We start from the raw sequence: 54778 nt of genomic DNA, 5'->3' as shown, positions 1-54778 counted from the left end.
GGGCCATCCGGAGCACACCGCGTCTCGCCGAGGTGCCGATCCTCGCCCTCACCGCGAAGGTCATGCCTGGCGACCGGGAGAAGGCCATCGACAGCGGCGCCAATGGCTATGTCCCCAAGCCCGTGGACGTCGACAGGCTGATGTCGGCGATCCTCGATGTGCTCGATCCGGGCGGTGCGGTGGGGGAGCCGGACGAGCCCGGGAGCGGTGACGCCACGTCCGACGGGTCCGGCGGGTCCGGCGATGACACCGCCGGGTCCGGAGAGGGCGTGTCCGGAGAGGGCGCCGCGCCTGCCGAGACCGGTCCGCCGAGGCCGAGGCAGGGGGAGAGATGACTACGAGCGTGTCCGAGAAGGCCGGAATCCTCATCGTCGACGACATGGAGGAGAACCTGATCGCGCTGGAGGCCGTCCTCGGCCCGCTCGATCAGCAGCTCGTCCGCGCCCGCTCCGGCGAGGAGGCGCTGAAGGCGATGCTGCGGCAGGACTTCGCCGTCGTACTGCTCGATGTGCTGATGCCGGGCATGGACGGCTTCGAGACGGCCGCCAACATCAAACGGCTCGACCAGACCAAGGACGTCCCGATCATCCTGCTGACCGGGACCGACGCCGACTCCGACTACGCCTACCGGGGCTATGCGATCGGCGCCGCCGACTTCCTGACCAAGCCCTTCGACCCATGGCTGCTGCGGACGAAGGTCAATGTGTTCCTGGAGATGCACCGCAAGAACCGCCAGCTCGAGGCGCGGACCGAGCAGCTGGCCGACCGGGTCGAGGAGCTGGAGCGCACGGTCGAGGGACTGCGGAAGTACGTCGAGAAGTGACCGGTCAGGGGCTGGGCTCCGGTCAGGGCCGGGCTCCGGTCAGGGCTCCACGGCCGTGACGAGGACGGCCACCGTGGGCGGCTGGTCCCCTGGGGCCGGGGCGGCTTCCGCCACCGCCGTTCGTACCGCCCTCGCCACATCCACGGCGCGGTGATCCGCCGCCACGGCCAGCTCGATCCGGATGTGCGCCCCCTCGATCCGCACGGCCCGGGGCGAGCCCAGCACCGGCGCGAGCCGGGCGACGCCGGGCACGGAGGTGGCGGCGCGGGCGACGGCAGCGGTGGCGGGGTCGGGGGCGACGGCCACGGTCTCGGGGGCCGGGACCTCGATCGGGTGCGGGCGCGGGGTCTCCGGGGGCAGGGCCGGGAGCTCGTCCAGTACGTCCGTCACCCGTATGTCCACCGCCTCCACCACCAAGCCGAGCCGGTCCGTCGCCGCGTCGAGCAGTACGTCGCGCAGCCGGTCCGCCGTCACCGGAAGCGGTTCCTCCAGCGTCGCACCGCACTCCGCCGCGATGCGCAGGGGGCCCGGCGGCAGCGCGCTCGGCGGGGGCGGCACCACGGGCGCCCCGGCGGTGCCGGGGTCGGCGGGCCCGATCCGCAGCGCGCCCAGACGCGCGCCGGGGACTTCGGCGGCGGCCCGCCCGAGCACCTCGTTCGCCGCGCGTTCGGTGATCCAGGAGCCGTCCTCCCGCTCGCCCAGGGGCAGCAGCCGGCCGAGCCGCAATTGCTCCCTTACGGTTTGCACGAGCCGGTCCGTGACCACCGTGTCACCCCTTACCGCCGTACGGACGTGAGCCCTACCGCTCTCAGCCTGCCGTATCGATCGCGCGAGTGCCGCATCTCCGAAGCGGTTCGGGGAAGGCCCCTTTAAGGTGGCAAGTAGAGCGAGCGGAAATCGCTTCCACCGCTCTTCGCCTCGGAAGGGACGATCGGTGATGTCCGAGACCGCACCACGGAACCGACCCGAGAACCCCGCCACGGAACCCGCCGCCGGTACGCCCAAGACGCTGGGCGCCGGGCCCGGCATCGCCGCGCCGGGCGCCGCCACCGATCGGCCCCGGCGGGGCGGGGGCGACCCGGCCCTGCGGGGGCGCACCACCATCGCCGACGGCGTCGTCGAGAAGATCGCGGGTATGGCGGCCCGCGATGTGGTCGGCGTCCACGCCATGGGCGGCGGTCTCGCACGCACCTTCGGGGTCGTACGGGACCGGGTGCCCGGCGGCCGGTCGGTCACCCGCGGGGTGAAGGCGGAGGTGGGGGAGGTGCAGACGGCCCTCGACCTGGAGATCGTGGTGGACTACGGCGTCTCCATCGCCGATGTCGCACGGGCCGTACGGGAGAACGTGATCGCGGCGGTCGAGCGGATGACCGGCCTCGAGGTCGTCGAGGTCAATATCGCGGTCAGCGATGTGAAGTTGCCGGACGAGGAAGAGGAATCGCCGGAGCCGCGGCTCCAGTAGGCCGGCAGCGGTTCCGGTCGGCTCCAGCGAAGGAGCACACGATGAGCATGGCCGTGGTCGGGATGATCGCGGGAATGGCGCTGGCTTTCGCAGGTTACTTCGGTGGTTTCGGGGCCTTTCTGCTGGTGGCGGCGTTGGGAGCCGTCGGGTTCATCGTCGGCCGGTTCCTGGACGGTGATCTGGAACCGGGCGACTTCTTCCGTTCCCGTGGCCGTGACGGACGGCCGCGGTGAGCGCCATGACGACCGTAAGGACATGCCGTGGTGGAGCCGGGTGAGCGGGGCGCGACGCGGATCGCGGACCGGGTCGTCGCGAAGATCGCCTCGCAGGCGGCGCGGGAGGCGTTGCGGGGCGGCGGCGCGACGGATTCCAGTGGGGACGGCGGTGCGGAGATGGGCGCGAATGCCGGTGCGGACCCCGCTGCGAACCTCGGTGCGGACCCCGCTGCGAACCTCGGTGTGAACCCCGGGGTGAACTCCGGTGTGAGCTCCGGTGAGATCGCCCTCGCCGATGTCGTGGGCGCGGCGCGGCCGTACGCGGTCGCCGCGGTGCGCGGGGGCGTCGCGCGCGTCCGGGTCGCCGTCGAGCTCGGCTATCCCTCGGACATCGGCGCGCACTGCGGTGCGGTGCGTCGTCAGGTGATCGAACGGGTAAGCGAGATGACGGGCATGGAGGTGCCCGAGGTCGCGGTGACGGTCGAACGGCTGCATGTGCCGCGGTGGGAGCGCCCGGAGCGCAGGGCGCGTCGGGGGAGGGACAGGGTGCGATGAACGCGGACCAGAAGATGCGTCAGTCCGCCTCGGCGTCGGCGTACGGCGCGAGGGCGGGGACGGGTGTCGGTGCCGGTGCCGGGGACGGGGATCCGCCCGGGCGGGTCCGGCGCTTCTGGTCCGAGCGGCGGGTACCGGCCGGGATCGTCGCCCTGGCCGTCGCCGCCGTCAGCGGGCTGCTGCTGTACGACGTGGCGGCCGTGCGCTCGGGGCGGCGCGCCATGCGGTGGCGGGACTGGCTCGCCGATGAACTCGCCGCGCGGCCGCTGGACAGCGCGTGGATGGTGGCCGGGGCGGCGCTGCTGGCCGCGCTGGGGGTGTGGATGGTGGTCATGGCGATGGCGCCGGGGCTGCGAGGGCTGCTGCCGATGCGCGCGCCGGAGCCGGAGCGGGAGTCGGGATCGGGATCGGGGTCGGGGGCGGGGGCGGAAGCCGCGGCGGCCGTTCGAGCGGGAATCGACCGGACGTCGGCGGGGCTGGTGCTGCGGGACCGGGCGATGGAGGTGCCCGGTGTCCGGTCGGCCCGCGTGGACGTCGGCCGACGGCGGATCAGGGCCCGCGCGCTGGCCCACTTCCGCGATCTCGACGAGGTGCGCGCGGATCTGGACGCCGCCCTCCACGAGGGCATCCGCCAACTGGGCCTGGCCAGGCCGCCCGCCCTCTCCGTCCACGTACGGCGCTCGGCGAAGTCGAAGGGGTGAGCGCGCCATGCTGAGTGTCGTCAACCGGGTGCTGCTGGGGCTCGTGGGTCTGGTGCTGGCCGCCGTGGGCGCGGTGATCCTGGCCGGGTGGCCGCCGTTCGACGGCCGCGACGATGTGCTGCTCAGCCGGGCGGACCGCACGCGGTGGCGGGACACCGGATGGTTCTGGCCGGCCGTCATCGCGGCGCTCGCGGTGCTGTTCGTGCTGTCCCTGTGCTGGTTCCTGGTCCAGTTGCGCCGGCGTCGCCTCCAGGAAGTGCTCGTGGAGACGGGCGACGGAGAGGGCGCCCTGCTACGGGGCCGCGCCCTGGAGGCCGCGTTGTTGTCGGACGCGGAGTCGCTGGACGGCGTGGAGCGCGCCCACGTCCTGCTGCGGGGCCGCCGGACGACACCGGAGGCCCGGATGGGCTTGGCGCTGGACGCTCGGGCGGACCCGCTGTCGACTCTGGACGCGGTGCGAGCGGAGGCCCTGGAACGCGCCCGCACATCGGCGGGCCTCGAGGCCCTCCCGGCGGAGGTGCGGCTGAGGGTGGCCCGGCACGGAGCGGAGCGAGCCCGGTAACGCCCCGTGGCCGCCTCCGGCGGGATTCCCCACCCCGCCCCTTCCCGAAACGCATGGACCCCGCCCCCACGACCCCCGGGGGGCTGCGCCCCACGAGCCCCGGGGGGTTTGCGCCCCCATGCCCCGCTAGGGCTGCGCCCCAAGCCCCTGCCGGGGGGCTCTACTTCCACGCCCCTGGACGGGCTGCGGCTCCCGTCCTCGCTGGGTAGCGCCCCCGCGCGACCCACCCCGGGCTCTACCCCTGGGCCCTCGGCGGGCCCCCGCCCCCGGCCCCGCTCCTCAAATGCCGGAGGGGCTGAGTTCGCTCGGTGTCCGTCTCTGCGCCAGCGGGTCGCGGCCGTGGTTCAGGTGGCTGACCCACGGGCCGGGCAAGTCGGGCGGACCGTGCCGGAAGCCAGCCTCTCCGGCGATTGAGGAGCGGGGTCCGGGGCGGAGCCCCGGTGGGGGGCTAGGGGGCGGAGCCCCATAGTTTCGGGGAGGGGCGGGGTGGGGGAATGCGCGCCGCAGGCGCCCACGGCCCGCGCTTGGCGTCCGGCCGTGCCGTGCCGTGCCCAGGTCGTACCCAGGTAGCGTCCAGCTCGTGGCCCCGGTCGTGCGCAGATCGTGCCCGGTCGTACCCGGGACGTGCCCAGGTCGCACGCAGGACGTGCCCAGGGTCGTATCCCAGGACGTGCCCAAGTGGTGTCCATGTCGTGCCCAGGTCATGGGCGGAGCTCCGTGGGCCCACCCCCAAGCCCCCTCAGCCTCAGATGTTGTGGAGGGCCCCGCCGTCCACCGGAAGCATCAGCCCGGTCAGATACGACGCCGCAGGCGACAGCAGGAACGCCGCGGCCTTGCCGAATTCCTCGGGCGTCCCGTACCGCCGCAGCGCAATCGCCGCCGCGTTCCGCTCCCGCGCGGCCTCCGCGTCGCCGGAGAGGGAATCGAGCTCGCGCACGCGGTCGGTGTCGATGCGGGCCGGGAGGAGGCCCACGACGCGGATGCCGCGGGGGCCGACCTCGAGGGAGAGGGACTTGGCGAAGCCCGCGAGGCCGGGGCGCAGGCCGTTGGAGACGGTGAGGCCGGGGATCGGCTCGCGGACGGAGCCGGAGAGGACGAAGCCGATCACGCCCCCGGAGGGGAGCTGCTCCGCGGCGGCGCGGGCGAGGCGGACGGCGCCGAGGAAGACGGAGTCGAAGGCGGCCCGCCACTGGGCGTCGGTGATGTCGGCGGTCAGCCCGGCCGGCGGGCCGCCGACGCTGATGAGGACGCCGTCGAAGCCGCCGAACCGCTCCCGGGCGGTGGCGATGAGGCGGGCCGCCACCTCGGGGTCGGCGTTGTCGGCGGCGACCCCGACCGCGTTCGGCCCGAGGTCGGCGGCGACGGCGGCCGCCGTATCGGCGTCACGGCCGGTGATGACGGTCTTCGCACCGTCGGCGATCAGCTCACGGGCGGTCGCGAGCCCCAGCCCGCGGGTGGCTCCGGTGACGATGTACACCCGGTCTTTGAGTCCAAGATCCATGGGGTCAGTCTGCCCTGGGCCGTTCCGCGAGGGTGAGGGCGGTCCCCACCAGCCCGATGTGGCTGAACGCCTGCGGGAAGTTGCCGAGCTGCCGGCCGGTCGCCGGGTCGTACTCCTCGGCGAGCAGCCCGACGTCGTTGCGGAGCGCGAGGAGGCGTTCGAAGAGGCCCCGGGCGTCCTTGTGGCGGCCGGCCAGCTGGAGGGCGTCGGCGAGCCAGAACGAGCAGGCGAGGAAGGCGCCCTCGGAGCCGGGGAGGCCGTCCACGCCGCCGTCGGTGGTGTAGCGGCGGATCAGCCCGTCCTCGCTGAGCTCACGGCGGATCGCGTCGATGGTGCCGAGGACCCGGGGGTCGGTGGCGGGGAGGAAGCCCACGCGCGGGATGAGCAGGGTCGCGGCGTCCAGCTCGGCCGAGCCGTAGGACTGGGTGAAGGCGGACCGCTCGGGGTCGTAGCCCTTCTCGCAGACCTCGCGGTGGACGGCGTCGCGCATCGCGCGCCAGCGGTCCGCGTCCCCGCCCAGCCGTGGGTCGGCCTCCATCGCGCGGACGGCGCGGTCGGCGGCCACCCACGCCATGACCTTGGAGTGGACGAAGTGGCGGCGGGGCCCGCGGACCTCCCACAGCCCCTCGTCGGGGTCGCGCCAGGCCGACTCCAGGAAGTCCATCAGCGCGGTCTGGATCTTCCAGGCGTGCGGTTCGGCGGGCAGCCCGGAGGCGCGGGCGAGGTGCAGGGTGTCGAGCACCTCGCCGTAGATGTCGAGCTGACGCTGGTCGACGGCGTCGTTGCCGACCCGGACCGGGGTCGAGCGCTCGTACCCCTCCAGCCAGGTCAGCTCCTGCTCATGGACCCGGCGCTCGCCCGCCAGGCCGTACATGATCTGCAACTCGGCCGGGTCGCCGGCGATCGCCCGCAGCAGCCAGTCGCGCCAGGCGACGGCCTCGTCGTGGTAGTCGGCGCGGAGCAGGGCGTTCAGGGTGAGCGTGGAGTCGCGCAGCCAGCAGTAGCGGTAGTCCCAGTTGCGGACCCCGCCCAGCCGCTCGGGCAGCGAGGTGGTGGGGGCCGCGACGATCCCGCCGCTCGGCGCGTAGGTGAGCGCCTTGAGGGTGATCAGCGAGCGCATGACGGCGTCCCGGTACGGGCCCTCGTAGCGGCAGCGGGCGGCCCAGCCGCGCCAGTCCTCCAGGCTGGCGCGGAGGGAGTGGTACGGGTCGACGAGCTGGGGGCGGGGCTCGTGGGAGGGGTGCCAGGTGAGTACGAAGGCCACCTGGTCCCCGGCCGAGACGGTGAATTCGGACCGGGTGCTGAAGTCCTCGCCGTAGGTGCGTACCGCGGGCTCCGAGCGCAGCCATACGGAGTCCGGCCCGGCGATCGCGATCCGGTGGCCGTCGGTGCGGCGCACCCAGGGGACGACCCGCCCGTAGTCGAAGCGGAGCCGCAGGACACCGAGCATTTCGACGTTGCCGGAGACGCCCTCGACGATGCGGACGATGTCCGGGGCGCGGTCGCGCTGCGGCATGAAGTCGATGACCTTGACCGTGCCCGTCTCCGTCTCCCAGACCGACTCCAGGACGAGGGAGTCGTCGCGGTAGGCACGGCGGGTGCAGGCGCCCGCGCCCTTGGGGGCGAGCCGCCAGTGGCCGTTGTCGCGGTCGCCGAGGAGCGCGGCGAAGCAGGCGGGGGAGTCGAAGCGGGGCAGGCACAGCCAGTCGATCGAGCCATGGCGGCTGATCAGTGCCGCCGTCTGGTGGTCACCGATGAGGGCGTAGTCGTCGATGTGCTGGGCCATGTCGGGGCGCTTTCCCGGGGAAGCGGGGTTCTAGGCCCCTGCCCGGCCAAGATCCGCTGGACGGCGCGCCTGGCGGAGATCCGCTGGACGGGACCCCGGCGAGGATCCGCTGGACGGGGCACCCCGCCGGGATCCGCTGGACGAGGGCCTATGGCTGTCCGGCGGATCGGTGGAACTCTCCCCTCCCCGCCCCTTCCCGCGGAGCGCTTAGTCTGCCGCGGCCGTGGCGGGCACCTGCTCCGGCGTCGCCGCCGCCTTCGCGGCCTCGGCGGCGCGGTCCCGGCGCTCGCGGCGGGCCAGCACGAACCAGCCGATCGGCACACCGGCGGAGAACAGCCACCACTGGACGGCGTACGCCATATGCGGGCCGATGTCGCTGTGGTTGGGTGCGGCGACCGGCTGGGGCTGCTTGCCGCCCTTGGGGGAGGACGAGGTGAGCTCGATGTAGCCGCCGAGGACGGGCCGGGACAGCGCCTTCGCCTGCTGCTCGCTGTTGATCAGCGAGACCTGGCGGGGCGGCAGCCCCTGCTTGTCCTTGATGCCGCTGTTGCCGGTGGTCTCGTCGGCCTTCAGCCGGCCGGTGACGGTGACCTTGCCGGAGGGGGCGGCGGGGACCTTGGGGAACTTGGTGAGGTCCGTGCCCGCCGGGATCCAGCCCCGGTTGACCAGCACCGCGCGGTCGTCCGGGAGCAGCAGCGGGGTGAGGACGAAGTAGCCGATGGACTGCTCGTCGGAGCCGGTGCGCTGGCGGACGACGACCTCATGGGCGGTGTCGTAGGTGCCGGTGGCGGTCACCGTGCGCCAGGTGTCGTCGCGGGGGACCGTACGGCCGGGGGCGGTGAACTTCTCGACGGCCACGGCCGGGGCGTCGAGGTTGTTCCCGATCAGCTGGTTCTGCGCGACCCGGTGCTCATGGCGGTGCAGCTGCCAGAAACCCAGCCTGATCATCGTCGGGATCAGGGCCAGGGCCACGAGTGTGAGGATCACCCACTGCCGGGTCAACAGGAAGCGGTACACATCCTTGACCCTACTCGGCGTGGATTGTCCCTCGGCCGCTGGGGGCGCCCCGGGACAATCCACGCAGGTGGCCGGGTTCACACATGGTCGACGATGCCCACCTTCCCTTCCGCCCGCGCGCAGTGCGCACAGCAGTAGAACTGGCCGTCGGCCTCCACGCCCTGCCCGATGATCTGGGCCCGGCAGTGCTCACAAATGGGCGCCATGCGGTGGATGGCGCACTGGAAACAGTCGAAGACGTGCACATTGCCCTGTGCGTGCACTTCGAATGTCATCCGGTAGTCGTTTCCGCAGACCTCACAACGTGCCATGCGCCTCAGCGTGCGGGGCCGCGCGGTGGCGGGCGAGCGGCGGGCGGGCGCGTCGCGCCGACTTCACCTGTTTGTCGGCGGCGCTGGGGTGACGTCCTGGAGGAGTTGCATAAAGGCCGCCTCGTCGATGACGGGCGTGCCGAAGGAGCGGGCCTTGGTGGTCTTGGACGTGGGTGACTCGGGGTCGTTGGTGACCAGCACGCTGGTGAGCCGGGAGACGCTGGTGGCCACGTGCAGCCCGGCCTCGACGGCCCGGTCCTCCAGCAGCTCGCGGTCCACGGAGGTGTCCCCGGAGAACGCCACCCGCATGCCCTGGACCAGCTGCCCGCCCGGCTCGTAGCGCCCGGGGTTGGGGTACGGGCAGGCGGGGCGCTTGCGGCTGGGGCGCCAGGTCTGCCGGTACGACCGCTGGCGGCCGATGGCCGGTCCTTCGGACCACTCGGTCAGCGGCTGGCAGGCCAGCAGCGGCAGCCGCAGCCCGGTCTCGGCGGCCCGGTGGAGGCTGGGCCGGAAGGTCTCGGCGAGCACCCGCGCGTCGTCCAGGGCGTGGTGGGCGCGCCGCTGGACCACCCCGTAGTGCGCGGCGAGGGTCTCCAGCTTGTGGTTGGGCAGCGGCAGGCCCAGCTCCTTGGAGAGGGCGATGGTGCACAGCCGCTGCCGCACGGGCGCGGCGCCGCGGGTGCGGGCGTACTCGCGGGCGAGCATCGACCAGTCGAAGGCGGCGTTGTGCGCGACCAGGACGCGGTCGGCCAGGCGCTCGGAGAGCTCCGCGGCGATCTCGGGGAAGCGCGGGGCGTCCGCCAGCATCTCCTCCGTCAGACCGTGGATCCACACCGGGCCGGGATCGCGCTGCGGATTGACCAGCGTGTACCAGTGGTCCTGCACCGCGCCGCGGGCGTCGAGCTGATAGACCGCCGCGGAGACGATCCGGTCGTCGCGGGCGAGGCCGGTGGTCTCCACGTCGACGACCGCGTACCCCTGCGGATAGGTGGCCGGCCAGGAGGACGGCGGGGCGAGGTGCGGGGCGGCTGCCGTGGGGTCTTCGAGCATGGTCAATGAGGATACGGGCCGTCACCGACAACCCTGACCGGCGGGCCGGTCGGGACGTACGCCGCCTGGGGGTTGACGGGGCGTCGGGCCCGGTCGGGGCCGGTCGGAGCGGGTACGACCGCGGGTCGGAGCCGTACGCCCGCGGGCCGGAGCCGGTACGCGGCGGGTCAGAGCTTGGACAGGGCCAGCTGGAGATCGATGTCGCTGACGAGAAGGCGGCCGGCGCGCTTGTCACCCGGGCGGTCGGGCACCGTCACCTTCACCCCGGGCGAATCCCCGGTGAGAACCGTCACCTTGGCGCCGTCGAAGCGCGGGGCCCGCCGGCGGATGACGGACTTCAGGCGGTCGGCGGCCCGTTCGGCGGTCCGTTTGCCGTCGGTGAGGGCGCAGATGACCCCGGATGTCTGCTTCGCGGACTTCGCCAGCTGTCCGGTGGCCGAGAGGCGCACGGGGTCCTTGGGGTTCTTGCCGCCGAAGTCGACGCGGTAGACATCGCCCAGGCAGTCGCCCAGCGCCCGGTAGTCCGGGTCGTCCGCCACGGACTTGCCCTTGGCCGGGCGCACCGCCGACAGATCCTTGCCGGCGTAGCCGAAGGAGATCTCGTCCTTGGCGACCTGGAGGGTGATCCCGTCCTTCGCCCAGACGGTCTCGCCGTGCCAGGTGCGCCGGGCGAAGCCGCCCGTCTTGAGCTTGGCGGCGATGCGGTCCGCGTCGAAGGAGCCCTGCCAGTGCCCGGCGTATCCATTGGTCACATCGGTGTCGATCATGGCTGGATCGAGGCCATAGGCATGGGCGTTGAAGCGGTAGCCCGTCATCAGTGGACTGCCCGCCTGGCCGACGGTGCGGAACCGCTGGGAGTCGCCCTTCTCCAGGGACCGCACCCGGGCGGCGTCGAGATAGGAGACCTGCGCCCCCGTCGGGCCCGCGGTCGAGATGTGCCCCACCGCCTCCATCAGGGCTGAGGGGGAGTCATCGCCGCCCGACCCGGAGGAGCACCCCGTGGTGAGCGCCGACAGCAGGCAGGCGAAGGCTATGCCACCGATCCGGAACCGTTCTCTGGCTCTGCGCACAGGCGGGGAGCTTAATCGGCCATGCCGCCATCGGCCATGCCGTCCGAGGCGAGACCTGTTGGGCGAGACCTGTTGTTGACGCCGCATCTACCATACTTGTTGGTAACTACCTCTAGCGGCGGCCTCACCGGCGGTTCTATGTTGCGGACATGCCGCACCTCCCGAATGCCGTGATGTGGTCGATACCGGCCTTTGTGCTGCTCGCCGTCGTGGAGATGGTGAGCTACCGCTTCCACCCCGATGACGACGCCGAGGGCTACGCGGCGAAGGACGCCGCGACCAGTGTCGGCATGGGGCTCGGCAGCCTGGTCTTCGATCTGCTGTGGAAGATCCCGATTGTGGCGATCTACGCCGCCGTCTACGAACTCACCCCGCTGCGCGTCCCGGTGGTGTGGTGGACGCTGCCGCTGATGCTGCTCGCCCAGGACTTCTTCTACTACTGGTCGCACCGCGGGCACCACGTCATCCGCATCCTGTGGGCGTGCCATGTGGTGCACCACTCCAGCCGCAAGTTCAACCTCACCACCGCCCTGCGGCAACCGTGGACCACCTGGACCGTCTGGCCGTTCTACGTGCCGATGATCGCGCTCGGGGTGCATCCGGCGGCGGTGGCGTTCTGCTCGTCGGTGAACCTCGTCTACCAGTTCTGGATCCACACCGAGCGGATCGGCACCCTGCCGCGCCCCGTCGAGTTCGTCTTCAACACCCCCTCGCACCACCGCGTCCACCACGCCTCCCAAGGCGACTACCTGGACCGCAACTTCGGGGGCATCCTCATCGTCTGGGACCGGCTCTTCGGGTCCTTCGTCCCGGAGACCGAGCGGCCCGTCTACGGCCTGACGAAGAACATCGACACCTACAACCCGCTGCGCGTGGCCACGCACGAGTACGTGGCCATCGCCCGCGACATCGCGGCGGCGCGGGACTGGCGCGAGCGGGCGGGCCGGGTCTTCCGGGGGCCGGGCTGGCAGCCCGCGGCGGCCGCGGAGGCAGGTCTCCCGGCGGCCGGTTCCCCGGAGGCAGGTTCCCCGGATGCCGGGCGGCCGGAGCCGGTCGGCGAGAGCGTGCGGTGACGGCCGCCGCCGGGCGCGCGACGACGGTCCTGCGGGCCCTCTTCGCGCTGCTGACCGCCGTTCACCTGGGCGCGCTGCTCGTGGACGCCACCACCGTCGTCCACCTCACCAAGCCCGCCCTGATGCCCGTGCTCGCCGTATGGGCGCTGGCGCGCGGCGGGCCGTGGCCGCTCCCGGCCGCGCTGCTGTGCGGCTGCGGGGGCGATGTGCTGCTCCAGATCGGCGGCGAGACCGCGTTCCTGGCCGGAATGGGGTGCTTCGCGGTCGGGCACCTCTGCTATCTGACGCTGTTCGCCCGCGCCGGGTGGCGGTGGCGCCGTACGGCGCCCTGGGCGGCCGCCGGGTACGGGGCCGCGTGGCTGGGCACGGTGGCCCTGCTGTGGCCCGGCCTCGCGGCGCAGCTGCGGCTTCCCGTCGCGGGCTACAGCCTGCTGCTGACGGTCATGGCGCTGGCCGCGCTCGGGGCGGGTGTGCGGACCGGGCTCGGCGGGGCGCTGTTCATGCTCTCCGACACCCTGATCGCGGCCGGGCTCGCCGACTGGCCACGGCCGCCGATGCCGCAGTTCTGGATCATGGCCACCTACATAGCCGCCCAGTGGCTGCTGACGGAGGGGGCGACGCGCGACGCGGTCCCGCGCCCCGCGCTGGAACGGGCGCTCGTCAGCCCGTGACGACCGTAAGGCTGTGACGACCGTAAGGTCGCCACGTTCGTCAGTCCGTGACCGGCAGCCGCCTGAGCCGGACCACACGCAGCGGATCCGAGTGGCGGTCATGGCTCAGCTCCCAGCCCCGGGCGCGTGCCGCCTCGACCACGTAGCCCGCGCCCACCCCGCGGTACTCGCGCACGGGGATGTCGTGCGGGCCTGGCGGCGGGGCCTTCTTCGCCTTCTGGGCGGCCAGTTCCTTGGCGGTCCAGGCCGCGATGCGCTTGTCGACCCGGGCCCGGTAGAAGGCCGCGTCGCCCTCGTGGCGCAGCTCCGGGAGCGTCACGCACCAGGCGGGCCACACCTTCACGCTGTCCCCGAACTTGTCGATCAGGCCGAGGAACCCCTTCTCGAACCCGGGGATCACCGTAAGGATCTCGGCCACGATCCCGAAGGCGATGAAGCCGAGGAAGATCACCACGATCAGCGCCCACCACAGCGGCAGCAGCAGTACGGTCAGCACGAACCGGACCAGCAGCGAGAAGGCCGGCCGCGGCGGCAGCGGTCCCCAGGAGTCGTCGTGGTGCACGGGAACGGTGTCCTCTCGCGGCCTTCTGGGAACACGTACGGGCCGCCGGGGCGGCTGCTCCGCCCCGGCGGCCCGTGCATTGTGTCAGCCGGTCACTTCTCGACCGCGTCCAGGGCGTCCGCCAGCCCGGCGCCGTAGAAGCCGTTGTACCGCTTGCCGCCCTCGCACACCGCGTCGGCCGTGCCGTCGCCGTCGATGTCGTACGGCGTCGGGCAGGCCAGGTCGTCGGCCTCGGCCTTGAGCAGCGCCTTCACCTGCCAGGGGGAGGCGTGCGGATGGGTGCTCTTGATGAGCGCCGCGACACCGGCCACATGCGGCGAGGCCATCGACGTGCCCGCCATGTAGCCGTACTGTCCGCCCGGCAGCGTGTTGTAGATCAGGCCGCTGGTGGCCGGGGGCTCGGGCTTCTGGTAGACGGTGCTGTCGCCGCCGGGGGCCGCGATGTCGATGATCCCCAGGCCGTAGTTGGAGAACGAGGACTTGAGCCCCTTGGCGCCGGTCGAGGCGACCGTGACGACGCCCGGCAGCTGGGTCGGGATGTCCAGGCAGACGCTCGGGTCCACCTCCCGGTCACCGGGGGTGGTGTCGTTGGGGCTGGAGGGGTCGGTGATGGTGTCCGAGGTCAGGTCGTAGTTCTCGTTGCCCGCCGCGGCCACATTGACCACACCCCGGCGCTCGGCGTACGACGAGGCCCGGCGCACCGCCTCGACCAGGGCCTTCTGGTCCGGGTCCGTGGTGCAGTTGAAGTACCACGGGTCGGTGTAATAGCTGTTGTTGGTGACGTCCACGCCGTGCTCGGCGGCCCAGACGAAGCCGCAGACGACCGCCTCGGTGTAGAAGAACCCGGCCGTCGTGGACACCTTGATCCCGGAGACCTTGACCCCCGGGGCCACACCGGTGACGCCGATGCCGTTCTTCGCGGCGGCGATCTCGCCCGCCACATGCGTGCCGTGCGGGGACTCCTCGGCGCTCGGCCGCCAGGCGCCGTCGGCGGTGTCCGGCTTGCCCGTCACACAGTTGACGGACGCCTTACGGTCGAAGTTCGGCGCCAGATCCGGGTGGGTGTCGTCCACGCCGGTGTCGATGACCCCGACGGTGACCTTACGGCTGCCCAGGCTCTTCTCATGGGCCTTGTCCGCCTTGATCGCCGGCAGATCCCACTGCAACGGCTCCAGCGGGTCCTGCCCGGCCTTCGCCTTCGCCGCCACCGCCTGCCGCTGCTTCTCGCTCAGCAGCTTCGGCGTGTCGATGTCGTCGGTGGACTGGGCGGGCAGCGGGGCGGTGCGGGTGTTCCCGGCGGAGGTGACGCCGCGCACCTTACGGACGGTCTTGGCGAAGTCCGGGTTGGCGGAGTGGACGACGATGACGCCGATCCGGTCGTAGGACACGACGACCGTGCCGCCGGCCTGGGCGATGGCCTTGCGGATCCGGGACGGGTCCTGCCCCGGGCGGGTGTTGACGACATAGCTCAGGGACGGACCGTCGGCCGTGGCGGCCGCGGTGGCGTGGCCGTCCCGGCCGAGCGCGGTGGCGGTGGTGGGCAGGAAGACCAGCGCGGTGGTGAGCGCCATGGCGGCGGGTATCGCGGCGGTGCGCAGCGGCAGGGAGGTGCGGCGCGGCGTCATGGGTACTCCGGTTCTCTCGACGGTTCTCTCGAGGTGGCTGAGGAGGCTCTGGGCGGGCGGACCGGGCTGGATCGTCAGCGTTCCGGACCGGGGGCGCGGACGCGCGCTCAGCGCGCCACTCGGGGGACGTGGAGCCCCCGGGCGCGGGCGGCGGTCCGGCGGGCCGCGTCAACGGCGGCGGTCCGGCCGGGGTCATCCGCACAAGCGAATGTGCGCGCCCTCGTGGCGCGGCTCCCGCGCGCCGCCTCGATGGCCCGGGACGCCGCGGAACCGGGGCAGAGGCGGCGGGGAGTGGTGAGGGGGTGGTGCGAAGCCGACGGGCCGTCAAAGGCCCGCCGTCCGGGTCTTGGAGGAGCCGATCTCAGATGAGCCATGGGGTCTCCACTTCATCCGTACGGGCCGCCCGAACGCCGTCCGTGGCTGGGCGGGTACATGACGAAGGAAGCTATCGCTGATCAAGGTCGGACATCAATGCATTCCGGAAGAAAACCCGCCACAGTACCCGGAGCCGATCCCTCCCCGGAATTCTTATCCGTCTTTCAATCAACCGGCCCCTGTCGTACGGGTCCGCGCCGCCCTACCATGCGTGATCTGGATCACTCGCCGCCGTATGCATTCCCGTCGTACCCACTCACCAGGAGAGACCGTGGATACCGCACCGGCCAACGATCGCCCCGACGATCAGCGGCAACTTGACCGTTCTGCCTACGCCGAGGTGCAAGCGAGCGCGGAGTTCGGCGAACTGCGCGGTGCCCACCGCTCGTTCGCCTTCCCGCTCACCATCGCGTTCGTCAGCTGGTACCTGCTCTACGTCCTGCTGTCCAACTACGCGGACGGCTTCATGGGCACCAAGGTCGTGGGCCACATCAACGTGGCCCTGGTGTTCGGACTGGCCCAGTTCCTGACCACCTTCCTCATCGCCTGGTGGTACTCCCGGCACGCCGCCGCCAAGCTGGACCCCCGCGCCCAGGCCATCAAGACCCGTCTGGAGGAGCGCTCATGAGCCCCCATATGCTCGCGGCCGAGAGCGCCTCGGACAACCGGCCACTGATCGTCACGCTCTTCGCGGTCTTCGTCGTGGCGACCCTGGCCATCACCGTCTGGGCGGGCCGGCAGACCAAGAACGCCACCGACTTCTACGCCGGCGGCCGCCAGTTCACCGGCTTCCAGAACGGCCTGGCCATCTCCGGCGACTACATGTCCGCCGCGTCCTTCCTCGGCATCGCCGGCGCCATCGCGCTCTCCGGCTACGACGGCTTCCTGTACTCGATCGGCTTCCTCGTCGCCTGGCTGGTGGCCCTGCTGCTGGTCGCCGAGCCGCTGCGCAACTCCGGCCGCTACACGATGGGCGACGTGCTCGCCTACCGGATGCGCCAGCGCCCGGTGCGCACCGCCGCGGGCGTCTCCACCATCGTCGTCTCGATCTTCTACCTGCTGGCGCAGATGGCGGGCGCGGGGGTGCTGGTCTCCCTGCTGCTGGGCATCACCAGCGAGGCCGGGAAGATCCTCATCGTCGTCCTCGTCGGCGTCGTGATGATGCTCTACGTCACCATCGGCGGCATGAAGGGCACCACCTGGGTGCAGATGGTCAAGGCCGTGCTGCTGATCGCGGGCACGCTGCTGATCACCTTCCTGGTGCTGCTGAAGTTCAACTTCAACATCTCCGACCTGCTGGGCGAGGCCGCCAAGAACAGCGGCATCGGGGAGTCGTTCCTGGAGCCGGGGCTGAAGTACGGGGTCAACGCCACCACCAAGCTGGACTTCATCTCGCTCGGTATCGCCCTGGTCCTGGGCACCGCGGGCCTGCCGCACATCCTCATCCGGTTCTACACCGTGCCCACCGCGCGGGCCGCCCGTAACTCGGTCAACTGGGCCATCGGCATCATCGGCCTCTTCTACCTGATGACCATCGCGCTGGGCTTCGGCGCCGCCGCCCTGCTGGGGCACGACGACATCATCGCCTCCAACAAGTCGGGCAACACCGCCGCCCCACTGCTCGCCGAGGAGATCGGCGGCGGACCGGACTCCACGGGCGGCGCCATCCTGCTCGCGGTGATCTCCGCGGTGGCGTTCGCGACGATCCTCGCCGTGGTCGCCGGGCTCACCCTCGCCTCCTCGTCGTCCTTCGCCCACGACCTGTACGCCAACGTCATCCGCAAGGGCGAGGCGACGCAGAAGGAGGAGATCTCGGCCGCGCGCTGGGCCACCGTCGGCATCGGCACCGTCGCCGTCGTCCTCGGGGTCTTCGCACGAGATCTCAACGTCGCCGGACTCGTGGCACTGGCCTTCGCGGTCGCCGCCTCCGCCAACCTGCCGACCATCCTCTACAGCCTGTTCTGGAAACGGTTCACCACCCAGGGCGCGTTGTGGTCCATCTACGGCGGACTGATCTCCTCGGTCTTCCTGGTGCTCTTCTCGCCCGTCGTCTCGGGCAAGGAGACCTCGATGTTCCCGGACGTGGACTTCCACTGGTTCCCGCTGGAGAACCCCGGACTGATCTCCATCCCGCTGGGATTCCTGCTCGGCTGGCTGGGCACCGTCGTCTCCAAGGAACAGCCCGACAAGGAGAAGTACGCCGAGCTGGAGGTGCGCTCGCTCACCGGGCACGGAGCCCACTGAGCGGCCACTCCCACCCGCGCGGCCCCTCCATGTCACACCCGTCACGTACGCTGCGAGAGAATTGAGCAGTGCACGCACGCCAACCGTGGAGGGGCCGCCACCATGTTGATCGACACCTATGGTCGCGTAGCCACCGACCTGCGTGTCTCCCTGACCGACCGCTGCAATCTGCGGTGCACCTACTGCATGCCGGAAGAAGGCCTCCAATGGCTCGCCAAACCGGATCTGCTCACCGACGACGAGATAGTCCGGCTGATCCGGATCGCCGTCACCGAGCTCGGGGTCACCGAGGTCCGCTTCACCGGCGGTGAGCCACTGCTGCGCCCCGGTCTGGTCGGCATCGTCGAGCGCTGCGCGGAGCTCGACCCGCGCCCCCGGATGTCGCTGACCACCAACGGCATCGGTTTGGAGCGCACCGCCCGGTCCCTGCGCGACGCGGGCCTGGACCGGGTCAATGTCTCGCTCGACACCCTGCGTCCGGAGGTCTTCCAGGCCATCACCCGGCGTAAGCGCCATGACGATGTGCTGCGCGGCCTGGACGCGGCGCACACCGCCGGGCTGACCCCGGTGAAGGTCAACGCCGTGCTGATGCCCGGGCTCAACGACGACGAGGCGCCCGAGCTGCTCGCCTGGGCCCTGGAGAACGGCTATGAGCTGCGCTTCATCGAGCAAATGCCGCTCGATGCGCAGCACGGCTGGAAGCGCGACGGCATGATCACCGCCGGGGACATCCTGGCCAGTCTGCGCACCCGCTTCGACCTCACCGCCGAGGGCGAGGACGAGCGCGGCTCGGCGCCCGCCGAGCGCTGGCTGGTTGACGGCGGCCCGGCCCGGGTCGGCGTCATCGCCTCGGTCACCCGCCCGTTCTGCCGCGCCTGCGACCGCACCCGGCTGACCGCCGACGGGCAGGTGCGCACCTGCCTCTTCGCGCGCGAGGAGTCCGATCTGCGCGGAGCGCTGCGCTCCGGCGCCCCGGACGAGGAGATCGCCCGGCTGTGGCGGCTGGCGATGTGGGGCAAGAAGGCCGGGTCCGGGCTCGATGACCCGTCGTTCCTCCAGCCGGACCGGCCGATGTCGGCGATCGGGGGCTGATCACTCGTTTCGGGGGCTGCTCACTCGTTCTCGGTGGCCGACCATTCCTCCAGCGGCACCACGTCCTTGAGGAAGCCCCGCACTCCGAGGAACTCCGAGAGATATTCGCGGTGTTCCTCGCAGGCGAGCCAGGTCTTGCGCCGCTCCGGGGTGTGGATCTTGGGGTTGTTCCAGGCCAGCACCCATACGGCGGGGGCGTGGCAGCCCTTGGCGGAGCAGATCACGGTGTCGGTCTCGGCGGCGGTCTCGCGGGTGTTCACACCGCAGACTCTACGAAAAGCCCGCCGGACATGACGACGCCGGGCAGCCACGGGGGGAGCCGCCCGGCGTCGGTCCGTCGCTCCGACGGGGGATGCGGAGCGCGTACGCAGTATGTCACGAGGGATGGGGCCCGGTGCACCGGTACTGCACTATTGATCTGAGGTTTTCTTGAGCTTACGGAAACGTGGCAGGTCAGCCATGTTCACCGCGTCCAGGCTCGCTGATATGTCCGACGTCCTCCGGGACCGATTCCGCCCCCTGGGGGTCGCTCGGCTCCTCTCCGCGCCCGGCGATCAGCATCGGACGGGGCGGGGTCGGGATGAAGGTGGTGGGCAGCGAAGTGGCGTTCTCCCGGCCCGCGTTGGCTATCACGACCGCGATGTAGGGCAGCACCGCACCGAGCACCAGGGCCACGATCGCCACATGGCGCTCCACGTTCCACAACACTGCCGCCAGCACGACCGCGATGGTCCGGACCGACATCGAGATCACATAGCGGCGCTGCCGGCCGCGTACGTCGTCGGCCAGCCCCTGCCGCGCTCCGGTGATCCGGAAGACCTCCGCATCGCCGTGCTTCCGCATCACGTTCCACCACCTGATCGCCGAGCGGGCTGCCCCCGCTCTGGGACGTACTCAACGTTACGCCGCGCCTGCTGTCGGTTCGAGACCGGGGCACCCTGATGGGTGCCGTCTCCGGCTACGCCGACGTGCGTATCGGCCCTCCGGCGTGCGCCGTACTCGGAGTGGCCGAACACTGGAAGGGATCTGCATCCCCTCGCCGCGTGTCAGGGAGGCGACATGAACTGGCTATGGGCGATCGTCGTGGGCCTGATCCTGGGTGTGATCGCCAGGGCGATCCTGCCCGGCAAACAGGCCATTCCGCTCTGGCTGACCTGCATCTACGGCATCCTCGGCGGCATCCTGGGCAATGCCGTGGCCGGCTGGATCGGGGTCAGGCACACCGAGGGCTTCGACTGGATCCGGCATCTGCTCCAGCTGGCGGGGGCCGTGCTGATCGTCGCGCTGGGCACTCCGCTGTGGCACTCGATCCGCGGTGGCGGACGCAGACGCAGTACGACCTGAGGGGCGCGACGGCGGTGTGACCCGGCGCGCGACGGCGGTGGCCGGTGCGCATGGTGGACGCGCACCGGGTCACACCGCCCTCGCGGTCGTGGGCCGGGCGGACTACACCCCGCGCACCTGGGCGATCTTCCGCCCGGCCTTGAGGTAGACCGCGTCGGAGGCCCCGCTGAGCCCGGCGGACGCCAGCGTCTCCGCGACCACCTCGGCCAGCGGGCGCACCGCCTGGGCCTCGGGCAGCACCACCGACTCCTGGCCGCCCTCGGTCTCGATCACCAGCCGCAGACCGTTCTGCTTGGCCACCCGGCGGGCGGCCGAGGCGCTGGGCTGGAACTCCAGCACCTTGCTCAGCACGGTCGCGATGGACTCGGTGCCGTGCTCCCCGGCGTCGACCACCGGCGTCTCGACGTCGGTGAAGCTCTTCCTGGAGAACTGGGCGACGAAGCCCGCACGGGCCGCCATCGCCTTCTCGAGGCCGTACAGCGCCGCCACCACCTCGCCCGCCAGGACCTTCTTCAGATCCATCGGGTGCAGCGACCGCTCCTCGACCCGGGCGATCGCGGCGGTGATCTCCGCGTCCGTCCACTCGGTCCATGCCTCCAGGTACGGCTTCATCAGCCGGTCCGGAATCGACATGATCTTGCCGAAGACATCCTCGGCGGTCGCGGAGAGCGCCACATAGTTGCCCTTGGACTTGGACATCTTGGCGCCGGTGCCGTCCGTGCCCTCGATCAGCGGCATCGTGACCACCAGCTGCGGCCGCTGCCCGCGCAGCTCCATCAGCTTGCGGCCCATCTGGAGATTGAGCAGCTGATCCGCGCCGCCCAGCTCCACATCGCACTCCAGGGCCACCGAGTCGAGGGCCTGCGCGATCGGGTACAGCAGCTCGGACATGGTCAGCCCGGAGCCGGCGGCCAGCCGGTTGCGGAAGTCCTCGCGCTGGAGCAGCTGGGAGACCGGCACCTGGGCGAGCAGCCCCAGCAGCTCCGGGAAGGTGTACGGCGCCAGCCACTCGCTGTTCTGCCGGAAGTTGACCTTCTCGAAGTCGAAGAACGGCCGGACCTGGTCCTGGTAGCCCGCGAGGTTCCGGGCGATGTCGTCGTCGGTCAGCGGCGGGCGCTCCGCCGTACGGCCCGACGGGTCGCCGATCTTGGCCGTGAAGTCGCCGATCAGCAGCGTGACGTCATGCCCCATGCGCTGGAAGCGGTTGAGGACGATCATCGGCACCACATGGCCGAGGTGCACATCGGCGGCCGTGGGGTCGATGCCCAGCTTGATGGCCAGACCCTGGCCTGCGCCGCGGCGCTCCTCGATCCGCTTGGCCAGCTCCGCCACGCCGGGCAGGATCTCGACCGTACGGGACGCGATCAGCTCGGCCTGCTCCGTCGGCGAGAGGTCCGTCAGGTCGATATAGCGCCGCGAGCCCGTCTCCTCGAGCAGCCGCTCGACGGTCTTGTCGGAGGAGAGGTCCTGGGTGAGGAGCTCGCTGGCGCGGGCGACGGATTCGCCGAGGCGTGTCATGGCGTTCCTGGTGATAGACGAAACGGATATGGAATGGATCGGATCGGGCGTGGACCAGTCTATTCGGCTCCTCACACCCCCTTGCTGACCGAGCTCATATTGAAGTCCGGGATGCGCAGCGGCGGCACCGCGGCGCGGTTGAAGTAGTCGCTCCACTCCCGCGCCAGCGTCCGCTCGGTGCGGCCCGCCTCGGTGGCGCGGGCGAGCAGATCCACCGGTGACTCGTTGAACCGGAAGTTGTTCACCTCGCCGACCACCTCGCCGTTCTCCACGAGATAGACGCCGTCCCTGGTCAGCCCGGTGAGCAGCAGCGTGGCCGGGTCGACCTCGCGGATGTACCACAGGCAGGTCAGCAGCAGCCCCCGCTCGGTCGAGGCGACCATCTCCTCCAGCGAGCGGGTGCCGCCCGCGTCCACGATGAGGTTGTCGACCGCGGGGGCGAGCGGCAGCCCGGTGAGGGCGGAGGTGTGCCGGGTGGTGATCAGCTGCTGGAGCACCCCGTCACGGACCCAGTCGGTGGCGGACAGCGGCAGCCCGTTGTCGAAGACCGACGCGTCGTCCCCGGACGAGTGCGCGATCACGAACGGCGCCGCTTCCAGACCCGGCTCGGCCGGGTCGCTGCGCAGCGTGAAGGGCAGCTCGGACAGCTTCTCGCCGATCCGGGTGCCACCGCCCGGCTTGCTGAAGACCGTACGGCCCTCCGCCGCGTCCCGCGCCGAGGACGACCACAGCTGGTCGATCAGCAGATCGGCCACGGCGCTCGGCGGCAGCAGCGTCTCGTAGCGGCCGGCCGGCAGCTCGACCCTGCGCTCGGCCCAGGCGAGCCGCCGGGCGAGCTCGGCGTCGATCGCGGCCGGGTCCACATCGGTGAAGTCGCGGGTGGCCCGCCCGGCCCAGGCCGAACGCGTACGGTCCGGTGACTTGGCGTTCACCTCGAGCGTGCCGGTGGGCTGGTCATGGCGCAGCCGCAGCCCGGTGGAGCTGCCGAGATAGCTGGAGACCAGCTCGTGGTGGGCGAATCCGTAACTCTCCCGGCCGCCCGCGCGGGCCCGGGCGAAGGACTCGCCGAGGGCGGGCGCGAAGCCGGCGAACACCTCGGAGGAGGTCACGGCGGGGGAGTCGGTGAAGCCGGGGGAGACCGCCGCGCCCGGATCCCGCTCCACCAGCGGCTGGGCGTCCTCGGCCGGCTCCGCCTCCCGCGCCGCCGCCTCGGCGGCCCGGACCAGCGGCTCCAGCTCCTCGGCGGTGACCGCGGACCGGGACACCACGCCCGAGGCGGTGCCCTGCCCGCCGTTCACGGTGGCCACGACGGTCAGGGTGCGGCCGCGGGTGACACCGTTGGTCGTCAGGGCGTTGCCCGCCCAGCGCAGATTGGCCGTCGAGGTCTCGTTGGCGATCACCACACAGCCGTCCGCGCGGGACAGCTCCAGGGCGCGCTCGACGATCTCATGGGGCTTCACGCTCATCGTCCGGCCTCCTGGGTGGTGTTGAGGATGTTGACGCCGCGGAACAGCGCCGACGGGCAGCCGTGCGAGACCGCCGCGATCTGCCCGGGCTGGGCCTTGCCGCAGTTGAAGGCGCCGCCCAGGACATACGTCCCGGGGCCGCCCACGGCCGTCATCGAACCCCAGAAGTCGGTGGTGGTGGCCTGGTAGGCGAAGTCGCGCACCTGCCCCGCGAGCGCGCCGTTTCTGATGCGATACGCCCTCTGCGCCGTGAACTGGAAGTTGTACCGCTGCATATCGATCGACCAGGAGCGGTCGCCGACCAGATACAGACCGTTCTCGACGTCCCCGATCAACTCCTCCGTCGAGGGGCCGCCGGGGGCGGGCTGGAGCGATACGTTCGCCATCCGCTGCACCGGCACATGGCCCGGCGAGTCGGCGAACGCGCAGCCGTTCGACCGCTCGAAACCGGTCAGCCGGGCGATCCTGCGGTCCAGCTGATAGCCGACGAGCGTGCCGTTCTTCACCAGGTCCCAGGACTGGGCGGCCACGCCCTCGTCGTCGTAGCCGATGGTGGCCAGCCCGTGCTCGGCGGTCCGGTCCCCGGTCACATTCATGACCTCGGAGCCGTACTTCAACTTTCCGAGCTGGTCGAACGTGGCGAAGGAAGTGCCCGCGTACGCCGCCTCGTAGCCGAGCGCGCGGTCCAGCTCGGTGGCGTGGCCGATCGACTCATGGATGGTCAGCCACAGATTGGACGGGTCCACCACCAGGTCGTACGACCCGGCCTCGACGGATGGCGCGCGCATCTTCTCGGTCAGCAGCTCCGGGATCTGCGCCAGCTCCGCGTCCCAGTCCCAGCCGCCCGCGCCGGGCCCGCCGGTGAGATACTCCCAGCCGCGCCCGACCGGTGGGGCGAGGGTGCGCATCGAGTCGAACTCCCCGCTCGCCGGATCCACGGCCACGGCTGTGAGCTGCGGATGCAGCCGCACCCGCTGCTGGGTGGTCACGGTGCCCGCCGTGTCCGCGTAGAACTTGTTCTCCTGCACCGTCAGCAGCGACGCGTCCGCGTGCGCGACCCCATCGGCGGCGAGCAGCCGCCGGCTCCACTCGGCGAGCAGTCCGGTCTTGTCGGGGTCGGCCACGTCGAACGGGTTGACCTCATACGAGGAAACCCAGGTCTTGTCGGCGTGCACCGGCTCGTCCGCCAACTCCACCCGCTCATCGGACCCCGCCGCCTCGATCACCTTGGCCGACAGCTTCGCCATCGCCACGGCCTGCGAGGCCACTCGCGCGGCGGCGTCCATGCTCAGATCCACCCCCGAGGCGAACCCCCACGCCCCGCCGTGCACGACCCGTACGGCATACCCCAAGTCGGTGATGTCGGAGGCCCCGGACGGCCTGCCATCCCGCAACCGCCACGCGGCACTCCGCACCCGCTCCAACCGAAAGTCGGCATGCACGGCCCCAAGCGCCCGAGCCCGCGCCAGCGCCGCGTCGGCGAGCGCCCTCAGGGGCAGCGCGAGGAAGGACGGATCAATCTCGTGCGCCACGGGCGGCTCCTCTTCGTCGCGTGAGTTGTGTGGTGTCCGTCGGCAGTGAACCACGCCGGTGTGGGGTGGGGCGCGCCCGAGTCGGGCGCTGCGTTATCCAGCTCATGTTCAGCGAGTACCCATACGGGATAGCACTCATGATCTACAGACAGACGCAGTGTGCGCAGCGCCACCCGCGCCGGAACTCCGTCATTCGAACTCAATAAAATCTTCCAGAGCCGCTCGCAGCCAGTCTGTGAAGCTCTCAAAACTTCCCCGCTCTTCACGTCCCGGAGATGAAAAGTCGTGAATGATGCACACCTTGCCGTTTTCCAGGTCCCAGCATGCGACATCGTCATTGTCTTCCCGGCGTGCAAAAGGGACGAGTGCTCTGTCCGGAAAGCGCTCTTTTAGGCCCGAATGCCTTGCGCGTAGGTTGTCTCCCTCCAGCAACCACCACGGCTCGAGGCTCGTCAATCCAGACTCTGCGGCTCGCACGAAAATATCCGGGTATGCAAATCCATCCGGTAGTTCTGTGGGTGAGAGAATGTCCAGCATTCTAATCTCCTTGCCATCCCGTCACATCCGACCCCGACGGGTAGGTGTTTCTGTATCCAGAGTTCTGCTTCCCGATCCTGGCGTCGATTGCTTCCCCCCACGTCTCAGGTGTGGCTTTCCGGGTGTGGAATCGGCCGCTCTCCCGAATTTCATCCGGGAGGGGAGCATTGTAGTCGTGTATGCGAGCTTGAATCGGGGTGTCAGTGTATCGCGCCGCCAGTACTCGAGTGTTATCTATGCTGGTGAGGCCGCCATCAGGCATGCGAATAACATCGATCGGACCACCCTGCCAGCCATTTTCGGCCATGCTCTTTATTATCTCGTCCGCCCCAGTTACGGAGCTCTGGCTAAAACGGACCGATTTTGCTGAGACCTGCCGTACACATTCCTCAGGTGCAAGTCCGAGGGGATCGGCTCCAACGTGCGGGGTGGGCACGTAGGTATGGGGGTTAGGGGCAGGTTCGAGCCCGAGGGGGTCGGGGGAGGCGTAGCGGGCCGTTTCGGGGTCGTAGTGGCGGAAGTAGTTGTAGTGGAGGCCGGTTTCCGGGTCGGCGTATTGGCCGGGGAAGCGGAGGGGGCAGTCGGCTGAGCCGGGTGGGGCGGGGAGGGGGGTGCCCCAGAGGGTGGTGCGGTGTTGCCAGGCGAGGGTGCCGTCGGGGGTGACAAGTTCGGTGGGGGTGCCGACCAAGTCAGTGATGATGGCGTGGAAGCGGGCGTCGTATTCCGATTGCGGGGTCGTATCGGTCAAGCGGCGGAGGACCGGTGATGTTTCCGCCGCCGGCTCACGGGACGTGTGGTGCTCGGTTTGGGTCAGGGGGCGGTGGGTGCCCGGGGTGTAGTCCCACGTCAGCGTTGTGCCGTCGGCTGCCGTCTGTTCGGCCAGGCGGGTGCCGTCCCAGGTGAACACGAGGCGGTCGGTGGCCGTGCCGTCCTTCGCGACGCGTTGTTTCGCGATGCGGCGGCCCAGCGGGTCGTAGGTGTAGTGCCAGTGGTTGCCGTCCGGGGTTGTCGTGTCCGTCAGGCGGTCTTCCGCGTTCCAGGTGTAGGTCCAGGTGCGGGTCTGGCCGTTCAGCAGTTTGCGGGTGCGGCGGGTCAGGCGGCCCTGGGCGTCGTGTTCGTACGTCGTGCGGCCCGCGCGGTGGATCAGCGTGCCGGTGAACTCGCGGTCGCCGGGCGCCTCGTGGTCCGGGGCCGTGGCGTGCGTCAGGTTGCCCGTCGCGTCGTAGGCGTAGGTCTCGGTCCAGCCGTGCGCGTGGACCGCCGTCACACGGCCTACCGGGTCGAGGTCGAAGCGGCGGGTCCCGGACGTCAGCTCGCGGATCTCGGTGAGGTGGTCGTCCGGGCGGTAGGCGTACGCCCGGTGTTGGATCAGGGCGTTGGCCGGGCCGGTGACGGTCTGGCCCGTCATGCGGTCCTGGGCGTCCCACGCCTGCGTCAGGGTCACATCGTCGCCGAACGTCCGCGTCGTCTCGCGGCCCGCCGCGTCGTACGCGAAGTGCAGGGAGTTGTCCGCCGTGGTGAGGGACTGCGGGCGGCCGGCCGCGTCGTACGTCCACGCCGACCGCAGGCCGCTCGGCGTGATCCGCTCGGTGCGGTTGCCCGCCGCGTCGTACGCGTACGACGTCGTACGACCGCCCACCGTCTCCGACAGGACCCGGCCCCGCGCGTCATACGTGCGGCTCAGCTCCGTGTCCGGGTTCGCTGCCCGCGTCAGGCGGCTCGCTGCGTCGTATGCGAACGTCGTCTCCGTACCGTCCGCCGTGCGCGTGGCGACCGTGCGGCCCAGCGCGTCGCGCGTGTAGGCCAGGGTTTCGCCCGCGCCGTTCTCCCGGGATATCAGGCGGCCCGCCGCATCGTGCCGGTAGCTGAGCGTGCGGCCGTTGAAGTCAGTCTCCGAGACGACCCGCCCCGCCCTGTCGTACGCGTACGTCCACGTCCGGCCCTGCGGGTTCGTCACCGTCGTCAGGCGCAACTCGGTGTCGTAACTGAAGGCGTACGTCGCCCCGTCCGGGTCGGTCCGTGTCGCCGGGAGGTCGAAGTGGGTGTGGGTGTGGCGGGTGGTGTTGCCCGCCGGGTCGGTGTGTTCGAGGAGGTTGCCCTCGGCGTCCCAGGCCCAGGTCTCGCGGCTGCCGTCCGGCCGGGTGCGCCAGGCGGGCTTGCCCTCGATGGTCCAGCCTTGGCGGGTGACATGGCCCAGGGGGTCGGTGACGCGCGTGATGCGGCCATGGGTGCCCCGGCGGACCGTGGTCGTGTTGCCCGCCGCGTCGGTGACCTCCACCGGCAGGCCCGCCGCATCGCACACCACGGTCACGGTGTGGCCCAGCGGGTCCGTGACCGAGGTCAGGTTCCCCGACTCGTCGTACGTGTAGTGCGTCTCCGCGCCCATCGGGTCCGTCGTCCGGACGCGGTTGCCCCGGTCGTCATAGGCGTGGCGCCACACCGCGCCGTCCGGCTCCCGCACCTCCAGCGGCCTGCCGTACGCGTCATACGTGGCCGTGGCCGCCGTGCCGTCCGGGCGGGTGACGCGTATCAGGTTGCCGGAGTCGTCGTACGCGTAGCGCGTGGTGTGGCCCAGCGGGTCCGTCACCGACAGCGGCAGGCGGCGCGTCCCCGGGTCCCACTCGGTGCGGGTGGTGTGGCCCAGGGCATCGGTGCGGGCCACCGCCCGGTACGCCGCGTCGAAGACATACGTGATGCGGTGGCCGAGCGAGTCCGTGTAGACGGTGGTGCGGGACGCCTCGTCGTAGTGGAAGCGGCCGGTCATCATGTCGTCCGAGCCGATGGTGCGCAGCACCCGGCCCCGGTGGTCATAGACGTACCCGAAGCTGGTGCCGTTGCGGTCGGTCCATGATGTGACGCGGTGCTGGTCGTCGTAGGTGAACCGCATCGGCTCGTCGGCCGAGTTGAAGACCTGGGTCAGGTCGCCCGCGTCGTTGTAGCCGAAGGCGACCAGCGGGGTGCCCTCCTCGGCGTCACCCACGCCCAGCAGCCGCAGCCCCGTGACGCGCATCAGCTCCGGATCGGTGTCGATCGCGATGCGGTACCCGCCGGAGTGCACCACCTCAAGCGGGGTGCCGTCCTCGTCATAGGTGAAGGTGATCGACCGGCCGTTGCGGTCCTCGATTACCGTCAGGGGGAGCTCGTTGCCCACCAGCGGGTCGAAGCACAGCGTGTGGCCCCGCTCGGGAACCTCGATCCGCATCGTGCCGCCCGCCGCGCCGTCCCAGCGCAGCGGCCAGCGCGGGCCCCGCGCCGGATAGGTGTCCTCCCCGGGCGTCGGCACCCCGTAGCGCAGCACCATCCCGTCTGCCGTGACGAACACGATCCCGTCCGCGTCCAGCTCCAGCCGCTGGTCGAGTGTGGCCGCCCAGGTGCGGCCGAACCAGCCGCCGCAGGTGTGCCCGGAGACGAAGGTGCGCTCCAGGACCAGGGGGAGCGCCCCGGGCAGGGACACATCCGTAGCCGGCATGACCATCTCGCCGGTCGCGACGTCGACGGGGTCGTCCTCGCAGTCCCGGTCGTGGGTGTGGCGGTCGTGGGTGCCCTCGCTGTCCGCCCGGCCGGACGCCTCGCCGTCCCGGCCCAGGACCTTCTTACGGGCCGCCAGCCGCTGGGCGGCGGTCTGGCCCGTCCGGAGCTCCTTGCGCAGCGCGCTCGCGCCGCCCGTGGCCAGGGCGAGCAGCAGCGACGGGGTGATCTCGCCCGCCGCGCGCAGCGGGTCCTTGGACCACATGTCCCAGTTCGTGACCGCCTTCGCGAACTCCTTGGGGTGCTGAGCCGCGTACGCCGCGCCGTCCACCATGCCGGCCAGCTGCATCGCGAAGCCCTGGGCGTCGCCCTTGAGGAGTGAGGCGGGGAGCTCGGCCACGCCCAGGATGCCGTAGTGGACCTTCCACAGCCCGTCCTTGAGGCCGTCCCCGACCTTCTGCCAGTTGCTCGGCTTGTTCGGGGCCTTCTCCGCCGCCTTGTCGATCTTCTTCTTCGACGCGTCGACGACCAGCTGCAACTCCTCGATCAGCTTGTCCAGCCGACCGACACACCCCTCCATCGCGGCGATGCCCGGATCGGTCTCCGAAGGCTTCTCCGGCAACTGCTCGTCGCCGCGCGTCACCGCGTCGTTGTACGACTCGACCTTCTTGCCGTGCGCCTTGGACGCCGCCCGCGCCGCGTCCGCGTCCTCGATGATCGGCTCACACCGCTTCTGCACCGACCGCAGCTTGGTGGCGTACGCCGCCAGCGCGCTCGCCGCATGGGTGAACTGGTCATGGCCCGAGGTCAGCTCCTTCGGCAGCCGGTCGACCGACTTCCGGAACTCGCTCGCGCCCTTGCCCGACCAGTCCGCCAGCTCCAGCGGCCGCAGCTTGTCCTTGCCGTCCTGGAAGGCGCCCGCGTACGCGCGCAGCTCCAGCACCAGGTCGTCGATGTCGTCCGGGTTGCCGGGGATCAGATCCTTGGGCTTGGCCCCTTCCGGAATCCGTATCTGCGGGGCCCGCCCCGCGTCCGGATCGCCCATCAGGACTCGTCCCCGTACTCGCTCTGGAGCTTGCGCGCGAACTTCGACAACGCCGTGTCCTCCGGGCGCTTCTCCATCTCGGGCGCGCCCACATGCTCCCAGGACCAGTTACCCGCCGCGCCCGAGGGGAGCTTGGCCATGTTCTCGTCCGAGGGCCAGAAGTCCTTGATCCGCATCAGATCCGCCAGCATGTACCCGGCTATCGCCTCGTACAGCCGCTCCACCACCGCGTCCGCGTGATCGGCCAGCTCGCCCATGCCGAAGCCCCACTCCGTGAGGAACGCCTTGCCCGATTCCAGGAGTTCGGGGGCGCCGCAGTGCTGGAGATAGGCCGTCAGCTTCTCCTGGTCGTTCTTCACGGCCCGGGCCCCGACGACCGACTCCTCCAGCGGGGCGATCAGGCCCTTCACCGAAGCGATCTCGATCTTGTAACCGTCGGCGCCCTCGTTGCCGCCGTACTTGCCGTGTTCGCCGCCCTCGCTGGGGGCGCGGTTCACATTCCGGGCATCAGGATCCGCCACGCCCAGCCCCCTCCTCGCGGCCTTCCGAATCCCGGCCGTCCGCGTCGCGCAGCGTCCGCGCGTCCAGGAGGAAGGGGCGCTCGCCCAGCGGATCCACCAGCGCCCGTACGCCCTCGGGCAACAGGTCCACCAGGTCCTCGACGGTCGTGGACGCCCATCCGCACGCCCCCGCGAAGCGCGCGAGCCCCTCGACCGAGGTGAAGACCGGCACGAGCGGGCCGTCCTCGGCGGTCTCCGAGACCAGGAAGCCCGGCTCCTCCGGACGCTGGAAGTACAGCCGCGCCTTCCGCAGCGCCGCCCACTTCTCCGGCTCCGACATCCGCGCGGCGGTCTCCTGGCGGATGAGGTCCGCCAGCGTCGTTCTACCAGCCTGACCAGGCGGTCTGCTGTCCCCTCCCCGAAACATGCGAGCCATCCTCGCACAGGTGACTGACACCATTGGTGACCGCCACGCGACGCGGGGTGATGAACAGGACCGGGTGTTCAGCCTGGGCTCAGCCCGCGCCGCCGAGCCACTTCAGCCCGTCGAGCAGGAACCGGTCCTGCGTCTCGCTCGCGAAGGTGGGCAGGCGTACAGCATCTTGTACGTGCTGTTCGTCCACAGGATCGGGTAGTAGCCGTCGTACCAGGTCTGGTTGGGGTCGGTGCCGAGCGGGAAGCTGCTCGGGTCGACGGAGGCCAGGATCTTGATGTCCGGGTTCTTCGAGGGACTCGTCGTGGTACCAGGACCAGCTCTGCGTGACCGCCAGCCCCAACAGCGTGGCCGGCAACCCAGCAGCCGTATGGCCACGGACGCCTTCCTGGGCGCTTAAAGGTCTGAACCAATCCCGTTTCAAGAGATGAAGAGAGAGGCCCGGGCCCGGAAGTGCAAGATCGGCAGGGTCTACCGGTTTTGTCCGCGGCTGGCTATCCCTGGAAGGGCGGCCCGGACCAGGGCCGCATTCCCGGAAGGAGCCCGTCATGGACCACTGGTACGTGGACGACCGCTGTACCAACTGCGATGTCGCAAGGCAGTTAGCGCCCGAGCTGATCAGCGAGGTCGGCGGGCGGTCGGAGGTCGTGCGTCAGCCGCGCGACGAGGCGGAGGCGCGGCGCCTGCACGCCGCCGTGTTCGCCTGCCCCACCCGCTCGATCCGCCCGGCGTCCGGGCAGCCGGACCGGGCGCTCGACCCGTTCCCCATGGCCCTGGACGACGGCGTACTGATCTGCGGCCACAACTCCCAGCACAACGCCGGGGCCAACTCCTATCTGCTGCCGCGGCCGTCCGGCACGGCGATGATGATCGACACACCGCGCTGGAGCCGGGAGCTGGCCGCGCGTTACGCGGCGTCGGGCCCCGTCACCGATGTGCTGCTGACCCACCGCGACCACGCCGCACACGGCCGTCGCTACGCCGATCACTTCGGCGCCCGGCTGTGGATCCACGAGGGCGACCTGGACGCGGCGCCCGACGCCGACCAGGTGATCCGGGGCCTGGAACCCGTGGAGATCGGCCCGGGGGTCACCGCCCATCCGCTGCCGGGCCACACCCTGGGCAGTGTGCTCTACCTCGCGGACGACCGGTACTGCTTCAGCGGTGACAGCATCTACTGGTCGCGCTCGCTCGGAGATCTGGCCGTGGCGGAGAGCGTGACCTGGCACTCCATCGAGGAGCTGGCCGCCTCACTGGCGAGGGTGGCCGGACGGCTGCGGTGCGAGTGGATGCTGCCGGGCCACGGGGACCGGTGCCGGCTGGACGCCGACGAGATGTCCCGGCGGTTGCGGGCGCTGGCGGAGCGCACGGCGCTGCTGCGGCCCCGGCCGATCGACTTCACGGCCGTCCGGTGGTGAGGGAGGGCCCGGGTGGGGGAGAGGCCGGGGCGGAGTCCCGCGGAGGTCGGTGACCACTGGGTTTCTGTAGGAAGTCGACAGGGAGGGACACCCGCCCCTGTGGGTGCCCGATTCCTCCTCGAGGGCCTCGGACCGATAGTTTGCGGGGGTAGGGGTGACACGCGCTGTGACGTCCCGCAGAACAGCCCCGCAGGAACACGGGAACAGTCCCGCACGAACACAGGACCAGTCCCACAGGAACACGGGAACAGTCCCGCAGGAACAATCGACAGAGATCGACAAGAGAAGGTGGTCCCTTGAGCCGCTCGGTTCTCGTCACCGGAGGCAACCGCGGCATCGGCCTCGCCATCGCCCGTGCCTTCGCCGACGCTGGCGACAAGGTCGCCATCACCTACCGGTCCGGTGAGCCGCCGGCCGGCTTCCTCGCGGTCAAGTGCGACATCACCGAGCCGGAGCAGGTCGAGCAGGCGTACAAGGAGATCGAGGAGAAGCACGGCACGGTCGAGGTCCTGGTGGCCAACGCCGGGGTCACCCGCGACCAGCTGCTGATGCGGATGACCGAGGAGGACTTCGCCGCCGTCCTCGAGACCAACCTCACCGGCACGTTCCGCGTGGTCAAGCGGGCCAACCGGGGGATGCTGCGGGCCCGTAAGGGGCGCGTGGTGCTGATCTCGTCGGTCGTCGGGCTGATGGGTTCGGCCGGTCAGGCGAACTACGCCGCGTCCAAGGCGGGCCTGGTCGGCTTCGCCCGCTCCCTCGCCCGTGAGCTGGGCTCGCGCAACATCACCGTCAATGTGGTCGCGCCCGGATTCGTCGACACGGACATGACGCGCGCGCTCAACGACGACCAGCGCGAGAACATCGTGAAGCAGGTACCGCTCGCGCGTTACGCGCAGCCCGAGGAGATCGCCGCCTCGGTCCGCTTCCTGGCCTCCGACGAGGCCGCGTACATCACTGGAGCCGTCATCCCTGTCGACGGCGGATTGGGCATGGGTCACTGAACGTCATGAGTGGAATTCTCGCTGGTAAGCGCATCCTGGTCACGGGCGTCATCACCGAGGCGTCCATCGCCTTCCACGCCGCCAGGCTGGCCCAGGAGGAGGGCGCCGAGGTCATCCTCACCGGCTTCGGCCGGGTCTCCCTCGTCGAGCGGATCGCCAAGCGGCTGCCCAAGCCCGCCCCGGTCATCGAGCTGGACGTGCAGAACCAGGAGCAGCTGGACGGCCTGGCCGACAAGGTGCGCGAGCACCTGGGCGAGGGTGTCGACCTCGACGGCGTGGTGCACTCCATCGCCTTCGGCCCGCAGGGCGCGTTCAACTTCCTCGAGGGCACCTGGGAGGACGTCGGCACGGCCGTGCACGTCTCCGCCTACTCCCTCAAGGCGCTCACCATGGCGTGCCTGCCGGTCATGCCGCGCGGCGGCTCGATCGTCGGTCTGACCTTCGACGCCCAGTTCGCGTGGCCGAAGTACGACTGGATGGGCGTGGCCAAGGCGGCGCTGGAGTCCACCAACCGCTACCTCGCCCGCGACCTCGGCGAGAAGAACGTCCGCTGCAACCTGGTCTCCGCCGGGCCCATCAAGTCGATGGCCGCGAAGTCCATCCCCGGCTTCGAGGAGCTCGCGGACGTGTGGAACCACCGGGCCCCGATCGGCTGGGACCTGACCGACCCGGAGCCGGCCGGCCGTGGCGTCGTGGCCCTGCTGTCCGACTGGTTCCCGCGCACCACGGGCGAGATCGTGCATGTCGACGGCGGTGTGCACATGATGGGCGCCTGAGCCCACGGCCGCGCCCACGGCGTTTCCGCGTGACGGCCGCCGTCCCGCTCCCGCGCACCGCGGGTCCGGGGCGGCGGCCGTTCCGTATCCGCGTTCACCCGTTCGGGGGAGCAGGACGCGCGTTCGGATGGTGGGTACACGCACTGTGGAGTCATACACCCCGTAACGCCTTATACGCCTGATGCACCAGATACGCCCGATACACCAGTTACGCCTGATACGACGAACCGACTCACCGGAGCGCCGGCGCCAGCGACACGGCCGAGGAGGTCCCGCATGCGCACGACCCGCCGTGTCGCGGCCGCGGTGCTGCTCGTCGCCACGGTGGGTCTGATCATCGCCGCCTCCAACTCCGCCGCGCAGGAGCGGCCCCGGCCGCGCCAGGCCGCCTGTAGCACCACGGTGCGCGGCTCGCACGCCACCGCCAACTGCTTCAACCCCAATCCCCGCGCCGACCGGGTGCAGCTGCATGTCGAATGCGCCCACTGGTGGGATCCGGACATGGACGCCCGCCCGGTGGAGGTCGGCCCGGCGCAGTATGTGCTGCTCGCCGAGCGCTGCTGGAAGGAGATACGGAAGGCATGGGTGAGCCACCGCTGAGCGCGGGGGCGCACGTATGCGTCGTACGCGTGCACCTGCGGCCCGTCGCTCAGCGGCTGCGGAAACGGCAGCCGAACGGGTGGGTGCTGGCCTCGGCCGCCGCCCGCTCCCCGGCCCCCTCCCGGATCGCCTCCACCAGCCGTCCGTGGTCCACATACGCGTCCGGGCCCATCCCGCTGTCGACGTCCGCGCGCAGGAAGTCCCGTACGACCGCGCCCAGATCCGCGTACAGCTCGGCCAGCACATCGTTGTGCGCGGCGGCCACGACCACCATGTGCAAGGTGGCGTCCGCCTCGACGAAGGCGTCCGGGTCGCCCGCCTCCCAGGCCCGCTCGCGCCGGTCCAGCTGGGCGTCCAGCTGCTTGAGGTCCTGCTCGGTACGGCGCTCCGCGGCCAGCTGGGCCGCCTTGGTCTCCAGGGCGCTGCGCAGCTCGGCCACATGACGGGGGTCGGCACCGGAGAAGCGGCGGTGCATCACCCCGGCCAGTTCGCTGGTGGCCAGCACATATGTGCCCGAGCCCTGGCGGATGTCCAGCAGCCCGTTGTGCGCGAGGGCGCGCACGGCCTCCCGCACGGTGTTGCGCGCGACCCCGAGCTGCTCGACCAGCTCGGGCTCGGTGGGGATCCGCGAGCCCACCGGCCACTCGCCCGAGGTGATCTGGGCGCGCAGTTGGGCGATCACCTGGTCGGCGAGGGCGGAGCGCCGGGGCGAGGTCAGCGGCATGACTCTCCTGTGCGTGCGGCGGATGCGGATGCGATGCGGACGGGGTCCGAGGCGGGCGGACGGACGGCCCTTCGCGGACCGGCGACCTTTCGCGGACCGACGCCCCTTCGCGGACGGACGACCCTTCCATGATGCCGCCCGGCCGTTACCGGGTGGTTGCTATCCACTGGACGAGCATTCATCCCATGATTCTATGATGGTGGGCATGCATACGCCCCCGTCTGACGACCTCGCGACGCCCGAGACCGCCGCCTCCGCCCCCCGCCCGGCGGAACCCGGAGGACCGCGCCGCGCGGCCTCGCCCTGGCGCGGCCGCGTCATGGCGGCAGGGCTCATGCTCGCCGCGCTCAATCTCCGCCCCGCCGTCACCAGTCTCGGCCCGCTGCTCGAGGAGGTCCGCGACGACCTCGGGATGAGCGGCACCGTCGCCGGAGTGCTCACCTCCGTGCCCCCGGCCTGCTTCGCGCTCTTCGGGCTCACCGCGCCACGGCTGGCCCGGCGGTGGGGGCCGGGGGCCATCGTCTGCGCCGGCCTGGCTGCCATCGCCACCGGCCTGCTGCTGCGCCCGTTCGCCGGCGGGACCGTGGTCTTCCTGGCAGCCAGCGCGCTCGCCCTGGCCGGGATCGCGGTGAGCAACATCCTGATGCCGGTGATCGTCAAGCGCTGGTTCCCGGACCGGGTCGGCGCGATGACCGGGCTGTACTCGATGGGCCTGTCGCTGGGCACCGCCGCCGCCGCGGCGGCCACCGTGCCCATGACCGACGCGCTGGGCGGCTCCTGGCGGAGCGGGCTCGGGGTGTGGGCGCTGCTCGCCGCGGTGGCGCTGGTGCCCTGGCTGTTCCTCGCCCGCGCCGGTGCGAGCGGCCCGGCGGCGGGCAGCCCGGAGGCGGGCGGTGACGCATCTGCCGCGGCCGAGACCGCCGCGGCCCCCGCCGACGCTCCCGCGGTGCGCATCACCCGCTCCCCCCTCGCCTGGGCGATGGCGGTCTTCTTCGGCTTCCAGGCCACCGCCGCGTACATCTCCATGGGCTGGATGCCGCAGATCTTCCGGGACGCGGGGGTCTCCGCCTCCACCTCGGGTCTGCTGCTGGCCGTGATGATGGCGATGGGTGTGCCGCTCGCCTTCGTCCTGCCGCGGATCGCCGCCCGGCTGCGGCACCAGGGCGTCCTGGTCGTCGTCCTCGGCGTCTTCGGGCTCACCGGTTACGCCGGGCTGTGGCTGGCCCCGGCCGAGGGCGCCTGGGCATGGGCCCTGCTGCTCGGCATCGCCAACTGCGCCTTCCCGCTCGCCCTCACCATGATCGGGATGCGGACGAGGACCCACGCGGGCGTCGTCCGGCTGTCGGCCTTCGCGCAGAGCGTCGGCTATCTGCTGTCCATCCCGGGCCCGCTGCTGGTCGGCGTGCTCTACCAGCACAGCGGCGGCTGGGGGCAGCCGCTCGCGCTGATGGCCGGGTTCATGGTGCCGCAGATCGTCGCGGGCGTACTGGCCGGACGCGACCGCCACCTCGAGGACGAAGGCTGACGGGCGCTAAGCGCGGCGAGGGCGAGGGTCGACCGATCTCGCGGACCGGGGATGGGACACTGGTGCCATGCCAGTGCTCGATGAGAACCCCCCGAACGGCCAGAAGAAGCTCCTCGTCATCTTCGGCGTGATGCTGGGCATCACCGTGGTCATCGCCGTGATCGCCACCATCGCCTCGCCCTGACCTGGTGCGGAGGCCGGATGGTGGGGCTGGCCCCACCATCCCCTAGGGGGCAGGGCTCAGGGGTAACTGGGTGGCTCACCGGATGGGAGACGCCCCGCCCGCTCCGTACCGTCGAACCATCGACACGTTCGGCGACCCCGGAGGCGATCCCATGTCCGCCCGCACCCGTACCCGGCACACGCACCCGGTGGACAGCGGCATGGACACCCGGCTGCCGTGGTGGGCCGTCGCCCTCCCGGCCGTGGCCTTCGCGGCGCTGCTGCTCCTGCTGACCGGACCCACCGACGCCCATGCAGACAGCGGTGGCTCGGGGCCGGTCTCGCAGGTCGTGGAGTTGATGCGGCGGACCTTCGAAGAGGCGGCACCGTGACCACCGTAGGCGGTGGAGATCAGTTGTGTCCGCCGTATTGCGGGTGTGCTCACGTTTGACGAGGTCGTTCCAACACCCTGCGCCTCGTGCACCGATTCATGCGAAGCTGGGACGCATGAGCGTCGATGTGCCCCGCAGGATTGTCCTCCTTCGACACGCCAAGGCCGACTGGCCCCAGGTGGCCGACCATGAGCGCCCGCTCGCGGAGCGCGGCCGCAATGACGCCCCGCTCGCCGGGCGCCGGATCGCGGAGGCCGGTCTCACCCCCGAACTCACCCTCTGCTCCACCGCACTGCGCACCCGTGAGACCTGGAAGCTGGTGGTCCACGAGTTGCCGCAGCGCCCCAAGACCGTCTACGAGGAGCGGTTGTACGACGCCCCGGTCGGTCAGCTCATCGAGGTGATCAACGAGACTTCGGACGACATCACCGACCTGCTGGTCGTCGGCCACAACCCCGGGATGCACGGCCTCGCCGACGCGCTGGCGGGCGAGGCCGACCAGGACGCCAAGGAGCGCATGGACCGTGGCGCCTTCCCCACCTCCGCGTTCGCGGTCGTGACCTTCAGCGGCTCGTGGAAGTCGGTCGAGATCGGCTGCGGGCGGCTGACCAGCTTCTGGGCGCCCCACGAGTGATCCGCCCGGGCCCGCTCCCGGCTGATCGGCCGGACGTGCCGCCCCGGGCGTGACCCCAGGCCCCAAACGCACCGGCCCCCGCTCCGCCGTACGACGACCACGTCGACGGAGGAGCGGGGGCCGGTGCGCGTTCCGGACCGGGGCTCGTCAGTCCACGTGCGCGTCCGCCGCCTCGACCTCATCGCGGGTCACGCCCAGCAGATACAGCACGGTGTCGAGGAACGGCACGTTCACGGCGGTGTGCGCCGCCTCCCGGACCACCGGCTTGGCGTTGAAGGCGACCCCCAGACCGGCCGCGTTCAGCATGTCCAGGTCGTTCGCCCCGTCGCCGATCGCGACCGTCTGCACCAGCGGCACCCCCGCCTCGGCCGCGAAGCGCCGCAGCAGCCGGGCCTTGCCCGCCCGGTCCACCACCTCGCCGATCACCCGGCCGGTCAGCTTGCCGTCCACCACCTCCAGGGTGTTGGCGGAGGCGAAGTCCAGCCCAAGGCGTTCCTTGAGGTCGTCGGTGACCTGCGTAAAGCCGCCGGAGACCACGCCCACCTGATAGCCGAGCCGCTTCAGGGTGCGGATCAGCGTACGGGCGCCGGGGGTGAGCCGGACCTCGGCGCGCACCTTCTCCACCACGGACTCGTCGATCCCCGCCAGCAGCGCGACCCGTGCGTGCAGCGACTGCTCGAAGTCCAGCTCACCGCGCATCGCCCGGGCCGTGACCTCGGCGACCTCGGCCTCACAGCCCGCATGCGCGGCGAAGAGCTCGATCACCTCGTCCTGGATCAGGGTGGAGTCCACATCCATGACCACCAGCCGCTGCGCCCGGCGTTGCAGCCCCGACGCGACCACGGCCACATCGACGCCGATATCGGCCGCCTCGATGGCCAGCGCGGTGCGCAGCGGCTCCGTCTCGGCGCCGGACACCTCGAACTCCACGGCCGTCACCGGATACTTCGCCAACCGGAAGATCCGGTCGATATTGCCGCCGGTGCCGGTGATCCGGGAGGCGATGGCGGCGGTCGACTCGGCGGTCAGCGGATTGCCCAGGACGGTGACATGGGACCGGCCCGTGCCACGCGGCCGGTTGTCGCCCCGGCCGGAGATGATCTCGGCCTGGAGCCGCATCGACTCGGCCCAGCTGTGCACGGTGGCCCGCAGATCGCCCTCCGCACCGTCGGACTTGGGCGCCGTGACCAGGACGCACAGCACGATGCGGCCCCGGGTGACGACCTGCTCTATGTCGACTATGTGCACGCCGTAGGCGGCGAGGGTGTCGCAGAGCCCGGCGGTGATACCGGGGCGGTCCTTGCCGAAGATCTTGACAAGGAGGGTGGGGACATCATCGTCCGGAACGGTGGTGACAGGGGGGATCCGCGATGCGCTCATGGTCTTCCCACCGTATCCGGCCGTTCGCGCTGTGCGCGCGGCAGCCCGCACCGTGGACGGCCACCCGAGGCGGAACGTTCATGTCCCGGTCGCCATGATGTCACCCCTCGCATGATCGGCGACGTCATACGCAACGCCCGCCGCCCGGCGCCCCGGGCCCGCCGTCGCCGCCCGGCCCCCGGGGCCCACCATCGTCGCCCGGCCTCCGGGGCCCGCCGTCGCCCGGCGCCCCCGGCCCGCCGCCGCCCGCCACCCGCTGCCACGCGGGCGCCACCGCCCGGCGCCCCGCCGCGCCCGTCGCCCATGCCGCCAGCGCCCCGGCGGCCCCCGCCACCGCACCCCACCCCGCGCCCAGCGCCAGCGCCAGCGCGGCGTTCCCGTACAGCTCGATCCCCGCCCCGAAGGCGTCGAAGCCGAGCACGGACAGGCTCGCCCCCGCCGAGACCCGGGTCAGCCCCACCAGCAGCGGCAGCGCGAGCGCGGACACCACGCCCAGCCGCAGCGCACACCACCCCGCGAAGACGAACGGCCGGGAACCCCCCAGGGACGACGGCCTGGAGCCCCCGACGGGTGACGGCCGGGAGCCCCCCACGGGCGTACGGGCCGCAGTGAGCACCCCCGCAGCGAGCATCAGCAGCACACTCGCGACCACCAGCAGCCAGACCCGGCCGTCGAGCTCGGCCAGCCGCCCCACCGTGAGCCGCTCCCCGCCCGGCCCGGCGAGCAGATCGTCCACCGGGTCGGGCAGCACATGCCGCAGCGCACCGCTCGCCCGGCCGTACCAGGGGACGAACAGCCCGAGCGGCACCCCGATCCACACCCCGTTGGGCGCGCCGAGCAGCGCCGACCCGAGCACCAGCCCCGGATGGTCGTCCCCGATCGCCGCGTAGACCCCGGCCACCAGGCCCGCGCCGACCGCCAGCACCAGCACCCCGCACAGCGCGGACACCGCCGGCCGGACCGTGCGGTGCAGCGCCTGCCCGCCGGGCGGCAGCGGGGTACGGCGCGAGGCCAGTAGCGCGAGCAGCAGGACGGCGACGACCCACACCGCACCGCCCAGCAGCGAGCGGCCGGGTGTCACGGTGAAGCCGACGGACGCCTTGGCGCCGACGAGGTCGGACAGCCGGTCCGGCAGCAGCCCGCCGCCGATCTCCGCGATATCGCCCAGCTGCTCGGGGAGCCGGCTCAGCAGATCGTGCTCGGCCTGCTCGGTGCCGAGACCGCGGCGGACGAGCGTGGCACCGTCGATCGTGACCGTATCGTTGCCCACCCAGGTCAGCCCGGCGAGCAGCAGCAGGAAGAACAGGGCCACCAGGCCCGCCCGCGCGGCGAGTTCGGCCCAGCCGATCACCGCCCCCGCGCCCCGCAACGACCGTACGAACAGCCATCCCAGCAGCAGCGCGCCGACCAGGCTCACCCCGAGTGGCGCGATATCGATGGCGGCGTGGGCCTGGGCGCCCTCCAGCCCGAAGACGCCCACATCGCCGGACGGAGTGACGGAACCGCCGACCGCCAGCACCGTCGCCGCGGCGGCCATCGGCCCGAGCGCGCCCGCCCCGTCCGCGCCGATCAGATGCAGACCGAGCGCCGCGATCCCCACCATGGCCAGGAACGCCCAGCTCACCGAGGCGATCGCGGCGAGCAGCGCGGGTCCCCAGGGCACTCGTACGCCGCCGCTCGCGCTCATAGTCGCCGACCCCCCGATCGTCGCGAGTTGCCCGGATAAACCATGATCCGCACTATCCGTCAGCGCTTACCACTTTCCGAGGGCCTTTCGGATGAGTCAATGACGCCCGAGATGCGGTCTTGTCAAAACCCGACTTTCGGTGAAGGGACTGAGCCTGAAATAGTTCCTCACGATGTTCGCCATCCCTAGACTCCCTGTGTCAGGGGGTAACTCGGGGGACAACTAGTGGGGCGCGGAGTGCCGGAACTCGTATTGGAATTGAACGGACAGACCTGGACACTTGATCCATCCAGGTCGTACAGCCTGGGGCGTGACCCGCAGGGCGACATGGTGCTGGACGACGCCAGGGTCTCCTGGCGACATGCCACGGTGCGCTGGGGCGGGCGCAGTTGGATCATTGAGGATCAGGGTTCCACCAACGGCACCTATGTGCAGGGGCAGAGAATCCAACAGGTGGAAATCGGCCCTGGTTCGGCCGTCCATCTCGGCAATGCCACCGATGGCCCCCGGCTCAGCGTCTCCGGCGGCGGTGCCCCCTCGGGCGGTGCCCCCTCGATGGGTGCCGCGGGGGCGTACGGCCAGCAGGCGGCGATGGGCATGCCCCAGCAGGCCCACCAGGGTCAGCAGCCCCCCGTCCAGCAGCCGCCGCCGCAGCAGCAGCCCGGCCCCGGCGGCTGGCCGCAGCAGGGCCCACCCCAGGGGCAGCCCCAGGCGCAGCCCCAAGGCTGGCAGCAGCCCCAGGCCCCGCATCAGCAGCAGCCGTTCATCCCGCAGCAGCAGGCGCCCCATCAGCCGCCGCAGCAGCAGGCCCCCCAGCCGCATCAGCAGCCGCAGCCCCAGGCCCCGCAGGGCAACCTCGCGCAGAGCGGCCCCGGCGCCGGCTCCTCCGGTCCGGCCGGTACCGCGACCGCCCAGGGCGACCGCAGCCCGACCACCTTCCACCAGCTGGCCGCCGGCCGGGTGATGCGCATCGGTCGTGCGCTGGAGAACGACCTGGTCGTCTCCGACCTCCAGGTCTCGCGCCACCACGCCGAGTTCCAGGCGCTGCCCGACGGCCGCTTCGAGATACGTGACCTCGGCAGCCACAACGGCACCTATGTCAACGGCCAGCCGGTCCGGCAGCAGATCATCGGCCCCACCGACACCGTCGGCGTCGGTCACTCCACCTTCCGGCTGGTCGGCGACCGCCTCGAGGAGTTCGTCGACACCGGTGAGGTCTCCTTCTCGGCCCGCCATCTGACGGTGACGGTCGACGGCGGCAAGCAGATCCTGAAGGACGTCTCCTTCGGCGTCCCGGAGAAGTCCCTCGTCGCGGTCATCGGCCCGTCCGGCTCCGGTAAGTCCACGCTGCTCAAGGCGCTCACCGGCTACCGCCCGGCCAACCAGGGCGATGTCCTCTACGACAACCGGAACCTCTACAAGCAGTTCGCCGAGCTGCGCCAGCGCATCGGTCTGGTGCCCCAGGACGACATCCTCCACAAGGAGCTGACCGTCCAGAAGGCGCTGCGCTACGCCGCCAAGCTCCGCTTCCCCGGTGACACCGCCGAGGCCGAGCGCGAGGCCCGGATCGACGAGGTGCTGCGCGAGCTCAAGCTGGACATCCACCGGGAGAAGAAGGTCACCGCCCTCTCCGGCGGTCAGCGCAAGCGGGTCTCGGTCGCGCTGGAGCTGCTCACCAAGCCGTCGCTGATCTTCCTGGACGAGCCGACCTCCGGTCTCGACCCGGGCATGGACCGCGATGTGATGCAGCTGCTGCGCGGTCTGGCCGACGACGGCCGTACGGTGCTGGTGGTCACCCACTCGGTGGCCGAGCTGGCGCTGTGCGACAAGCTCCTGGTGATGGCGCCGGGCGGTTCGGTCGCCTACTTCGGCCCGCCGGACGAGGCGCTCAACTTCTTCGGCTACGACACCTGGGCGGATGTCTTCTCGGCGTTCGAGAACTACCGCGACTACGACTGGGCGGGCCGCTGGCGCGGTTCGCAGCACTACCAGATGTACGCGGCGGACCTCGACTCCGTGGCCCCGCAGTCGGTGAACGTCCAGGCGCCGCCGGCCCGGATGCAGAAGTCGCAGAGCTGGGGATCCCAGCTGTGGACGCTGATCCGCCGCTATCTGTCGGTGATCGGCTCCGACAAGGGCTTCATGGGGCTGATGGTGATCCTGCCCGCCGTGCTGGGGGCGGTGAGCGTCGTCATCCCGGCGAAGTTCGGCCTCCAGATGGCCCCCAAGGGCAGCTTCAACCAGGCCGCCGGGACGGTGTTGCTGATCCTTGTGGTCGGCATGTGCTTCACCGGCGCGGCCAACTCCGTACGAGAACTGATCAAGGAACGGGTCATCTACGAACGGGAACGGGCGGTCGGCCTGTCCCGCTCCGCGTATCTGATGTCCAAGGTGATCGTGCTCGGCGTGATCACCGCATGCCAGGGCGTCATCATCTCCGCCATCGGTCTCTCGACGCGCAAGCTGCCCGAAGAGGGCCTGCTGATGCCACCGGCCGCCGAGCTCTGCGTGGCGGTGATCGCGATCGGCTTCACCTCGATGATGGTGGGCCTGGTCATCTCGTCCCTGGTGAAGACCGCCGAGAAGACCATGCCGCTGCTGGTCATGTTCGCGATCGTCCAGGTGGTCTTCACCGGTGTGCTGTTCAAGATCTTCGGATCGCCGGGTGTGGAGCAGTTCGCCTGGCTGATGCCGTCCCGCTGGGCGATCGGCGCGGCCGGTGCCACGCTGGACCTCGGCCCGGGCGCCGGTCACATGATGGCGCCGTGGGACAGCAAGAAGCCCCTGGACACCGACCCGCTGTGGGAGCACACCACCACCCAGTGGGGCATCGACATGGTCGCGCTGATCGTCCTGGGCATCGTGTGCGGTATCGCGGTCGCGCGGCTGCTGCGCCGCCATGAGCCGGAGGTCATGCGCAAGTAGCCGCCACGGCGGTCACGAAATGGGCGACGGCACCCCTCGCACACAGGGGGTGCCGTCGCCCTTCGGCGTCTCGCCCTTCGACGTTGCGACGCCGGGTTCATGACGGGTCCTTCAGGCTCAGTACGGGCCGTTCACGTTGTCCATCGAGCCGTACCGGTCGGCGGCGTAGTTGCAGGCGGCGGTGATGTTCGCGACCGGGTCGTACGGGTCCCAGGAGGTGCCGTCGACGTGGTAGGCCTGGAAGGTCGGGGCTATTACCTGGAGCAGGCCCTTGGAGGGCACGCCGTTCTGGGCGTTGATGTCCCAGTTGTTGATGGCGCGCGGGTTGCCGCCGGACTCCCGGATGATGTTGCGGTGGATGCCCTCGTAGGAGCCGGGGATGCCCTTCTCCTTCATGATGTCGAGGGACTCCCGGATCCAGCCGTCGAGGTTGTCCGGGTAGGTCTTCTTCTCGGCGGCGACCGTCTCGATACGCGTGGCGGAGCGGCTCGCGGCCTGCTTGGCGGCGCGCTCCTTGGCGGCCTTGGCCTCGGCGGCCTTCTTGGCGGCGGCTTCTTCAGCCGCCTTCTTCGCGGCGGCCTCTTCCGCGGCCTTCTTGGCGGCGGCCTTCTTCGCGGCCTCCTTCGCGGCCTCGTCCTTGGCCTGCTTCGCGGCGAGGGCGGACTGCTTCGCCAGGACCTCGTGGTGGGCCTGGGCGTCGGCCTTCTGGGAGGTGAGGGCGACCGGCTTGTTCGGCAGGTCCTGGGCCGTGGTCTTGGCACCGGCGTCCCCACCGGGGACGACCGCGAAGGCTATGGCGGCGGCACCGGCGGCTGCGATTCCGGCGGCGGAGTACTTGTGCGTCTTGGTGAGACGGTTGTAACCGGGGATGTTGGGCAGGGGCATGGCGGAGTAGACCTCTTCCAATCGCTTGAGTCGCAGGCCAAATCGGCGCGCAGAGCGCCGTTCCTGGATCTACGGCGCCGTGCGACTGGGTGAAATTCTTAGCTGCCGCAAAAAGTTGTCGCAAAGGCGTGACATACGATGCTGCTTAGTGGATAAGTAGGCCGTTCATGCCCACGCGGACGGCCGTCATCCCCGCTCAGTCGCATATGAAACAACCACTAAGCACGTTCGTAAGTGATTTAGGTCGTGTGTCCGGGCTCACATCGCGGAGCTTCTCATATTGCGCGCTGTGCCCACGCAAATGCTCAGGGTGTTTGTATTTTCCACCCCTGTAACAGCCCCTTTGGGGGCCTCGTGTGCGCCGTTCGACCTAGGGCTCAGGTCTTATCAGGTGGCCGCCGACCGGCCGATATGCCCACCGGATGGCGGTGGGTACGGTAATGCCCATGACGAAAGGACGGGGCGGCGGAGCCGAGGCCGGGCTGAGCCGGGTGAGCGCGGCACTGCTCGCCATGAGCCGGCATCTGGAAGTCCGTGATGTCCTAAAGACCATCGTTGTGTCCGCCCGTGAGCTGCTCGATGCGGAGTATGCCGCTCTGGGGGTTCCGGATGATCACGGAGGTTTCGCCCAGTTCGTAGTAGATGGGGTGAGTGAGGAGCAGTGGAAGGCCATCGGGCCGCTGCCCCGGCAGCACGGCATTCTCGCCGCGATGCTCAAGGACGCCACTCCACAACGACTCGCCGATGTGCGGCTGGATGCCCGCTTTGAGGGATGGCCAGCTGCTCATCCCGTTATGTCGGATTTCTTGGGACTTCCCATTGCCGACGGCGATGAGGTTCTCGGCGCGGTATTCCTCGCCAACAAGCGATGCCCCAAGCCCGAGGGCGGCTGCGGGTTCACCGCCGAGGACGAGGAGCTGCTGTCCATCCTGGCCCAGCACGCCGCCATCGCCCTGACCAACGCCCGGCTCCACGAGCGAGCCCGCGAGCTCACCATCGCCGGGGAGCGGGCCAGGCTCGCCCATGAGCTGCACGACGCGGTCTCCCAGAAGCTCTTCTCGCTGCGGCTGACCGCCCAGGCGGCCACGGCCCTGGTGGACCGCGATCCCGGCCGCGCCAAGGACGAGCTCCAGCAGATCACGCAGCTCGCCGCCGAGGCCGCCGACGAGCTGCGCTCGGCCGTCGTGGAGCTGCGCCCCGCCGCCCTCGACGAGGACGGCCTCGTGGCGACCCTCAGGACCCAGGTGCAGGTGCTCGACCGGGCCCACTCCGCCCGTGTCACCTTCGCCTGCCACGGCGTACGGGCGCTGCCCCCCGCCCAGGAGGAGGCCGTGCTGCGGGTGGCCCAGGAGGCCCTGCACAACGCGCTGCGCCACGCCGACGCGCGGCAGGTGGACGTCACCCTCGCCCGGCACGGCCAGGGCGCCCGGCTCCGCGTCGCCGACGACGGCAAGGGGTTCGACCCCTCGGCCGTACGGCGCGCCGGGCGCCACCTCGGACTGGTGTCGATGCGGTACCGGGCCGGCGGCGTCGGCGGCGGTCTCACGGTGGAGTCGGCGCCCGGCAAGGGCACCGCGATCGAGATGGAGGTGCCCGGTGGCTGACCCGGGACGGATTCGGGTGCTGCTCGTCGACGACCACCAGGTGGTGCGGCGCGGCCTGCGGACCTTCCTCCAGGTCCAGGACGACATCGAGGTGGTCGGCGAGGCGTCGGACGGCGAGGAGGGCGTCGCCCGGGCCGAGGAGCTGCGCCCCGACGTCGTCCTCATGGATGTGAAGATGCCCGGCCTCGACGGGATCGAGGCGCTGCGCACCCTGCGCGACCTCGACAACCCCGCCCGGGTGCTGGTGGTGACGAGCTTCACCGAGAAGCGCACCGTGGTCCCCGCCCTGCGCGCGGGCGCCGCGGGCTATGTCTACAAGGATGTGGACCCCGAGGCGCTGGCCCGCGCCATCCGGTCCGTCCACTCCGGGCATGTGCTGCTCCAGCCCGAGGTGGCCCTCGCGCTGCTCTCCCAGGAGGACGGCGGCGGCCAGGGGCGCGGCGGGTCGCTCACCGAGCGCGAACGCGAGGTGCTGGCGCTGATCGCGGATGGCCGGTCCAACCGGGAGATCGCCCGTGCGCTGGTGTTGTCCGAAAAGACCGTGAAAACCCATGTGTCCAACATTCTTATGAAATTGGACCTCGCCGATCGCACTCAGGCCGCCCTATGGACAGTACGGCACGGGATCGGAGCCTGAACAGCGTTTCTCCGTGAAATCACACCAACGTGTGGCGATCACTCGAACAGCGCAACTCGCCATCGGTCGGGCCGTTCTTCACGGCGTACCGCGGCGGACCGCCGCGGTGATGCGTTGATGAATGAAGGGTCTTGAGAAGTGAAGAACATCAAGAGGTTCGCTGCCCTCACGATCGTGGCCGGCGGACTCGCCGTCGCCGGTGCCGGTGTCGCCTCCGCCCAGGGCCCCCAGGCCAACGGTGGGGCGATGACCTCCCCGGGTACCGTCTCCGGCAACAACATTCAGGCGCCCATCCACGTGCCCGTGAACCTTTGCAGCAACACCATCTCGGTCATCGGGGCCATGAACCCGGCGTACGGCGTCCCCTGCGGCCGCTGACCGACCCCTTGGCGGATATCCCGACGCACCACCGGCCGGCCCCGGAGGCACCCGCCTCCGGGGCCGGCCCCATGTCGGCCTCGGGGGCCCGTAACACCCCCGCGCGGCGGCCACAGACCTGCGGTGGTCAGAGGCGCGCAGCGGTCAGAGACCGGGCGGCGGTCAGAGACCGACAGTGGTCACAGACCCGCGGTGGTCACGGGCCCGCAGTGGTCACAGACCGCCCCGCTCCCGCTCCTCCACATACGCGTTGTACGCCGCCACCTGGGCCCGCCGCGAGGTGCGCTCCACCGGCCGCAGCGCCTCGGCCCGCGCCGTGATCTCCGACGCGCTCACCGCCCCGCCGTGCTCCCGGCCGTCCCCGCCCGCCATATACGCGATGTCCACCAGCGCACCCACCCGCTGCGCCAGCTCCAGCACCCGTATGGCGCGCGGCGGATAGCCCGGGGCCAGCACCTCGCGCCCTCGCTCGGCCCGCGCCCGATATGCCTCCAGGGCCGCCTCGGCCACCGGGCCCGACCCCGCCACGTTCAGCCGCGAGAGCACCTCCGTGGCCTCCCGCAGCGCCTCCGCCAGCTCCCGCTCGGCCTCGCTCAGCGACGGCACATCGGCCGGCGGCGCCTCCCGCACGGCCTGACACCGCCACACCACCTCGATGTGCTGATCGCCCTCGGGCCCGGCCGCCGACACCTCGGGCACCAGGCCGAGCGCCGCCCCGGTGGCGATCACCGCCTCGCCCGCCTCGAGCGCGTGGGCGTTGAACTCCGGCGGGCCGCTCAGCCCCAGGGGATGCCCCGCTATGGGAAGGGCCACCCGCAGCCCCTTGGCCCCGAGCGCCCGCAGCCGCCCCAGCGCCAAGGTGAGCCCCACCTGCCCGGACTCGCCCGGAAGCCCGGCCACCCGGTGCGACGCGTCCTCACCCGCGATGCGATGCGCCGCCTCATCGGGGGAGACAAGTCCGGCGAGAAGGGCATTTCCCCAAGCTGCGAGGCGCCCTGAACGTGGTTCATCGAGCATGGCACCAGCCTAAGGACTGCCACCGACAACGTGTGGCGTAGGTTTTCCTCAGGGGGCTGCGCCCACAGGCGCACGCACGACTCGAGACTGCAATGGGAGACAACGCGCTCATGAGCGAGGTTCTGGAGCTGCTGGACGTATCGGTGGTCCGCGATGGGCGGGCTCTGGTGGACGAGGTCTCCTGGTCGATCAAGGAAGGGGAGCGCTGGGTCATCCTCGGGCCCAACGGCGCCGGCAAGACCACCCTCCTCAACCTCGCCTCCAGCTACCTCTTCCCGAGCTCCGGAACCGCCCGGATCCTCGGCGAGCTGCTCGGCCGCGTCGACGTCTTCGAGCTGCGCCCCCGCGTCGGCATGGCGGGCATCGCCATGGCCGAGAAGCTGCCGCGCCGCCAGACCGTCCTCGAGACCGTCCTTACCGCCGCGTACGGCATGACGGCCCACTGGCAGGAGGACTACGACGCGGTCGACGAGACCCGCGCCCGCGCCTTCCTCGACCGCCTCGGCATGACCGAGTACCTCGACCGGAAGTTCGGCACCCTCTCCGAGGGCGAGCGCAAGCGCACCCTCATCGCCCGCGCCATGATGACCGACCCCGAGCTGCTGCTCCTCGACGAGCCCGCGGCCGGACTCGACCTCGGTGGCCGCGAGGACCTCGTCCGCCGCCTCGGACGGCTCGCCCGCGACCCGCTCGCCCCGTCGATGATCATGGTGACACATCATGTCGAGGAAATCCCCCCCGGCTTCACCCATGTTCTGATGATCCGCCAGGGGAAGGTGCTCACCGCGGGCCCGGTCGAGACCGAACTGACCTCCCGCAACCTCTCCCGCTGCTTCGGACTCCCGCTGGTCGTCGAGCGCAACGGCGACCGCTGGACCGCCCAGGGCCTGCCGCTGAGCTGAAGTCCGCCCCCTGCGCCCACCGTGCCACCGGCGGGTGATCCGCGCACTGTCCCCGGCGACTTGGGACAACTACCATGACCATGTGGATCCGTGGGTGTGGTGGCTGATCGCCGCCGTAGGACTGGGCATTCCGCTCGTGCTGACCGCGATGCCCGAATTCGGGATGGTCGCGGTCGGCGCCGTGGCCGGTGCCATCACCGACGCGCTCGGCGGCGGCATCGTGCTTCAAGTCGTCGTCTTCTGCGCCGTCTCCGTGGCACTGGTCGCCGTCGTGCGCCCGATGGCGGTCCGCAGCCGCCGTCAGCAGCCCGAGCTGCGCAGTGGCATCGAGGCGCTGAAAGGCCGCCAGGCCGTCGTCCTCGAGCGCGTCGACGACGGCGGAGGCGGCCGGATCAAGCTCGCGGGCGAGGTGTGGTCCGCGCGCTCGCTCGACCCCGGCCAGGCGTACGAACCAGGGCAGCAGGTCGACGTGGTGGAGATCGACGGTGCGACGGCCGTCGTCATGTAGACGCCGTACCGGGAGAGTCCTACCAAGAGCCCAGGGCGCCCCGGTTGAGCTGCGGAGTCGACCATGGATCTGACAGACTCCACCCTCGGGAACCGCCAGACTTGATCATCCCGACCATCCGAATCGCCGCATGAAGGGCACGGGGAGCCGCTGTGGAACCGATCATCATCGTCCTGATCATCCTCGTGGTGCTGGTCTTCATCGCACTGATCAAGACGATCCAGGTCATCCCGCAGGCCAGTGCCGCCATCGTGGAGCGCTTCGGACGCTACACACGCACCCTCAACGCGGGCCTCAACATCGTCGTCCCGTTCATCGACTCGATCCGCAACCGCGTCGACCTCCGTGAACAGGTCGTGCCCTTCCCCCCGCAGCCGGTGATCACCCAGGACAACCTGGTGGTGAACATCGACACCGTCATCTACTACCAGGTGACCGACGCCCGTGCCGCCACCTACGAAGTGGCCAGCTACATCCAGGCGATCGAGCAGCTGACCGTCACCACCCTGCGGAACATCATCGGTGGCATGGACCTCGAGCGCACCCTGACCTCCCGCGAGGAGATCAATGCGGCGCTGCGCGGCGTCCTCGACGAGGCCACCGGCAAGTGGGGCATCCGCGTCAACCGCGTCGAGCTCAAGGCCATCGAGCCGCCCACCTCCATCCAGGACTCGATGGAGAAGCAGATGCGCGCCGACCGTGACAAGCGCGCCGCGATCCTCCAGGCCGAAGGTGTCCGGCAGTCCGAGATCCTGCGCGCCGAGGGTGAGAAGCAGTCCGCGATCCTGCGGGCCGAGGGTGAGTCCAAGGCCGCCGCGCTGCGCGCCGAGGGCGAGGCCCAGGCGATCCGTACGGTCTTCGAGTCCATCCACGCCGGAGACCCGGACCAGAAGCTGCTCTCGTACCAGTACCTCCAGATGCTGCCGAAGATCGCCGAGGGCGACGCCAACAAGCTCTGGATCGTGCCCAGCGAGATCGGCGACGCCCTCAAGGGCCTCGGCGGGGCCATGGGCAACTTCGGCCCGTTGACCGGCGGCGGAAACGGTGGCGGCACCCCCGGTGGCACCGGTAAGGAGCCCGCCCCGCGCCGCGAACAGCCCACGATCGACTGAACGGACGGCGGCGGGGCGGCCCCTCGGCGGCTTTCGTCAGGGGATGGGACTCAGGCGGGCAGCGCCAGCCACTCCGGCAGACCGTCCCGCTCCGCCGTCCCCAGCGCCAGCAGCAGCGCATCCGAAGGCGTCGGCTCGAACGGCGCCTTGAGCAGCCGCATCCCCGCCTGCTCCGGAGTCCGGTCCGCCTTACGGTGGTTGTCCTCGGCGCACGAGGCCACCGTATTCAGCCAGGTGTCCCCACCCCCGCGCGACCGCGGCACCACATGGTCCACGGTCGTCGCCCGGCGGCCGCAGTACGCGCACCGGTGCTGGTCCCGGACCAGCACCCCGCGCCGCGACCACGGGGCACGTCTTCGGAACGGCACCCGTACGTAACGGCAGAGCCGGATCACCCGCGGCAGCGGCAGATCGACATCGGCGGCCCGCACCCGCAGCCCCGGGTGGGCGTGTTCGACGACGGCCTTGTCCTGGAGGACCAGCACCACGGCGCGCCGCAGCGTGACCGTCGCCAGCGGCTCGAAGCTCGCGTTCAGAACCAGCGTCTCGCGCATCCCGACCACCCCCGCATCCCGGTGTCCCGGTCCCGTGCCGGAGATCGGCGGGACCGGGATCAACTCTGGCCGGGAGCCTGGCCGAGAACAACGCAATTTCGCCGCGTCAGCCCGCGGCCGGCACCTCGTACTCCCCGATCAACTGGGCCCGCCCCAGCGTGTGGAACCGCAGATTGAAGCCGACCACCGCGGGCGAGGCGTCCGCATCCGGGCCCAGCTTCTCGCTGTCCACCGCGTAGACGGTGAACACATAGCGGTGCGGACCGTCCCCGGGCGGCGGCGCGGCCCCGCCGAAGTCACGGGTCCCGTAGTCGTTGCGCGCCTGTACGGCACCCTCGGGCAGGCCCGTGAAGCCACCGCTGCCCGCACCCGCCGGAAGCTCGGTGACCGTGGCCGGGATGTCGAACACCACCCAGTGCCAGAACCCGCTGCCCGTCGGGGCGTCCGGGTCGAAGCAGGTGACGGCGAAGCTCTTCGTCCCCTCCGGGAAACCCTCCCAGCGCAGCTGCGGAGAGGCGTTCCCCTCCGCCTGCACCTGGGCGGACTTGAGCGTGCCACCCGGTGCCACATCGTCGCTCACCACCGTGAACGACGGCACCGGCGGATGGAAGTCATGGGGGAGCGGGGCCCGGTTCTGCTCGGACACGTCGAGAACCTCCTCGAAGTCGCAGTGGATCATCTCCGCGGCCAGCCTAACGAGACCGGTACCCGGCGGGCTGGCACCATGTCGCCCATGACCGGCCCCACCCTCGCCCTCCACCTGCGCCTCGACGGCGTGACGGACAAGGACGGCTTCCTCGCCCGCTGCGCCCGGGACCTGCGCTTTCCCGACTGGTACGGGAGGAATTGGGATGCCCTCGCCGACTGCGTCACCGATCTGTCCTGGTGGGCCGAGGGCGGCGAGCCCAGCGGCTGTCTGCTGGACATCCAGGGCTGGCCGGCCTTCCGCGACGCGGACCCCGACGCCGCCGCGATCGCGGCCGACATCCTGGCCGACGCGGAGGCGTACTGGGCGGCGCGGGGACGGCCCCTGGTGGTGCGCTACGACGACGGCCCCTGACGGTACGAGGACGGCCCCTGACACACGCACGCGGGGCGTGCACCGAGTCGCCCTCGGTGCACGCCCCGCGCGGAAGTCCGGTCCGTGGAAGTCCGGCCCGGGGAGGGGGAACCTCAGAACCAGTTGCGCTTGCCGCCGACCTGGGCGAGCCACTCGTTCAGATAGGCGGCCCAGTCGGTGTCCTGGAAGGTGGTCAGGTTCATCGTGAACGACCGGTAGGTGTCACTGCCCTCGGAGAACAGCCCCGGCTTCTTGTCCATCTCCAGCACCACGTCCATCTCGCGGTCGTCCGCGACGAAGGACAACTCCACCTGGTTCAGGCCCCGGTACTGCTCCGGCGCGTAGAACTCGATCTCCTGGTAGAAGGGCAGCCGCTGACGGGTGCCACGGATGTGCCCCCGCTCCAGGTCGGCGCTCTTGAACCGGAAGCCGAGGGCGCCGAAGGCGTCCAGGATCGCCTGCTGGGCGGGGAGCGGATGCACATTGACCGGGTCCAGGTCGCCCGAGTCCACCGCGCGCGCGATCGCCAGCTCGGTGGTCACCCCCACGTTCATACCGGACAGATGGCGGCCCATGAACATGGTAATCGGGGTCTCCCACGGGATCTCCAGGCCGAACTGCACCGCGTGCACCGCGCCCGGCTGCACCTCGAACGCGCCGCCCAGCTGCTGCCGGGTGAACTCCACGTCCTGCTTGTACTCCTGGTCGTTGCCCTCCACCTCGACCCGCGCTTGCAGGCCGACCGAGAGCCCCTCGATCTGCTGCGCGACCGAGCCGCCCTGGATCCGGACCTCGCCCTGCACAATGCCGCCCGGGACGACGTTCTCCTCGGTCAACACCGTCTCCACCGAAGCGCCACCGGCACCCATACTCGCGAGCAGCTTCTTGAAGCCCATGTTCTCCCTCTCAAGGACGCGACTGCGTCTTGACTCGATCGCATTCGATCACTGTTGACACCTAGAAACGCGAAACAGCCGTGGGCGGTTCCGCGGCTCATACCCTTCCAGCGGACCGGTGCCGCCTCCAACCACCGGTTCATATCTGTTCCACTACGCTCGGGCTGCGTGACAGCAGGACCTGACCGCACCCCCCTTGACCGCGCCTTCTTCGACCGGCCCGTCCTCGAGGTCGCGCCCGACCTCCTGGGCCGCGTCCTGGTCCGGCGTACCCCGGACGGACCGATCGAATTGCGCCTGACCGAGGTCGAGGCATACGCGGGCCCGGCGGACCCCGGCTCGCACGCCTACCGTGGCCGCACCGAGCGCAACGCCGTGATGTTCGGCCCCCCTGGCCATGCGTATGTCTACTTCACCTATGGCATGTGGCACTGCCTCAACCTGGTCTGCGGACCGGAGGGCCACGCCAGCGGGGTGCTGCTGCGCGCGGGCGAGGTGCTGGACGGCCATGAGTGGGCCCATCAGCGCAGGCCGAAGGCGCGCAGCGACCATGAGCTGGCCAAGGGCCCGGCCCGGCTGGCCACGGCCCTGGGCGTGGACCGCAGGCTGGACGGCAGCGATGTGTGCGGAGGCCCCGACGCCCCGCTCTCCATACTCAGCGGCCACCCCGCCCGGCCCGAGCAGGTGCTGAGCGGCCCGCGCACCGGTGTGGGAGGCGAGGGCGCGACCCACCCCTGGCGCTTCTGGATCGACGGTGACCCCTCGGTGAGCCCTTACCGGGCCCACACCCCGCGTCGCCGGAATTCGACGCGCCGTCAGGTCGGAACTTGACTCCGCTGGGCAGGGCGCCTAACGTAGCCCGAGCCGCTTGAGACGGGCAGCGCTGTCGCCAGATCCCAGGATCGAGACACCGCGGCCCCGGAGCGGCCAACCACTACGACGAATCCCCAACAGGGTCCTGTTTCGCTGCGCGAATTCAAGACCCGGGGCTCCGATTAGGAGTCGAGAGGGAAATTCGCTAAAGTAGTGGACACGCCGGAAGGCGCGAAAGACCCCGCTCCAGCAGGGGGCCGGAAACGGAATTCGGATCGGAAACGAACCGGAAATCGGGTCTGGTAAGGTTGGAAACACCGAAGGGAAGCGCCCGGAGAAGCCGGTGAAACGGTTTCGAAGGAAGCGTCCGTTCCTTGAGAACTCAACAGCGTGCCAAAAGTCAACGCCAGATATGTTGATACCCCGTCCACTCGTGGACGAGGTTCCTTTGAAGAAAAACACAGCGAGGACGCTGTGAACCACTGGGTTATTCCGCTGGTGGTTCCGCTCTCGTGCAGTGTTTACCGGGATATCCCGGAGGCATTCACGGAGAGTTTGATCCTGGCTCAGGACGAACGCTGGCGGCGTGCTTAACACATGCAAGTCGAACGATGAACCGGTTTCGGCCGGGGATTAGTGGCGAACGGGTG

Annotated in this window: 56 protein-coding genes, 1 rRNA gene and 1 pseudogene (1 of these 58 cut by a window edge); 31 read left to right on the top strand and 27 right to left on the bottom strand. The window is 70.7% G+C overall.

What is annotated here, in order from left to right:
• Together ACT2CW_RS41275 and ACT2CW_RS41270 are read left to right on the top strand one after the other, a co-directional pair.
• Positions 1 to 335 carry the end of a HAMP domain-containing protein gene (locus ACT2CW_RS41275; protein ID WP_445520302.1) on the top strand. 4066 nt of this gene lie to the left of the window's left edge, so the window shows 335 of its 4401 coding nt (coding positions 4067-4401); its start codon lies beyond the left edge, outside the window; the stop codon is at positions 333 to 335.
• Positions 332 to 823, top strand: coding sequence for a response regulator (locus ACT2CW_RS41270; RefSeq protein ID WP_164434403.1), 492 nt, complete (start codon positions 332 to 334; stop codon positions 821 to 823). Before ACT2CW_RS41275 ends, ACT2CW_RS41270 begins: the two co-directional genes overlap by 4 nt.
• A 39-nt stretch (positions 824 to 862) precedes the next feature.
• Here ACT2CW_RS41270 and ACT2CW_RS41265 read toward each other — a convergent pair whose 3' ends face one another.
• A complete protein-coding gene (locus ACT2CW_RS41265; RefSeq protein WP_445520301.1) occupies positions 863 to 1570 on the bottom strand; it encodes a nucleopolyhedrovirus P10 family protein in 708 nt (235 codons plus the stop codon).
• A 190-nt stretch (positions 1571 to 1760) separates the two neighbouring features.
• Between ACT2CW_RS41265 and ACT2CW_RS41260 the strand changes: the two genes are divergently transcribed.
• From ACT2CW_RS41260 to amaP, 5 genes are read left to right on the top strand one after another with little or no spacing between them, the layout of a single operon-like run.
• Positions 1761 to 2285, top strand: a complete 525-nt coding sequence (locus ACT2CW_RS41260; RefSeq protein WP_182469067.1) for an Asp23/Gls24 family envelope stress response protein — start codon at positions 1761 to 1763, stop codon at positions 2283 to 2285.
• 41 nt (positions 2286 to 2326) lie between these two features.
• On the top strand, positions 2327 to 2518 hold the full coding sequence (locus ACT2CW_RS41255) for a hypothetical protein (RefSeq protein WP_020872298.1): 192 nt from the start codon (positions 2327 to 2329) through the stop codon (positions 2516 to 2518).
• Positions 2519 to 2545: 27 nt separating this feature from the next.
• Positions 2546 to 3055 carry an Asp23/Gls24 family envelope stress response protein gene (locus tag ACT2CW_RS41250; protein WP_445520300.1) on the top strand — a complete coding sequence of 170 codons (510 nt, stop codon included), beginning with the start codon at positions 2546 to 2548 and terminating at the stop codon, positions 3053 to 3055.
• A complete protein-coding gene (locus ACT2CW_RS41245) occupies positions 3052 to 3756 on the top strand; it encodes a DUF6286 domain-containing protein (RefSeq protein WP_445520299.1) in 705 nt (234 codons plus the stop codon). The genes ACT2CW_RS41250 and ACT2CW_RS41245 overlap by 4 nt, the downstream gene beginning before the upstream one ends.
• A 7-nt stretch (positions 3757 to 3763) precedes the next feature.
• Entirely contained in the window at positions 3764 to 4318 is a 555-nt protein-coding gene (gene amaP / locus ACT2CW_RS41240; RefSeq protein ID WP_037949532.1) for an alkaline shock response membrane anchor protein AmaP, read from the top strand.
• Positions 4319 to 5063: 745 nt separating this feature from the next.
• On the opposite strand, the gene ACT2CW_RS41235 is transcribed toward amaP, so the two are convergent.
• The 6 genes from ACT2CW_RS41235 to ACT2CW_RS41210 form a co-directional block, all read right to left on the bottom strand.
• Positions 5064 to 5819, bottom strand: coding sequence for an SDR family oxidoreductase (locus tag ACT2CW_RS41235; protein WP_432045518.1), 756 nt, complete (start codon positions 5817 to 5819; stop codon positions 5064 to 5066).
• A 4-nt stretch (positions 5820 to 5823) separates the two neighbouring features.
• Positions 5824 to 7605 (bottom strand): glycoside hydrolase family 15 protein, encoded by a 1782-nt coding sequence (locus ACT2CW_RS41230; RefSeq protein ID WP_445520298.1) that lies wholly within the window; start codon positions 7603 to 7605, stop codon positions 5824 to 5826.
• Positions 7606 to 7812: 207 nt separating this feature from the next.
• A complete protein-coding gene (locus tag ACT2CW_RS41225; RefSeq protein WP_445520297.1) occupies positions 7813 to 8622 on the bottom strand; it encodes an SURF1 family cytochrome oxidase biogenesis protein in 810 nt (269 codons plus the stop codon).
• 77 nt (positions 8623 to 8699) lie between these two features.
• Positions 8700 to 8933, bottom strand: coding sequence for a hypothetical protein (locus tag ACT2CW_RS41220; RefSeq protein WP_037949523.1), 234 nt, complete (start codon positions 8931 to 8933; stop codon positions 8700 to 8702).
• 63 nt (positions 8934 to 8996) lie between these two features.
• Positions 8997 to 9983: a DEDDh family exonuclease gene (locus ACT2CW_RS41215; RefSeq protein ID WP_182469072.1), complete on the bottom strand. Its 987-nt coding sequence runs from the start codon at positions 9981 to 9983 to the stop codon at positions 8997 to 8999.
• Positions 9984 to 10150: 167 nt separating this feature from the next.
• The gene (locus tag ACT2CW_RS41210) at positions 10151 to 11053 is read right to left on the bottom strand and encodes a hypothetical protein (protein ID WP_445520296.1); all 903 of its coding nucleotides are present in this window, start codon (positions 11051 to 11053) and stop codon (positions 10151 to 10153) included.
• Positions 11054 to 11202: 149 nt separating this feature from the next.
• Between ACT2CW_RS41210 and ACT2CW_RS41205 the strand changes: the two genes are divergently transcribed.
• A complete protein-coding gene (locus tag ACT2CW_RS41205) occupies positions 11203 to 12126 on the top strand; it encodes a sterol desaturase family protein (protein WP_445520295.1) in 924 nt (307 codons plus the stop codon).
• The gene (locus tag ACT2CW_RS41200) at positions 12123 to 12797 is read left to right on the top strand and encodes a lysoplasmalogenase (RefSeq protein ID WP_445520294.1); all 675 of its coding nucleotides are present in this window, start codon (positions 12123 to 12125) and stop codon (positions 12795 to 12797) included. Before ACT2CW_RS41205 ends, ACT2CW_RS41200 begins: the two co-directional genes overlap by 4 nt.
• A 40-nt stretch (positions 12798 to 12837) precedes the next feature.
• Here ACT2CW_RS41200 and ACT2CW_RS41195 read toward each other — a convergent pair whose 3' ends face one another.
• Together ACT2CW_RS41195 and ACT2CW_RS41190 are read right to left on the bottom strand one after the other, a co-directional pair.
• On the bottom strand, positions 12838 to 13359 hold the full coding sequence (locus tag ACT2CW_RS41195) for a hypothetical protein (RefSeq protein WP_414083626.1): 522 nt from the start codon (positions 13357 to 13359) through the stop codon (positions 12838 to 12840).
• 92 nt (positions 13360 to 13451) lie between these two features.
• The gene (locus tag ACT2CW_RS41190) at positions 13452 to 14984 is read right to left on the bottom strand and encodes a S8 family peptidase (RefSeq protein ID WP_445520293.1); all 1533 of its coding nucleotides are present in this window, start codon (positions 14982 to 14984) and stop codon (positions 13452 to 13454) included.
• A 646-nt stretch (positions 14985 to 15630) separates the two neighbouring features.
• Here ACT2CW_RS41190 and ACT2CW_RS41185 point away from each other — a divergent pair.
• The 3 genes from ACT2CW_RS41185 (at position 15631) to moaA (ending at position 18695) form a co-directional block, all read left to right on the top strand.
• Entirely contained in the window at positions 15631 to 15987 is a 357-nt protein-coding gene (locus ACT2CW_RS41185; protein WP_182469077.1) for a DUF485 domain-containing protein, read from the top strand.
• Complete coding sequence (locus tag ACT2CW_RS41180; protein ID WP_164434422.1) at positions 15984 to 17603, top strand: solute symporter family protein; 1620 nt, start codon at positions 15984 to 15986, stop codon at positions 17601 to 17603. Before ACT2CW_RS41185 ends, ACT2CW_RS41180 begins: the two co-directional genes overlap by 4 nt.
• Before the next feature lie 102 nt (positions 17604 to 17705).
• Positions 17706 to 18695 (top strand): GTP 3',8-cyclase MoaA, encoded by a 990-nt coding sequence (moaA, locus tag ACT2CW_RS41175; RefSeq protein WP_445520292.1) that lies wholly within the window; start codon positions 17706 to 17708, stop codon positions 18693 to 18695.
• A gap of 20 nt (positions 18696 to 18715) precedes the next feature.
• Here moaA and ACT2CW_RS41170 read toward each other — a convergent pair whose 3' ends face one another.
• Together ACT2CW_RS41170 and ACT2CW_RS41165 are read right to left on the bottom strand one after the other, a co-directional pair.
• The gene (locus tag ACT2CW_RS41170; RefSeq protein ID WP_138911270.1) at positions 18716 to 18955 is read right to left on the bottom strand and encodes a hypothetical protein; all 240 of its coding nucleotides are present in this window, start codon (positions 18953 to 18955) and stop codon (positions 18716 to 18718) included.
• Positions 18956 to 19148: 193 nt separating this feature from the next.
• Positions 19149 to 19538, bottom strand: coding sequence for a DUF3099 domain-containing protein (locus tag ACT2CW_RS41165; RefSeq protein WP_138911271.1), 390 nt, complete (start codon positions 19536 to 19538; stop codon positions 19149 to 19151).
• Between the two features lie 216 nt (positions 19539 to 19754).
• On the opposite strand from ACT2CW_RS41165, the gene ACT2CW_RS41160 reads away from it, so the two are divergent.
• Positions 19755 to 20039 (top strand): GlsB/YeaQ/YmgE family stress response membrane protein, encoded by a 285-nt coding sequence (locus ACT2CW_RS41160; RefSeq protein ID WP_138911272.1) that lies wholly within the window; start codon positions 19755 to 19757, stop codon positions 20037 to 20039.
• 102 nt (positions 20040 to 20141) lie between these two features.
• Here the strand turns inward: ACT2CW_RS41160 and tyrS are convergent, their stop codons facing one another.
• The 8 genes and pseudogenes from tyrS to ACT2CW_RS41120 all read right to left on the bottom strand — a co-directional run.
• Positions 20142 to 21557 carry a tyrosine--tRNA ligase gene (gene tyrS / locus ACT2CW_RS41155; RefSeq protein WP_445520291.1) on the bottom strand — a complete coding sequence of 472 codons (1416 nt, stop codon included), beginning with the start codon at positions 21555 to 21557 and terminating at the stop codon, positions 20142 to 20144.
• Between the two features lie 71 nt (positions 21558 to 21628).
• Positions 21629 to 23023 (bottom strand): metallopeptidase TldD-related protein, encoded by a 1395-nt coding sequence (locus tag ACT2CW_RS41150; protein WP_432045524.1) that lies wholly within the window; start codon positions 23021 to 23023, stop codon positions 21629 to 21631.
• Entirely contained in the window at positions 23020 to 24555 is a 1536-nt protein-coding gene (locus ACT2CW_RS41145) for a TldD/PmbA family protein (RefSeq protein ID WP_445520290.1), read from the bottom strand. The genes ACT2CW_RS41150 and ACT2CW_RS41145 overlap by 4 nt, the downstream gene beginning before the upstream one ends.
• 189 nt (positions 24556 to 24744) lie before the next feature.
• Entirely contained in the window at positions 24745 to 25092 is a 348-nt protein-coding gene (locus ACT2CW_RS41140) for a hypothetical protein (RefSeq protein WP_164434432.1), read from the bottom strand.
• 1 nt (position 25093) lies between these two features.
• A complete protein-coding gene (locus ACT2CW_RS41135) occupies positions 25094 to 29605 on the bottom strand; it encodes a putative T7SS-secreted protein (protein WP_445520289.1) in 4512 nt (1503 codons plus the stop codon).
• On the bottom strand, positions 29605 to 30126 hold the full coding sequence (locus ACT2CW_RS41130) for a hypothetical protein (protein ID WP_445520288.1): 522 nt from the start codon (positions 30124 to 30126) through the stop codon (positions 29605 to 29607). The genes ACT2CW_RS41135 and ACT2CW_RS41130 overlap by 1 nt, the downstream gene beginning before the upstream one ends.
• Entirely contained in the window at positions 30113 to 30445 is a 333-nt protein-coding gene (locus ACT2CW_RS41125) for an SseB family protein (protein WP_432045527.1), read from the bottom strand. Before ACT2CW_RS41125 ends, ACT2CW_RS41130 begins: the two co-directional genes overlap by 14 nt.
• Before the next feature lie 175 nt (positions 30446 to 30620).
• Positions 30621 to 30917 (bottom strand): annotated as a pseudogene (locus tag ACT2CW_RS41120) (hypothetical protein); the annotation flags it as partial.
• A 169-nt stretch (positions 30918 to 31086) separates the two neighbouring features.
• On the opposite strand from ACT2CW_RS41120, the gene ACT2CW_RS41115 reads away from it, so the two are divergent.
• From ACT2CW_RS41115 to ACT2CW_RS41100, 4 genes are all read left to right on the top strand, one after another.
• Complete coding sequence (locus tag ACT2CW_RS41115; protein ID WP_414083633.1) at positions 31087 to 31956, top strand: 4Fe-4S domain-containing protein; 870 nt, start codon at positions 31087 to 31089, stop codon at positions 31954 to 31956.
• A gap of 296 nt (positions 31957 to 32252) precedes the next feature.
• On the top strand, positions 32253 to 32957 hold the full coding sequence (fabG, locus tag ACT2CW_RS41110; protein WP_037963432.1) for a 3-oxoacyl-[acyl-carrier-protein] reductase: 705 nt from the start codon (positions 32253 to 32255) through the stop codon (positions 32955 to 32957).
• A 5-nt stretch (positions 32958 to 32962) separates the two neighbouring features.
• On the top strand, positions 32963 to 33733 hold the full coding sequence (fabI, locus tag ACT2CW_RS41105; protein WP_138911283.1) for an enoyl-ACP reductase FabI: 771 nt from the start codon (positions 32963 to 32965) through the stop codon (positions 33731 to 33733).
• Positions 33734 to 34009: 276 nt separating this feature from the next.
• Complete coding sequence (locus ACT2CW_RS41100) at positions 34010 to 34333, top strand: hypothetical protein (protein WP_037963437.1); 324 nt, start codon at positions 34010 to 34012, stop codon at positions 34331 to 34333.
• A gap of 49 nt (positions 34334 to 34382) precedes the next feature.
• Here ACT2CW_RS41100 and ACT2CW_RS41095 read toward each other — a convergent pair whose 3' ends face one another.
• Entirely contained in the window at positions 34383 to 35057 is a 675-nt protein-coding gene (locus ACT2CW_RS41095; RefSeq protein ID WP_445520287.1) for a FadR/GntR family transcriptional regulator, read from the bottom strand.
• A 205-nt stretch (positions 35058 to 35262) separates the two neighbouring features.
• On the opposite strand from ACT2CW_RS41095, the gene ACT2CW_RS41090 reads away from it, so the two are divergent.
• The 4 genes from ACT2CW_RS41090 (at position 35263) to ACT2CW_RS41075 (ending at position 37770) form a co-directional block, all read left to right on the top strand.
• Complete coding sequence (locus tag ACT2CW_RS41090; protein WP_445520286.1) at positions 35263 to 36582, top strand: CynX/NimT family MFS transporter; 1320 nt, start codon at positions 35263 to 35265, stop codon at positions 36580 to 36582.
• 67 nt (positions 36583 to 36649) lie between these two features.
• Positions 36650 to 36766, top strand: coding sequence for an SGM_5486 family transporter-associated protein (locus ACT2CW_RS41085; protein WP_267950710.1), 117 nt, complete (start codon positions 36650 to 36652; stop codon positions 36764 to 36766).
• 151 nt (positions 36767 to 36917) lie between these two features.
• The gene (locus tag ACT2CW_RS41080) at positions 36918 to 37136 is read left to right on the top strand and encodes a hypothetical protein (protein ID WP_086883910.1); all 219 of its coding nucleotides are present in this window, start codon (positions 36918 to 36920) and stop codon (positions 37134 to 37136) included.
• Between the two features lie 115 nt (positions 37137 to 37251).
• Positions 37252 to 37770, top strand: a complete 519-nt coding sequence (locus tag ACT2CW_RS41075) for a SixA phosphatase family protein (protein WP_164434446.1) — start codon at positions 37252 to 37254, stop codon at positions 37768 to 37770.
• Positions 37771 to 37917: 147 nt separating this feature from the next.
• On the opposite strand, the gene serB is transcribed toward ACT2CW_RS41075, so the two are convergent.
• Together serB and ACT2CW_RS41065 are read right to left on the bottom strand one after the other, a co-directional pair.
• Positions 37918 to 39150, bottom strand: a complete 1233-nt coding sequence (gene serB, locus ACT2CW_RS41070; RefSeq protein WP_164434448.1) for a phosphoserine phosphatase SerB — start codon at positions 39148 to 39150, stop codon at positions 37918 to 37920.
• Positions 39151 to 39274: 124 nt separating this feature from the next.
• Positions 39275 to 40837 (bottom strand): streptophobe family protein, encoded by a 1563-nt coding sequence (locus tag ACT2CW_RS41065; RefSeq protein ID WP_445520285.1) that lies wholly within the window; start codon positions 40835 to 40837, stop codon positions 39275 to 39277.
• A 225-nt stretch (positions 40838 to 41062) separates the two neighbouring features.
• Here ACT2CW_RS41065 and ACT2CW_RS41060 point away from each other — a divergent pair, with 225 nt between their 5' ends.
• On the top strand, positions 41063 to 43762 hold the full coding sequence (locus ACT2CW_RS41060) for an FHA domain-containing protein (RefSeq protein WP_445520284.1): 2700 nt from the start codon (positions 41063 to 41065) through the stop codon (positions 43760 to 43762).
• Positions 43763 to 43879: 117 nt separating this feature from the next.
• Here ACT2CW_RS41060 and ACT2CW_RS41055 read toward each other — a convergent pair whose 3' ends face one another.
• On the bottom strand, positions 43880 to 44647 hold the full coding sequence (locus tag ACT2CW_RS41055; protein WP_445520283.1) for a transglycosylase SLT domain-containing protein: 768 nt from the start codon (positions 44645 to 44647) through the stop codon (positions 43880 to 43882).
• A 440-nt stretch (positions 44648 to 45087) separates the two neighbouring features.
• On the opposite strand from ACT2CW_RS41055, the gene ACT2CW_RS41050 reads away from it, so the two are divergent.
• The 3 genes from ACT2CW_RS41050 to ACT2CW_RS41040 all read left to right on the top strand — a co-directional run bounded on the left by ACT2CW_RS41050 (position 45088) and on the right by ACT2CW_RS41040 (position 47266).
• On the top strand, positions 45088 to 46251 hold the full coding sequence (locus ACT2CW_RS41050; RefSeq protein ID WP_445520282.1) for a GAF domain-containing sensor histidine kinase: 1164 nt from the start codon (positions 45088 to 45090) through the stop codon (positions 46249 to 46251).
• The gene (locus tag ACT2CW_RS41045; protein WP_445520281.1) at positions 46244 to 46888 is read left to right on the top strand and encodes a response regulator; all 645 of its coding nucleotides are present in this window, start codon (positions 46244 to 46246) and stop codon (positions 46886 to 46888) included. The genes ACT2CW_RS41050 and ACT2CW_RS41045 overlap by 8 nt, the downstream gene beginning before the upstream one ends.
• Before the next feature lie 138 nt (positions 46889 to 47026).
• Positions 47027 to 47266 (top strand): chaplin, encoded by a 240-nt coding sequence (locus tag ACT2CW_RS41040; RefSeq protein WP_445520280.1) that lies wholly within the window; start codon positions 47027 to 47029, stop codon positions 47264 to 47266.
• 213 nt (positions 47267 to 47479) lie between these two features.
• Here ACT2CW_RS41040 and ACT2CW_RS41035 read toward each other — a convergent pair whose 3' ends face one another.
• On the bottom strand, positions 47480 to 48283 hold the full coding sequence (locus tag ACT2CW_RS41035) for a hypothetical protein (protein ID WP_086882783.1): 804 nt from the start codon (positions 48281 to 48283) through the stop codon (positions 47480 to 47482).
• A gap of 110 nt (positions 48284 to 48393) precedes the next feature.
• Between ACT2CW_RS41035 and ACT2CW_RS41030 the strand changes: the two genes are divergently transcribed.
• The 3 genes from ACT2CW_RS41030 to ACT2CW_RS41020 all read left to right on the top strand — a co-directional run bounded on the left by ACT2CW_RS41030 (position 48394) and on the right by ACT2CW_RS41020 (position 50805).
• Positions 48394 to 49185: an ABC transporter ATP-binding protein gene (locus tag ACT2CW_RS41030; RefSeq protein ID WP_037963493.1), complete on the top strand. Its 792-nt coding sequence runs from the start codon at positions 48394 to 48396 to the stop codon at positions 49183 to 49185.
• An 82-nt stretch (positions 49186 to 49267) separates the two neighbouring features.
• Positions 49268 to 49693: an NfeD family protein gene (locus ACT2CW_RS41025; RefSeq protein WP_037963495.1), complete on the top strand. Its 426-nt coding sequence runs from the start codon at positions 49268 to 49270 to the stop codon at positions 49691 to 49693.
• 152 nt (positions 49694 to 49845) lie between these two features.
• Positions 49846 to 50805 (top strand): SPFH domain-containing protein, encoded by a 960-nt coding sequence (locus ACT2CW_RS41020; protein WP_037963463.1) that lies wholly within the window; start codon positions 49846 to 49848, stop codon positions 50803 to 50805.
• 50 nt (positions 50806 to 50855) lie between these two features.
• Here ACT2CW_RS41020 and ACT2CW_RS41015 read toward each other — a convergent pair whose 3' ends face one another.
• Together ACT2CW_RS41015 and ACT2CW_RS41010 are read right to left on the bottom strand one after the other, a co-directional pair.
• On the bottom strand, positions 50856 to 51359 hold the full coding sequence (locus ACT2CW_RS41015; RefSeq protein ID WP_445520279.1) for an HNH endonuclease: 504 nt from the start codon (positions 51357 to 51359) through the stop codon (positions 50856 to 50858).
• Positions 51360 to 51465: 106 nt separating this feature from the next.
• Positions 51466 to 52038, bottom strand: coding sequence for a YbhB/YbcL family Raf kinase inhibitor-like protein (locus ACT2CW_RS41010; RefSeq protein ID WP_445520278.1), 573 nt, complete (start codon positions 52036 to 52038; stop codon positions 51466 to 51468).
• Positions 52039 to 52092: 54 nt separating this feature from the next.
• Here ACT2CW_RS41010 and ACT2CW_RS41005 point away from each other — a divergent pair, with 54 nt between their 5' ends.
• The gene (locus ACT2CW_RS41005) at positions 52093 to 52419 is read left to right on the top strand and encodes a barstar family protein (protein WP_223863993.1); all 327 of its coding nucleotides are present in this window, start codon (positions 52093 to 52095) and stop codon (positions 52417 to 52419) included.
• A 113-nt stretch (positions 52420 to 52532) separates the two neighbouring features.
• Here the strand turns inward: ACT2CW_RS41005 and ACT2CW_RS41000 are convergent, their stop codons facing one another.
• Positions 52533 to 53315: a sporulation protein gene (locus ACT2CW_RS41000; protein ID WP_445520277.1), complete on the bottom strand. Its 783-nt coding sequence runs from the start codon at positions 53313 to 53315 to the stop codon at positions 52533 to 52535.
• A 168-nt stretch (positions 53316 to 53483) separates the two neighbouring features.
• Between ACT2CW_RS41000 and ACT2CW_RS40995 the strand changes: the two genes are divergently transcribed.
• Positions 53484 to 54146: a DNA-3-methyladenine glycosylase gene (locus ACT2CW_RS40995; protein ID WP_445520276.1), complete on the top strand. Its 663-nt coding sequence runs from the start codon at positions 53484 to 53486 to the stop codon at positions 54144 to 54146.
• Positions 54147 to 54671: 525 nt separating this feature from the next.
• Positions 54672 to 54778 (top strand): 16S ribosomal RNA (locus ACT2CW_RS40990); the annotation flags it as partial.

It is taken from the genome of Streptomyces sp. NEAU-174, assembly GCF_052665095.1.
Note: the sequence above shows the minus strand (reverse complement) of the source record. Positions and strands in the feature narration are given on the sequence as shown.

Excerpts from the sequence above, each read along its gene's own strand:
- ACT2CW_RS41255 (WP_020872298.1), top strand. The coding sequence starts at position 2,327 with ATGAGCATGGCCGTGGTCGGGATGATCGCGGGAATGGCGCTGGCTTTC.
- moaA (WP_445520292.1), top strand. The coding sequence starts at position 17,706 with ATGTTGATCGACACCTATGGTCGCGTAGCCACCGACCTGCGTGTCTCC.
- ACT2CW_RS41140 (WP_164434432.1), bottom strand. The coding sequence starts at position 25,092 with ATGCTGGACATTCTCTCACCCACAGAACTACCGGATGGATTTGCATAC.
- ACT2CW_RS41055 (WP_445520283.1), bottom strand. The coding sequence starts at position 44,647 with ATGCCCCTGCCCAACATCCCCGGTTACAACCGTCTCACCAAGACGCAC.
- ACT2CW_RS41065 (WP_445520285.1), bottom strand. The coding sequence starts at position 40,837 with ATGAGCGCGAGCGGCGGCGTACGAGTGCCCTGGGGACCCGCGCTGCTC.
- ACT2CW_RS41230 (WP_445520298.1), bottom strand. The coding sequence starts at position 7,605 with ATGGCCCAGCACATCGACGACTACGCCCTCATCGGTGACCACCAGACG.
- serB (WP_164434448.1), bottom strand. The coding sequence starts at position 39,150 with ATGAGCGCATCGCGGATCCCCCCTGTCACCACCGTTCCGGACGATGAT.
- ACT2CW_RS41180 (WP_164434422.1), top strand. The coding sequence starts at position 15,984 with ATGAGCCCCCATATGCTCGCGGCCGAGAGCGCCTCGGACAACCGGCCA.
- ACT2CW_RS41010 (WP_445520278.1), bottom strand. The coding sequence starts at position 52,038 with ATGATCCACTGCGACTTCGAGGAGGTTCTCGACGTGTCCGAGCAGAAC.
- ACT2CW_RS41050 (WP_445520282.1), top strand. The coding sequence starts at position 45,088 with ATGCCCATGACGAAAGGACGGGGCGGCGGAGCCGAGGCCGGGCTGAGC.
- ACT2CW_RS41090 (WP_445520286.1), top strand. The coding sequence starts at position 35,263 with ATGCATACGCCCCCGTCTGACGACCTCGCGACGCCCGAGACCGCCGCC.
- ACT2CW_RS41000 (WP_445520277.1), bottom strand. The coding sequence starts at position 53,315 with ATGGGCTTCAAGAAGCTGCTCGCGAGTATGGGTGCCGGTGGCGCTTCG.
- ACT2CW_RS41085 (WP_267950710.1), top strand. The coding sequence starts at position 36,650 with ATGCCAGTGCTCGATGAGAACCCCCCGAACGGCCAGAAGAAGCTCCTC.
- ACT2CW_RS41005 (WP_223863993.1), top strand. The coding sequence starts at position 52,093 with ATGACCGGCCCCACCCTCGCCCTCCACCTGCGCCTCGACGGCGTGACG.
- ACT2CW_RS41075 (WP_164434446.1), top strand. The coding sequence starts at position 37,252 with ATGAGCGTCGATGTGCCCCGCAGGATTGTCCTCCTTCGACACGCCAAG.
- ACT2CW_RS41135 (WP_445520289.1), bottom strand. The coding sequence starts at position 29,605 with ATGGGCGATCCGGACGCGGGGCGGGCCCCGCAGATACGGATTCCGGAA.
- ACT2CW_RS41035 (WP_086882783.1), bottom strand. The coding sequence starts at position 48,283 with ATGCTCGATGAACCACGTTCAGGGCGCCTCGCAGCTTGGGGAAATGCC.
- ACT2CW_RS41115 (WP_414083633.1), top strand. The coding sequence starts at position 31,087 with ATGGACCACTGGTACGTGGACGACCGCTGTACCAACTGCGATGTCGCA.
- ACT2CW_RS41165 (WP_138911271.1), bottom strand. The coding sequence starts at position 19,538 with ATGCGGAAGCACGGCGATGCGGAGGTCTTCCGGATCACCGGAGCGCGG.
- ACT2CW_RS41030 (WP_037963493.1), top strand. The coding sequence starts at position 48,394 with ATGAGCGAGGTTCTGGAGCTGCTGGACGTATCGGTGGTCCGCGATGGG.
- ACT2CW_RS41160 (WP_138911272.1), top strand. The coding sequence starts at position 19,755 with ATGAACTGGCTATGGGCGATCGTCGTGGGCCTGATCCTGGGTGTGATC.
- ACT2CW_RS41220 (WP_037949523.1), bottom strand. The coding sequence starts at position 8,933 with ATGGCACGTTGTGAGGTCTGCGGAAACGACTACCGGATGACATTCGAA.
- ACT2CW_RS41205 (WP_445520295.1), top strand. The coding sequence starts at position 11,203 with ATGCCGCACCTCCCGAATGCCGTGATGTGGTCGATACCGGCCTTTGTG.
- fabI (WP_138911283.1), top strand. The coding sequence starts at position 32,963 with ATGAGTGGAATTCTCGCTGGTAAGCGCATCCTGGTCACGGGCGTCATC.
- ACT2CW_RS41150 (WP_432045524.1), bottom strand. The coding sequence starts at position 23,023 with ATGAGCGTGAAGCCCCATGAGATCGTCGAGCGCGCCCTGGAGCTGTCC.
- ACT2CW_RS41245 (WP_445520299.1), top strand. The coding sequence starts at position 3,052 with ATGAACGCGGACCAGAAGATGCGTCAGTCCGCCTCGGCGTCGGCGTAC.
- ACT2CW_RS41100 (WP_037963437.1), top strand. The coding sequence starts at position 34,010 with ATGCGCACGACCCGCCGTGTCGCGGCCGCGGTGCTGCTCGTCGCCACG.
- tyrS (WP_445520291.1), bottom strand. The coding sequence starts at position 21,557 with ATGACACGCCTCGGCGAATCCGTCGCCCGCGCCAGCGAGCTCCTCACC.
- ACT2CW_RS41270 (WP_164434403.1), top strand. The coding sequence starts at position 332 with ATGACTACGAGCGTGTCCGAGAAGGCCGGAATCCTCATCGTCGACGAC.
- ACT2CW_RS41190 (WP_445520293.1), bottom strand. The coding sequence starts at position 14,984 with ATGACGCCGCGCCGCACCTCCCTGCCGCTGCGCACCGCCGCGATACCC.
- ACT2CW_RS41095 (WP_445520287.1), bottom strand. The coding sequence starts at position 35,057 with ATGCCGCTGACCTCGCCCCGGCGCTCCGCCCTCGCCGACCAGGTGATC.
- ACT2CW_RS41215 (WP_182469072.1), bottom strand. The coding sequence starts at position 9,983 with ATGCTCGAAGACCCCACGGCAGCCGCCCCGCACCTCGCCCCGCCGTCC.
- ACT2CW_RS41015 (WP_445520279.1), bottom strand. The coding sequence starts at position 51,359 with ATGCGCGAGACGCTGGTTCTGAACGCGAGCTTCGAGCCGCTGGCGACG.
- ACT2CW_RS41080 (WP_086883910.1), top strand. The coding sequence starts at position 36,918 with ATGTCCGCCCGCACCCGTACCCGGCACACGCACCCGGTGGACAGCGGC.
- amaP (WP_037949532.1), top strand. The coding sequence starts at position 3,764 with ATGCTGAGTGTCGTCAACCGGGTGCTGCTGGGGCTCGTGGGTCTGGTG.
- ACT2CW_RS41235 (WP_432045518.1), bottom strand. The coding sequence starts at position 5,819 with ATGGATCTTGGACTCAAAGACCGGGTGTACATCGTCACCGGAGCCACC.
- ACT2CW_RS41125 (WP_432045527.1), bottom strand. The coding sequence starts at position 30,445 with ATGTCGGAGCCGGAGAAGTGGGCGGCGCTGCGGAAGGCGCGGCTGTAC.
- ACT2CW_RS41260 (WP_182469067.1), top strand. The coding sequence starts at position 1,761 with ATGTCCGAGACCGCACCACGGAACCGACCCGAGAACCCCGCCACGGAA.